Genomic DNA, 57,671 nt, shown 5'->3' on the forward strand with positions numbered 1-57,671 from the left:
GTCCTCCGGGTAGTGGCTCTCGAACTCCACCCAGCTCCCGTCCGACGGGTGCTCGAAGCCGAGTCCGACCGCATGCAGCCACTGACGGCCGAGCTTCAGCCGCTTGGCCAGGGTCGGGTCGGCGCCATAGGTGAGGTCGCCGACGCACGGGTGGCGGTGGGCAGCCATATGAACCCGGATCTGATGGGTGCGGCCGGTCTCCAGCTTGATGTCGAGCAGGCTGGCGGCGCGGAACGCCTCGATGAGGTCGTAGTGCGTCACGCTCGGCTTGCCCTCGGCGGTCACCGCCCACTTGTAGTCGTGCTGGGGGTGGCGGCCGATGGGGGCGTCGATGGTGCCGCTCAGCGGATCCGGATGCCCCTGGACGAGCGCGTGGTAGCGCTTGTCGACCGTACGCTCCCGGAACTGGTGCTTGAGGACGGTGTACGCGCGCTCGGACTTCGCCACGACCATGAGTCCCGACGTACCGACATCGAGGCGGTGGACGATCCCCTGCCGCTCGGCGGCGCCCGAGGTCGAGATCCGGTAGCCGGCCGCGGCCAGCCCACCGATAACGGTCGTGCCGCTCCAGCCCGGGCTGGGATGGGCGGCCACACCCACGGGCTTCATGATCACGACGATGTCGTCGTCGTCGTGCACGATCTCCATGCCCTCGACGGGCTCGGCGACGACCTGGACGGGCGGCGCGGCCTGAGGCATCTCCACCTCGAGCCAGGCGCCGCCGGTCACGCGGTCGGACTTGCCCGCGGTGGCGCCGTCGACCTGGACCTTGCCCGAGGCGGCGAGCTCGGCCGCCTTTGTCCTGGAGAAGCCGAACATCCGGGCAATGGCGGCGTCGACGCGCTCGCCCTCGAGGCCGTCGGGTACGGGCAGCGTGCGGATCTCGGGAATCGTGCTCACCCGTCGAGTATGCCGGACTGCGGGCAGCGACTCGTACGGCCGCTCGTACGCCCGTCCCCGCCGCAGGCTCCGCCCCTCCCCGCGCGGGACGGACCGCCGCTCTCGGCCGCCCGGGCGTCAGTCCCTGTGGACGGTGCCGTCCGGGTCCAGGCCGCGGAAGGACAGGATCACGATCAGAATGCCGCCGCAGACGATCGCGGAGTCGGCGAGGTTGAAGACCGCGAAGTGGGCGGGGGCGATGAAGTCCACCACGGCGCCCTGGAAGATGCCGGGCGAACGGAAGATCCGGTCGGTCAGGTTGCCGAAGGCACCGCCGAGCAGCAGGCCGAGGGCGATGGCCCACGGCACGCTGTAGAGCTTGCGCGCGATCCGTGCGATCACGACGATCACCGTGACGGCGATGACGGAGAAGACGATGGTCAGGGCCTCACCGAGGCCGAATGCAGCACCGGGATTGCGCACCGCCTCGAACTTGAGCAGGTCGCCGACGATCTCGATCGGGGCGTGATGCTCCAGACGCGCCACCACGATCATCTTGCTGACCAGGTCGAGGGCGTACGCGAAGGCAGCCACGCCGAGCAGGACCGCGATCCGCCGCCGGCCCTTGGGCGTGGGCTCCCCGTCATGCTCCGGCTCCGGCGCCCCCTCCTCGAACCCTGGAGTACCGATCGTCCGCTCCGCCTCTGCCACGTCAGTCCCTCAGCCTGTGTCCACGGGCCGGAACCCGCCCGGCCGAACTGAGGACGAGAGTACGGCACACACGTGCGGACACTCAGCGCCGCTCCTGCTTCTGCTTGCATTCCACGCACAGAGTCGCGCGTGGGAATGCCTGCATCCGGGCCTTGCCGATCGGGTTGCCGCACGACTCGCAGAGCCCGTAGGTGCCGGCGTCGAGGCGCTCGATCGCGCGCTCGGTCTGCACGAGCATCTCCCGGGCATTGGCGGCCAGCGACAGCTCGTGTTCCCGGGTGATGTTCTTGGTGCCGGTGTCGGCCTGGTCGTCCCCGGCACCGTCGCCGGAGTCGCGCATCAAGCCGGTGATCGCCGCCTCGGAGGCGAGGAGCTCATCGCGCAGGCGCTCGGCCTCCTCCCGCAGCTCGGCGCGGGCCTCCGCCACCTCCTCCGTGGTCCAGGGGGACTCCCCCGGGCGTACGGCGAGATCGCCCGGGGCGGCCTTGCCGACGCGCGCCTCGGGTACGGCGGACGCTGCGGCCGCGGGGGCCTTCGCCGCGGCGGGCGTCCTGCCCGGGTCCTTCTTCGCGGCCGCCGGTGCGGCTCCCGTCTTTTTCGCGGCGGGCCTCCGCGCGGCGGGCGTCGCCTTCTTCGCCGCCACGGTCTTCTTGGCCGTGGTCCTCCGGGTCGTGGCCTTCCCCGCTGCCGACTTCCCGGAGGCGGGCTTCGCCGTCCGTGAGGTGCCGGTCGTGGGCATGGCCTCGGCGGACTCCGTCACGGCGTCGCCGGCCGGCTCCGTCTTCGCCGCGGCCGTCGTCCTGCTCGCCACCGCTTTCTTCGGGGCCGTTTTCTTCGTGGCCGTTGTCTTCGTGGCCGTTGTCTTCGTGGCCGTTGTCTTCGTGGCCGTTGTCTTCGTGGCCGTCTTCTTCGTGGCCGTCTTTTTTGCGGCGGACTTCTTCGCCGCCGACTTCTTCGCCGCGGCGGTCTTCACCGCGCTCTTCCCGGCGGTCTCGGACTTCACAGCGCGCTCCGTCCTCTTCGCCGCGGCCTTCCCCGTTCCGGAGGTGTCCGGCCCGGTGTCCTGCGTGCTGTCCCCGGCGGGGGTGACCTGCTCCGGCCTGGCCTTCTCCGTCTCGGCCCGCTCTGTCTCGGCCCCCTGGGCCGCGATCTTCCCCGGTGTGGTCTTCGAGGTCTTCGTGGTCTTCTCCGGTGCCGTCTTCTGGGGCCCGGTCTTCACGGGGGTCTTCGCCGGGGCATTCCTGGCAGCCGACTTCTTCGGGGGCGCGGTTTTGGCCGCGGCTCCCTGCGTCTTCTTCTCCGGCGTCGTCTTCGCTACTCGCGGGGTCGTTTTCACGGTGCTCTTCCTCGCCGACGTTTTCTTGGGCGCCGCGCCGGGCGATCCGGTCGACGCCGACTTCTTCACGGCGGACTTTTTCGCCACCATGGTCGCGGCCCCTTCACATATGTGATCTTGCACGCGAGTCGTGCTGGGACGATAAATCGGCTCCAAAGCGGCGGCAACGGGGCAAACCATGGCCGCCACGTCATCCGGGCAGGTCTGCAACCGTTGTGCCCCACTGCCTGCCCGGTAATCCGCCGCCCGCACTCCGTCGTTCCCCGTGTCGCCATTCGGGTCACGCGGAATCCGGTCGGCCGCGGTGGGCGAAGCCCCGTACACTGGGCGCAGCGAAAGGCGTGGAAGGGGACGAGTAGCGCCGTACGCAGCCATGAGCGACCTGGGGATGGTGCGAGCCCGGGGGCGAGCGCGACGTGAAGATCACCCCGGAGCCGCCGGAAGAAAGCTCCGCTGCGGCGGCCACGTGGCCGGCGGCCCGCGGGCGAGTAGAACCGGCGTCGCGGCCTCAATGAGGGGGCGGTGGGAGAAGTGATCACCGCCAAGGAGGGTGGTACCGCGGGAGCACCAGCTCTCGTCCCTCCGACGGACTGCATTTTTTCTACAGACGTGACGTCCGCCGGAGGAAGATCCGATGACGCAGTACCGCCAGGTGCCCGCCCAGGTCGACCTGCCCGCGCTCGAGCACGCCGTGCTCGACTTCTGGCGCGAGGCCAAGGTCTTCTCCCGCAGCCTGGAGCAGACCGAGGGGCGGCCCGAGTGGGTCTTCTACGAGGGCCCGCCGACCGCCAACGGCATGCCCGGCGCCCACCACATCGAGGCCCGCGTCTTCAAGGACGTCTTCCCGCGCTTCCGGACCATGCAGGGCTACCACGTGGGCCGCAAGGCCGGCTGGGACTGCCACGGCCTGCCGGTCGAGCTCGCGGTCGAGAAGGAGCTCGGCTTCAGCGGCAAGAAGGACATCGAGGCGTACGGCATCGCCGCCTTCAACGCCAAGTGCCGCGAGTCGGTCACCCGCCACACCGACGCCTTCGCCGAGCTGACCACGCGCATGGGCTACTGGGTCGACCTCGACGACGCCTACCGCACCATGGACCCGGAATACGTCGAGTCCGTCTGGTGGTCGCTGAAGGAGATCTTCGGCAAGGGGCTGCTCGTCCAGGACCACCGCGTCGCCCCCTGGTGCCCCCGCTGCGGGACCGGCCTCTCCGACCACGAGCTGGCCCAGGGATACGAGACCGTCGTCGACCCGTCCGTCTACGTCCGCTTCCCGCTGACCTCCGGCCCGCTCGCGGGCGAGGCGTCCCTCCTCGTCTGGACGACGACACCCTGGACCCTGGTCTCGAACACCGCGGTCGCCGTCCACCCCGACGTGACCTACGTTGTGGCGACAGACGGCCAGGAGAAGCTGGTCGTCGCCGAGCCGCTGCTGGAGAAGGCGCTCGGCGTGGGGGCACCCTCCGGGCCGCAGGGCTCAGGGAGCGGCTGGCAGACCACCGGCCAGAGGTTCAGTGGCCGCGAGATGGAGCGCTGGGGCTACGACCGCCCCTTCGCCCTCGTCGAGATCGAGAACGCCCATTTCGTGGTCAACGCCGACTACGTGACGACCGACGACGGCACCGGCCTGGTCCACCAGTCCCCCGCATTCGGTGAGGAGGACCTCAAGGTCTGCCGCGCGTACGGTCTGCCGGTGGTGAACCCGGTCCGTCCCGACGGCACCTTCGAGGAGGACGTCAACCTCGTCGGCGGCCAGTTCTTCAAGAAGGCCGACGAGGCGCTGGTCGCCGATCTGCACACCCGAGGCCTGCTCTTCAAGCACCTGCCGTACGAGCACAGCTATCCGCACTGCTGGCGCTGCCACACGGCGCTGCTCTACTACGCGCAGCCGTCCTGGTACATCCGCACCACCGCCATCAAGGACGCCCTCCTCCGGGAGAACGAGCGCACCAACTGGTACCCGGAGGCGGTCAAGCACGGCCGCTTCGGCGACTGGCTCAACAACAACATCGACTGGGCGCTCTCCCGGAACCGCTACTGGGGCACGCCGCTGCCGATCTGGCGCTGCGAGGAGGGCCACCTCACCTGCGTAGGCTCCCTCACCGAGCTGTCCGAGCTGACGGGCACCGACCAGTCGGGCCTGGATCCGCACCGCCCGTACATCGACGAGATCACCTTCACTTGCACCGCCGAGGGCTGCTCGCTGACGGCGACGCGGGTGCCCGAGGTGATCGACGCCTGGTACGACTCGGGCTCGATGCCGTTCGCACAGTGGGGCTACCCGTACCGCAACAAGGAGATCTTCGAGAAGCGCTACCCGGCGCAGTTCATCTCCGAGGCCATCGACCAGACCCGCGGCTGGTTCTACACACTGATGGCGGTCGGCACGCTCGTCTTCGACAAGTCGTCCTACGAGAACGTGGTCTGTCTCGGCCACATCCTTGCCGAGGACGGCCGGAAGATGTCCAAGCACCTGGGCAACATCCTCCAGCCGATCCCGCTCATGGACCAGCACGGGGCCGACGCGGTCCGCTGGTTCATGGCAGCCGGCGGCTCGCCCTGGGCGGCCCGCCGCGTGGGCCACGGCACGATCCAGGAGGTCGTCCGCAAGACCCTGCTGACGTACTGGAACACGGTCGCCTTCCAGGCCCTGTACGCCCGTACGTCCGGCTGGGCCCCGAGCGAGGCCGACCCGGCACCGGCAGAGCGGCCGCTGCTGGACCGCTGGCTGCTGAGCGAGCTGGGCGCGCTGACCGACCAGGTCACCCAGGCCCTGGAGTCGTACGACACCCAGCGGGCGGGCAGGCTGCTCTCCGCCTTCGTCGACGACCTGTCCAACTGGTACGTACGCCGCTCCCGCCGCCGCTTCTGGCAGGGCAACGCGGCCGCGCTGCGCACGCTGCACGAGGTGATCGAGACGGTGACGCGTCTGCTGGCGCCGATCATCCCGTTCATCACCGAGCGGGTGTGGCAGGACCTGGTCGTGACGGTGACACCGGAGGCGCCCGAGTCGGTGCACCTGTCGTCCTGGCCGGTCGCCGACACCGCGCTCATCGATCCCGAACTCGCGCGCCGGATGGTGCTGGTGCGGCGTCTGGTGGAGCTGGGGCGCGCGACCCGTGCCGAGTCGGGTGTGAAGACCCGCCAGCCGCTGTCCCGCGCGCTGGTCGCGGCGGCGGGCTTCGAGGAGCTGGGCGCCGAACTGCGCGCCGAGATCGCCGAGGAACTCAACGTCAGCGAACTGGCATCGCTGTCCGAGGTCGGCGGCTCCCTGGTCGACACCACGGCCAAGGCCAACTTCCGCGCCCTGGGCAAGCGGTTCGGCAAGGGCGTCCAGGCGGTCGCCAAGGCCGTGGCCGCGGCGGACGCCGCTGCACTCTCGCTGGCGCTCCGCGAGGGCACCGCGTCGGTGGAGGTGGACGGCGAGACGGTGGCGCTCTCGCCCGAGGAGGTCATCATCACCGAAACCCCGCGCGAGGGCTGGTCGGTGGCCTCGGACTCGGGCGCGACCGTGGCGCTCGACCTGGAGATCACCCCGGAGTTGCGGCGTGCGGGGTTGGCCCGTGACGCGATCCGGCTGATCCAGGAGGCGCGCAAGAACAGCGGCCTCGATGTGGCCGACCGGATCGTGCTGCGATGGGAGTCCAGGGACGACGAGGTCCGTACGGCACTGACGGATCACGCAGAACTGATCGCGGACGAGGTGCTCGCCACTGACTTCGCACCGGGAGCGGCGGACTCCTCCTACGGCGACGCGTTTGAGGACGCGGGGCTGAGCCTCACGTTCCGCCTCCGCAAGACCGAGGCGTAGCACGGTGTGAGGAGGCGGCGCGCCCCGGCGCGGGTGCGCCGCCCCTCGCCTCCTCATCTCTCCCCGCAACGGCTGGGGCAGGCCCCTTGAGACCGCTCAGCCGAGCCGGAGGCGCTCGGCGAGGGTGCCCCGGGGACCGGAGGCGACGTAGAGCATGTGCGCGACAAACTCGTTGGGGCTCTCGCGCACGGTGAAGCCACCCGTGGTGAGGATCTGACGGATCGCCTCCCGCATCACATCCGCAACATGCGCCCCGTACCGCACCACCGGCGCCTCGGCCTGGTGTTGGAGGGTGCACCGCGTGATCGCGGATGCCAGCCACGGATGGATCCGCCACTCCACGTAGACGCCTCCCGATGCGTCACCCCCCGGGTCGATCGCCACCCGCACGCCCGCACTGACACGCGCGTCCATCCCGGGAACCACCGGCAGCCCCGCCGCGGCCAGCTCGGTCGACACATCCTCCGCGAGCATGCCCCATCGCCTGCGCGTCTCGGCGCTCGCCTGCTGGTAGCCGTCGCCCATGGTGGGGACGTTAGCGCAGAAAAGGGCCGGGCCCCGGGATTCGTCCCGGGGCCCGGCCCTTGATCTGCCGACTGCTACGCGCGCTCTGCGCGGTGTCCCGTCAGTTGTCGTCCTCGTCGATGAGGAATCCCCGCATCGGGGACGGTGCCTGCTGCATCGGCTGCGGGCCCTGCGGCCGCACCGGCGCCATCGGCTGGGTCATCGCCGGGGACATCTGCTGCTGACCGCCGTACGACGGACCACCGCCGCCCGGGCCGTGGCCGTGGCCGCCCATGGACTGGTTGCCGCCCATGGTGTGGCCGCCCATGCCCGCACCCGCGCCTGCCATGGACGGGGACGGCGGCAGGGAAGCGGTCGCCGGGGTCCGCGGCGGGGCCAGCGAGTCGTCGGCCTGGTTCTCCAGCTGACGGAGCTGGCTCTCCAGGTACGACTTCAGACGCGTCCGGTACTCCCGCTCGAAGCCGCGCAGGTCCTCGACCTTGCGCTCCAGCGTGGCGCGGGCGGACTCCAGGGAGCCCATCGCGACACGGTGCTTCTCCTGGGCGTCCCGCTCGAGCGCGTCGGCCTTGGCGCGGGCATCCCGCTCCAGTCCCTCGGCCCGGCTCCGGGCCTCACCGACGATCTTGTTGGCCTCGGAACGGGCCTCCGCGATCGCCTGGTCCGCGGTCTGCTGCGCGAGCGAGAGGACGCGGGCGGCGCTGTCGCCGCCGGGCCCCTGCTGCGGCAGGTGCGGCCCACCGGGACCACCGGGGCCGCCCATCGGGCCACCCATGGGACCGCCCTGGCCCATGGGACCGGGACCGTGCGGGCCCTGCGGGCCGTGGCCACCGGGACCTGCAGGCAGCTGGGGCGCTCCACCGGGCAGCTGGGGCGGACCCATCTGCTGCTGCGGCGGCACCGGCTGCGGGCCCGATATGGCGGCGGGGACGGGTGCCCCGCCCCGGTCCTGCTGCTCCGGTGGCTTGCGCATACCCTGCTGCTGGTTCTGCGCGGCGGCACGGGTCGCCGCGGCGAGCTTGGCGCGCAGGTCCTCGTTCTCCCGCAGCAGCCGGGTCAGTTCGGCTTCGACCTCATCGAGGAAGGCATCGACCTCGTCCTCGTCATAGCCTTCTCGGAGGCGGACGGTCGTGAACTGCTTGTTCCGAACGTCCTCGGGGGTCAACGGCATCTCTTCACCTCAACGTAGTCGTCGGCATATCGGCAGACCGTATCGTTCACAGCCGGCTCACGACGGTGATCAGGATGTAGACGATGATCATCAGTACGAAGAAGGACAGGTCGAGCGCCACGCCCCCGAGACGCAGCGGCGGTATGAACCGCCGCAAAAGCTTGAGTGGCGGATCAGTGACAGTGTAAGTGGCTTCCAGGACCACCACCATCGCCTTCCCCGGTTGCCACGAGCGGGCGAACTGGAAGACGTAGTCCATGACCAACCGGAAGATCAACACGATGAGGAAGCAGTACAGCGCGATGTAGATCACCTGCAGTGCGATGTCCATCTCGCGGCGCCTCTCCCCTTACTCGTGCCGGGCCTCGCGGCCTCGGTGACCATGTTGCGTCTCAGCTTTGGTTGAAGAACCCGCCCTCTGCGATGCGGGCCTTGTCCTCCGCCGTGACATCGACGTTAGCAGGCGACAAGAGGAAGACCTTCTGCGTCACTCGCTCGATACTGCCGTGAAGACCAAACACCAATCCAGCCGCAAAGTCGACAAGTCGCTTCGCATCGGTGTCATCCATCTCCGTCAGATTCATGATCACCGGGGTGCCCTCACGGAAGTGTTCCCCGATGGTACGGGCTTCGTTGTACGTCCGGGGGTGCAGAGTCGTGATGCGGTAGGGCTCGCGCTCGGACACGACCTTGGGCATGATCACCGGTGCGTTCTTCTCCAGATTCTGACGTTCAGGTGTGATGGACGCCACGGGGGCGATACGGGCGGGTCGTCCGCTTTCGGCGGCGAGAGCCAGAGGCTCGCGGGGAGCCGGGGCATGGACGACGCGTACCGATTCGTCCTGTTGTGTCCGCTCGGACAGGTGGGGCTGATGTTGCCGGCGGGGCCGCTCGGGCTCCGGCTCCGGTTCGAAATCATCGTCGGGGTCGAAGCCCCGGCCGTCGTACCCATCGTCCTCCACGAGGCCGAGGTAGACCGCCATCTTGCGCATCGCGCCGGCCATTCTCTGCGTCCTCCGCTCTGTGGTGGATCGGCTCCGTCACCGGTTGCCCTGGATCCACTCGGCCTGACCGCCCATTGACGGAAATGACCATATTTTCTACTGTGGTCCGACTTGATTGGCGACGTTACCGGAGCCTGGGTCTGACTCCGAGTACCGCAGTGCCGACGCGCACATGTGTCGCTCCGGCCGCCACGGCGTCCTCGAGGTCCGAACTCATTCCTGCCGACACCATGTTCGCAGCAGGATGCTCCGAGCGCAGGCGTGCCGAGATTTCCATCAGCCTGTCGAATGCCGCCCGTTGACGCCCGGCGTACACGCCGGACAGCGGTGCGACGGTCATCACACCTCCCAGCCGCAGTCCTTCGGCACCGGCGATCGCGTCGGCGATCTCCGGCACCTCCTCCGGTGCGGCCCCGCCCCTGCCCCCGGCGTCCCCTTCCTCGGCGTCCAGGGCGACTTGGACGAGACAGCCGACCTCGCGGCCTGCGCGCACAGCGGCACCCGATAGGGCGGTGACAAGTCGCAGGCGGTCCATGGATTGCACCATATCGGCGTAACTGACCACGGAACGCGCCTTGTTCGTCTGAAGTTGCCCTACGAAGTGCCAGTCGAGGGTGAGTCCGGCGCACTCCCCCGCCTTGGACGCCGCCTCCTGGTCCCGGTTCTCCGCGACATGGCGGACGCCCAGCTCGGCGAGCAGTCGGACATCACTTGCGGGGTAGGTCTTGGTGACCACGACGAGGGTCACCTCGTCCCGCTTGCGGCCCGCGGCGGCACAGGCCGCGGAGATACGTTCCTCCACCCGCGAGAGGTTCTGGGCGAGTTGAGCCCTGCGGTCAGTCATGCCAGTCCCATCAGTCCAGCCAGACATAGCCGGCCAGCCGACCCGTCGTACGGTCACGACGGTATGAAAAGTAATCGGGCGATTCCAGTGTGCAGATGTGACTCTTCTCGCACATCTCCACGCCAAATCGGGCAAGTTGAGCGACAACCCCGGCCGTGACGTCCACGGCGGGCGTCCCCCAGCTCGTGGTCGACCATGACTCCGGGACGGCCCGCGCCACGTCCGCCCGCATGTCCTCCGGCACCTCGTAGCAACGCCCGCAGATTGCGGGCCCCGCGAGAGCGGTGATCCTGGACGCCTGGGCCCCCAGGGCGAGCATCGCCTCCACGGTCGCCGGTACGACACCGGCCACCAGGCCCGGCCGCCCGGCGTGCGCCGCGGCGGCGACACCCGCCAAAGGGTCGGCCAGCAGGACGGGGGTGCAATCGGCGGTGAGTACGGCGAGGGCGAGCCGGCGCCGGGTGGTCACGACCGCGTCCACACCCGGGATCTTCCCGTCCGGCTTCCACGGACCGTCGACGACGACCACGTCCCGCCCGTGCACCTGTTTCATCCAGACGACGCCGGCGGGGTCCAGACGCAGTTCCTTCGCGACGAGTTCGCGGTTGGTCCGTACGGCGCCTGGCTCGTCGCCGACGGCACCGCCGAGGTTGAGCTGCTCATAAGGAGCGGCGCTCACCCCGCCCCACCGGTCGGTGAAAGCGAAGTGCGCGCCGCTCGATTGATGCTGGTGCCCTATCACGTCGGGTCGGTTACTTCAGGAAGTCCGGGACGTCCAGCTCCTCGGCCTGGCTGTCCTGGTACGGGCGGGCCGACGGCACCTGCGGAGCGGCGGCCGGGGGCGAAGGCACCTCACCGACCGGGGCCGGCTCGCTGCGCTCGGGCTCGATCTCTTCGGGATCGCGCGGAGTGACGGCTCCCAGGCCTCCGAAGGAGGGGCGGCTGCCGGTGTCGGAGGACGACGGCGGACGGCTGCCGCTCTGGTAGGACTCCTCGCGGCCGCTGCTCGTACCGAGCACCTTGTCGCGGTTCTTGGACGGCGGCTGCCCGCCGTCGAAGCCCGCCGCGATGACTGTCACGCGGACCTCGTCGCCGAGGGCGTCGTCGATGACGGCACCGAAGATGATGTTCGCCTCGGGGTGAGCGGCCTCGCTGACGAGTTGGGCGGCTTCGTTGATCTCGAAGAGACCGAGATCCGAACCGCCGGAGATGGAGAGCAGCACACCGCGAGCGCCGTCGATGGACGCCTCCAGCAGGGGCGAGGAGATGGCCATCTCGGCGGCGGCCACCGCGCGGTCGTCTCCGCGGGCCGAGCCGATGCCCATGAGCGCGGACCCGGCCTCGGACATCACGGACTTGACGTCGGCGAAGTCGAGGTTGATGAGGCCAGGGGTGGTGATGAGGTCGGTGATGCCCTGGACACCGGAGAGCAGGACCTGGTCCGCGGACTTGAACGCGTCGAGCACGCTCACCTGACGGTCGGAGATCGACAGCAGGCGATCGTTCGGGATCACGATGAGGGTGTCGACCTCGTCGCGCAGCGAGGCGATGCCGTCCTCGGCCTGGTTCGCGCGACGGCGGCCCTCGAAGGTGAACGGGCGCGTGACCACGCCGATGGTCAAGGCGCCCAGCGAGCGCGCGATGTTGGCGACGACCGGTGCGCCACCGGTGCCCGTGCCACCGCCCTCGCCCGCGGTCACGAAGACCATGTCGGCGCCCTTGAGCACCTCTTCGATCTCCTCGCGGTGGTCCTCGGCGGCCTTGCGGCCGACATCGGGGTTGGCGCCGGCGCCGAGTCCGCGGGTGAGCTCGCGGCCGACGTCGAGCTTGACGTCGGCGTCGCTCATCAGCAGGGCCTGTGCATCGGTGTTGATCGCGATGAACTCGACGCCCTTGAGACCGACCTCGATCATCCTGTTGATGGCGTTGACGCCACCGCCGCCGATCCCGACGACCTTGATGACTGCGAGGTAGTTCTGCGGTGCTGCCACGTCGAAGGCCTCTCGCCTCGAGTTACGTGTCCGCGCGGTTGCCGCGGTTTCGCGGGGCACGGACGCATGCCGATTTGGGACGGTCCAAAGCCGACCCGAACCCTAACGGTCAAGTTTAGGGTTACCAGTTGTGTCTGCCCTGTGGACTCTTCGAACGAGACACTAAGTCGACAAGTGCTGCGCGTTCAACGAACACGCCGAACCTCCCGTTTTTCTTTTCACCCTATGTGATCACGCCATGTGCTAGCCAACCAGGGTGCTGGCCTGCCGCTCCGCGCGTCAACTCCCTGACATCACAGGGGCGGTGGGAGCACTGACATCGAAGTGCTCGGCGCCCCGCGCCGTTTTCATGAGCGCGAGAAGTGTCTTCGCCTTGGCGGCTCCCCGTTCGCTGCTACCCCACGCCACGGTCCGACCCCCCGTCAGTTCCAGCGTGATGGAGTCATATGAACTGACTCGGACGACCCGGGTGTCGCGGTGAATGACCTCCGGTAGTCCGCCCGCGACGCGTACTGCCTCCCGCTCGAGCCTCTTCGGTCCGAATCGCTGGAGACTCGGTGAACGGCTCGCATCCAATTCCAGAAGCGGAACGCCTTTCGGCGCCCCGGGAACGGTCGCGTAGCGAACTCCACCGCTGTCCACTTCGATAAACTTTCCGCCCTTATCAATAAGAACTTCCGGTTTGCGTTCCGTCACTTTCAGACGGATTTCATCGGGCCAGACCCGTACGACGTCCACCGCACCGATACGGGGCAGTTGCGCCCGGAGGTGTGTGGCAATTCCCTCCGTGTCGACCGACATCAGAGGGGTGTTGAGCGGTACGTCCGCCGCCGCCGTCACCTGACGGGGTGTGAGAACCCGGGTCCCCCGGGTGCTCACCTTGCCCACCCGCAGCCACTTCGAGCCGTAGACGACCCAGGCTCCCGACGCCACGACGAGCACCACCAGTGCCAGCGTCACGAGGAGGAAACGGCGGCCGGGCCTTGGGAACCGGAACCTCCGTTTCCTGGGTCGCCGGGGCGGGCCGGACGGTACCGGCCTCCTCGCACCACGTTCGGCGGTCGTCGGTCCGGCCACGCTCCCTGGCTCCTTCCGGGGCCCGGGGGGAACCCGGGCCGTTACGGCCTCACGCCCGGTGGCGCGCCGCCATCGCCTCGTACACCATCCCGACGAGCAGGTCGTCGGCGTCCCGGCGGCCGAACTCCGCCGCGGCGCGGGACATCTCGTACAGCCGGTGCGGGTCGGACAGCACCGGGCGCACCTGGCTCTGCACCCACTCCGGCGTCAGCTCGGCGTCGTCGACCAGCAGGCCGCCGCCGGCCTTGACCACGGGCTGGGCGTTGAGCCGCTGCTCGCCGTTGCCGATCGGCAGCGGTACGTAAGCGGCCGGAAGCCCGACCGCGGACAGTTCGGCGACGGTCATCGCGCCCGCGCGGCAGAGCATCATGTCGGCCGCGGCGTACGCGAGGTCCATCCGGTCCACGTACGGTACCGGGATGTAAGGGGGCATTCCCGGCATGTTGTCCACATGCGGCAATTCATTCTTCGGGCCGACCGCGTGGAGGATCTGGATGCCGGAGCGCTGGAGCGCCGGGGCGACCGTCTGGACCACCTCGTTGAGGCGGCGGGCTCCCTGCGAGCCGCCGGAGACCAGCAGCGTGGGCAGGTTGGGGTCGAGCCCGAAGGCGGCACGGGCCTCCGGGCGCACCGCGGCACGGTCGAGGGTGGCGATGGAGCGGCGCAGCGGGATGCCGATGTAGCGCGCGTTGCGGAGCTTGCTGTCCGGGGTGGCGACGCCGACCTGGTGCGCGTACCGGGAGCCGATCTTGTTGGCCAGACCGGGCCGGGCGTTGGCCTCGTGGACGACGATCGGGACGCCGAGCCGCTTGGCGGCCAGGTAGCCGGGCAGGGCCACATAGCCGCCGAAGCCGATCACGCAGTCGGCCTTGGTGCGCTCGAGGATCTGCTCCGCCGCCTTGATCGTGCCGCGCAGCCGGCCGGGGACGGTGATCAGCTCCGGCGTGGGCTTGCGGGGCAGTGGTACGGCCGGGATCAGCGCCAGTTCGTAGCCCCGCTCGGGTACGAGCCGGGTCTCGAGTCCGCGCTCCGTGCCGAGGGCCGTGACCCCCACGGTCGAGTCCTGCCTGCGCAGGGCGTCCGCGAGGGCGAGCGCGGGCTCGATGTGGCCGGCGGTCCCCCCACCGGCGAGTACGACATGCACCGAAATTCACCGCTCTCCGGACGGCCGCCTCGTGGCGCGCCGTCGCATCGTCTTCCGTCTCACACCCGCCAGCTTCCTCCGGAAAGCCGGCTGCCGCGTGGCCAGGGCCGCCCGGGCCGCGGGCTCGGCTCGCGCGAAGGCGATCAGCAGCCCGATGGCGAACATGGTCGGCAGCAGGGCGGACCCTCCGTAGGAGAACAGCGGGAGCGGAACGCCGGCGATCGGCAGCAGACCGAGCACCGCACCGATGTTGACCACGGCCTGGGCCGTGACCCAGGTGGTCACACCTCCCGCGGCGTACCTCACGAAGGGGTCCTCCGTGCGTCCGGCCACGCGGATACCCGCATAGCCTAGAGCCGCGAAGAGTGCGAGCACCGACAGCGTCCCTGCCAGGCCGAGTTCCTCCCCGGTCACGGCGAAGATGAAGTCGGTGTGCGGTTCCGGGAGTTCACCCCATTTCTCCACACTCGCCCCGAGTCCGGAGCCGAACCAGCCGCCATTGGCCAGGGCGTAGATCCCGTGTACGGCCTGCCAGCAGCGGTCGCCCTCGCCGGGCTCGGTGGCTCCCAGGCAGGCGAGCCGCGCCATCCGGTTCTGGCTGGTGGTGATGAGGATGATCCCCAGCACGGCGGCGCCCGCGAGCACGCCCGCGAAGAGCCGAGTAGGGGCGCCGGCCAGCCACAGCAGGCCGAAGAGGATCGCGGTAAGGATGATTGCGGTGCCCATGTCACCGCCGAGCATGATCAGCCCGAGGAGCATAAACGCCGCGGGGACGAGCGGCACGAGCAGGTGCTTCCACTGGGTCAGCAGGCGCAGGTCCTGCTTGCGGGCGAGCAGATCGGCGCCCCACAGGACGAGCGCGAGCTTGCCGAACTCACTGGGCTGGAGCTGGAAGGGGCCGCCCAGCTGGAGCCAGTTGGTGTTGCCGTTGACGGTGTGCCCTATCCCCGGCACCTGCACCAGGGTCATCAGGAAGACCGAGACGGCGAGCAGCGGATACGCCAGCAGGCGGTGGAACCGTACCGGCATCCGGGAGGCGAAAAGCAGCAGCCCCGCACCGAGAACGGCGGCGACGAGCTGCTTGCGGAAGAAGTGGGTGGGGGCGAGCCCGGACTGCAGGGCCTGGATCATCGACGCCGAATAGACCATGACCAGCCCCAGCACGGTGAGCAGCATGCTCCCACCGAGGATCAGGTAGTACGCGGTGAGGGGACGGTCCCAGGCACGCCGGAGGCGGATGTGGAATTGCCGCAGTCCGCGCAGAGCGCTGCCGCGCGCGGGCTTCTTCGGGGTACGGGCACCGGCCGCGCCGGCCCCCGCCGGCTTCGGCCGTGCAGCGCGGGGCGCTGCCGTGCGCTCGCGCAGCGCCACCAGCGGGCCGCCCGCCCCGGCAGCGTTGGTGCTCAGGCGCCGGGCGGCGGCGATACGGCCCCGCAGACCGGTCATCTCTCGCGATCGGCCGTCCGCGGCGGTACCGGGCTGCTCGGCCGTCATGTCCCCTCCGTATGTCTGGTGCGCCGGATCCTTGCGCGGCGGGGACCCTCCGGCTCTACTGCCGCTGTTCGCCGCCGACCGCTTCGAGTTCGCGTACGGCTTCGGCGAAGGCGTCCCCGCGCATGCCGTAGTTGACGAACATGTCCATGGAGGCGCAGGCCGGGGCCAGCAGTACGGTGTCTCCCGGCCGGGCCAGGCCGGCCGCCTCCCGGACCGCCGCGGACATCGCCCCAGTGTCGGTCCGGTCGAGGTCCACGACCGGGACTTCGGGGGCGTGTCGCGCGAGCGCTTCGCGGATCAGGGCCCGGTCGGCGCCGATGAGAACCGCACCTCGCAATCGCTTCGCGGCACCAGTGACGAGTTCGTCGAAGGTGGCACCCTTCGCGAGGCCGCCGGCGATCCATACGATGTGCTCGAAGGAGGCGAGGGACGCCTCGGTCGCGTGGGTGTTGGTGGCCTTGGAGTCGTCCACGTACGCGACGCCGCCGACATCGGCGACGTGCGCGATGCGGTGGGCGTCGGGGCGAAAGGCGCGCAGCCCGTCGCGTACGGCCGTGGGCTCGACGCCGTAGGCGCGGGCGAGGGCGGCGGCCGCCAGGGCGTTGGCGATGTTGTGGGGCGCCGCCGGCGTGACATCGGAGACCTCGGCCAGCTCCTGCGCACTGCTGCGGCGGTTCTCCACGAAGGCGCGGTCGACGAGAATGCCCTCGACGACGCCGAGTTGGGAGGGCGCCGGGGTGCCGAGGGTGAAGCCGATGGCGCGGCAGCCCTCTTCGACGTCCGCGGCGCGGACCAGTTCCTCGGTGGCCGGGTCGGCGGCGTTGTAGACGCAGGCGACCCGGTTTCCCTGGTAGATCCGGCCCTTGTCGGCGGCGTACGCCTGCATCGAGCCGTGCCAGTCGAGGTGGTCGGGCGCGAGGTTGAGGACGGCGGCGGAATGGGCTCGGACGGAGGGCGCCCAGTGGAGCTGGTAGCTGGAGAGCTCGACGGCCAGGACGTCGTACGGCTCCTCGGAGAGCACCACATCGATGATCGGGGTGCCGATGTTCCCGACGGCGGCGGTTCGGAGCCCGGCGGCGGTGAGGATCGAGGCGAGCATCTGGACGGTGGTGGTCTTGCCGTTGGTGCCGGTGACGGCGAGCCAGGGGGCGGCCCCGGGCCCGCGGAGGCGCCAGGCGATCTCCACGTCGCCGACGACGTCGACACCTGCCTTCGCCGCGGCCAGGAACAGCGGGCTGTCGGGCTTCCAGCCGGGCGAGGTGACGACCAGCTCCGTGCCCTCGGGGAGCGTCGCCCCGTCGCCGAGCCTGACCGAGATCCCCTCGCCCTCCAGGGAGGCCGCGGTCTCCCGCTGCCGCTCCCCGTCACCGCCGTCCACGACCGTTACGGCGGCCCCGAGGCGGGCCAGGGCACGGGCGGCGCTCATGCCGCTCACCCCCAGGCCCGCGACGGTGACGTTCCCCCAGCTACCGCTGGGGGGGAGTGCCCCCATGTCCCGTTCGATCACTTGTCGGCCGCCCAGCCCGCGTAGAAGAGCCCCAGACCCACGATCACGCACATACCTTGAATGATCCAGAATCTGACCACCACGAGCACTTCGGTCCAGCCCTTGAGCTCGAAGTGGTGTTGCAGCGGCGCCATTCGGAAGACCCGTTTTCCGGTCAGGCGGAAGGAGCCGACCTGGATCACCACGGACATGGTGATGAGGACGAACAGGCCGCCGAGGAGGGCGAGCAGCAACTCCGTACGGGAGCAGATCGCCAGGCCCGCGAGCGCGCCGCCGAGGGCGAGCGATCCGGTGTCGCCCATGAAGATCTTGGCGGGCGAGGTGTTCCACCACAGGAAGCCGAAGCAGGCGCCCATGAGGGCGGAGGCGACGACGGCGAGGTCGAGCGGGTCACGGACCTCGAAGCAGGCACCGGGGTTGGTGAGGGTGGCGGCGTTGGCGCAGGACTCCTGGTACTTCCAGACGCCGATGAAGGTGTACGCGCCGAAGACCATCACGGAGGCTCCGGTGGCCAGGCCGTCGAGACCGTCGGTGAGGTTCACGCCGTTCGACATCGCGAGGATCATGAACAGCGCCCACATCGTGAAGACGACCGGGCCCAGCGACCAGCCGAAGTCCTGCGTGAAGGACAGCTTGTCGATGGCCGGCGTCTGGCCGCGCGAGTCCGCGAAGTTGAGCGAGAGGATCGCGAACGCGATACCGACGATGAGCTGGCCGGCCATCTTCGCCTTGGCGCGCAGACCGAGGCTCCGCTGCTTGACGATCTTGATGTAGTCGTCGAGGAAGCCGACCAGGCCCATGCCGGTCATGAGGAAGAGCACGAGCACACCCGAGAAGGTCGGCTCGCTGGAGGTGATCACCTTCGTCAGGACGTACGCGATGAGCGTGGCCAGGATGAAGGCGATACCACCCATGGTCGGGGTGCCGCGCTTGCTGTGGTGGTCGCGCGGACCGTCGTCACGGATGTACTGCCCGTATCCCTTGCGGGCCAGCAGGCGGATCAGCAGCGGAGTACCGACCAGGGTGAGGAAGAGCCCGATGACTCCGGAGAAGAGGATCTGCCTCATCGACCGGCGACCTCGCCCTCGCCGGCGCCCTCCAGCAGGGCCTGTGCGATCCGTTCCAGGCCGGCCGACCTGGATGCCTTCACCAGCACGGCGTCCCCCGGGCGCAGCTCAGTGCGCAACAGGTCGATCGCCGCCTCCGCGTCGGACACGTGCACCGACTCCTCACCCCACGAACCCTCGTTCTTGGCGCCCATGTCGAGCCAGGCGGCCTCCTGGCCCCCTACCGCCACGAGCCTGCTGACGTTGAGCCGGACGGCCAGCCGTCCGACAGCGTCGTGCTCGGCCAGCGAATCGTCGCCGAGCTCGGCCATAGGGCCGAGGACCGCCCACGTGCGGCCCCCTTTCTCCCGGGAGGCTGCTCCCATGGCGACGAGCGCTCGCAGGGCGGCTCGCATGGAGTCGGGGTTCGCGTTGTAGGCGTCATTGACGACCGTCACGCCGTCCGAGCGCTCGGTGACCTCCATACGCCAGCGGGAGAGCTGTCCCGCCTCGGAGAGCGCCTGGGCGATCTCGTCGACGGGCATGCCCAACTCATGGGCGACGGCGGCCGCGGCGAGCGCGTTCGACACGTGGTGCTCACCGTACAGGCGCATGGTCACAGCGCTGCACCCGGCCGGTGTGCGAAGCGTGAACGTGGGCAGCCCGTTGGCGGTGAGGCGGACGTCCTCGGCGCGGACGTCGGCATCCTCCGCCTCGCCGAAGAGCACCGTACGGGCCTTGGTGCGGGAGGCCATGGCGCGTACGAGGGGGTCGTCGGCGTTGAGCAGGGCGACACCGCCTTCGTCCTCCGCGGGCAGTCCTTCGACCAACTCCCCCTTGGCCAGGGCGATCTGCTCACGGCCACCGAACTCCCCGATGTGCGCGGTGCCGACATTGAGGACGAGGCCGATCCGGGGCGGGGTGAGTTCGGCGAGATAGCGGATGTGACCGATCCCGCGGGCGCCCATCTCCAGGACGAGGTGCCGGGTGCCGGCCTCGGCGCGCAGGGCGGTGACCGGCAGGCCGATCTCGTTGTTGAAGTTGCCGAGCGTGTAGACGGTGGGCCCGATCCGCTCCAGGAGCTGGGCGATCAGGTCCTTGGTGCTGGTCTTGCCGGACGAGCCGGTGAGGGCGACGACCGTGGCACCGAGGCGTTCCACGACATGGCGGGCGAGGGCCCCGAGGGCGGCGACGACGTCGGCCACGACGATCGCGGGCACGCCGACGGGGCGGGCGGCCAGTACGGCGACGGCTCCCGCCTCGACGGCGCGCTGCGCGTAGTCGTGCCCGTCGACCCGCTCACCGGGGAGGGCGGCGAAGAGGCTGCCGGGCCGTACCTCACGGGAGTCGATGACGACGGACCCTGTGACCTGGCGGTCGGGGTCCGGTATGTCGTGCGGCCGCCCGGAGACCACATGGGCGATCTCGGCGAGTGAGAGGGCGATCACCGGTCACCTCCGTCGCGGCTGGGAGGTTTCCGGCTGTTGTTCGGTGCGCGCATGGCGTTGTGTGTCATCCCTGGGGTTTCGGGTGTCGGACTGACTCGATGGCCTCGCGCAGCACCTGACGGTCGTCGAAGGGACGCACCACACCGGCGATGTCCTGCCCCTGCTCGTGCCCCTTGCCGGCGACGAGCACGGTGTCGCCGGGCTCGGCGCGTGCGACCGCGGCGGCGATGGCGGCGGCCCGGTCCTCCTCGATGAGAACGGTGCCGCGCTCGTGGACCGGCACCTCGGCGGCGCCGGAGAGCATGGCGGCGAGGATCGCGAGCGGATCCTCGGAGCGCGGGTTGTCGGAGGTCAGGATGGCGGTGTCGGCGAGCCGGGCCAGCGCGCCACCCATCGGGCCGCGCTTGTGCGGGTCGCGGTCGCCGCCGCAGCCGAGTACGGCGTGCAGCTTGCCCTCGGTGACCTTGCGCAGGGCGCGCAGGACGGACTCGACGGCGTCGGGCTTGTGGGCGTAGTCGACGACGGCGAGGTAGTCCTGGCCCGCGTCCACGCGCTCCAGCCGCCCGGGGACGCCGGGGACGGCCGCGACGCCGTCTGCGGCGGTCTGCGGCTCGACGCCGGCGACGACGAGGGCGGTGATGGCGGCGAGCGCGTTGGCGACGTTGAACGGGCCGGGGAGCGGTGCGGCGGCCCGTACCGTCTCGCCGCTGGGGCCGAGCGCGGTGAAGGTCGAGCCGAGCGGGCCGACCTCGACGTCGTCGGCACGCCAGTCGGCGTCGGGGTGTCCCTCGGCGGAGAAGGTGGTGACGGGGACTGCGGACTCCTCGGCGAGCCGCTTGCCGTACTCGTCATCCAGGTTGACGACACCGACGCGGCTGCGGGCCTGCGTGAAGAGCTGGGCCTTGGCCGCGAAGTAGTCCTCCATGTCCGGGTGGAAGTCGAGGTGCTCCGGCGAGAGGTTGTTGAAGACGGCGACGTCGAAGACCGTGCCGTCGACCCGGCCGAGCACCAGCGCGTGGCTGGAGACCTCCATGGCCACCGAGTGGACGCCGCGCTCGCGCATCACCGCGAAGAGCGCCTGCAGGTCCGTGGCCTCGGGGGTGGTGCGTTCGCTCTTGAGCCGCTTGTCGCCGATCCGCGACTCGACGGTGCCGATGAGGCCGGTGAGCGCGGGCGTGCCCGATCCTCCGGCCGCAGCTTCGCGCCGCTGCTCCGCGGCCCGCAGACCGCCCTCGATGAGATACGCGGTGGTGGTCTTGCCCGAGGTGCCGGTGATACCGATCTGCAGCAGGTCTCGGCCGGGATCGCCGTAGATCGCGGCGGCCAGCCCGCCCATCCGGCCCCGCGGGTGGTCCACGACGAGGACGGGCAGGCCGGTGGCGGCAGCGCGGTCGGCGCCCACGGGGTCGGTCAGAATCGCGGCGGCGCCGAGGTCGACGGCCTGGGCCGCGAAGTCCGCACCGTGGAAGCGGGCACCGGGCAGCGCGGCGTAGATGTCACCGGGGCGTACGGCCCTTGAGTCGTGGGTGATGCCCGTGACCTTGGCGTCGACGCCCGGCTCGGCGATGAGGCGGGGGCCGGCGGCGTCCGCGCCAGGAGTACCGGCCGGTGATGGAGGGGCGGTGATGCCGAGCTGATCCGCCAGGGCCGCGAGCGGTGTCGGGCGAACCTGCTCGGGGCGGGGCGGGCCCGGATAGGTCGTGGTGACGTCCTGCGGGACGGTGTGGGACTGATCAGCATGTGGCACGGCGGTGAGCGTACCCGGCGCGGCCGTGCTGTCGCGAAACAAGGTACGGGCCGAGTCCTGGTTTCCGGAATCGGGCGTGATCTTCACGGCTCCCCCTCGCTAGAAGGTGACCGGGAGCCGCGCGGGCTTCTCGCCGGTCGGGGCGACCTGCAGGGACTTCAGCGCGAACTCCATGACGCGCTTGAAGACGGGGCCGCAGACCTGGCCGCCGTAGTAGGCGCCCCTGGTCGGGTTCTGCACGGCGCAGTAGACGGTGATCCGCGGCTTGTCGGCGGGCGCGAAGCCCGCGAAGGAGGCGGTGTAACCACGGTAACGGCCGGTGTCCGGGTCCACCCGGTTGGAGGTGCCGGTCTTTCCCGCGACGCGGTAGCCGGGGATCCGGGCCCTGGTGCCCGTCCCCTCCTCGTCGTCCACGACCGACTCCAGCATGTGCGTGACGGACGTCGCCGTGTCCTTGCTGACCACACGGGTCGTCTCGGGTGCGGCGGCAGGGGTGAAGCGTCCGTCGGGGCCGCGCGTACCGCGGACGAGCGTCGGCGCGATCCGCTTCCCGCCGTTGGCGATCGTCGAATACACCGAGGCCGCCTGGACGGCGTTGACGGAAAGGCCCTGGCCGAACGGGATCGTGTACTGCTGCGAGGCGCTCCAGTCCCCCGGCCTGGCCAGGATGCCGGGCGTCTCGCCGGGGAAGCCGAGGCCGGACTCCCGCCCGATCCCGAACTTCCGCAGATACGAGTCGAGCACCCGGTTCGTCTCCTTCCGCGTCTTGCCGAGCTGCTCGACCGCGAGGATCGTGCCGATGTTGCTCGACTTGGCGAGGACGCCGTTGAGCGTGAGCTGCCAGGTGGGGTGGTCGATGTCGTCGGCGAAGAGCCGGTCGGCGCGGTGCAGCCGGTTGGGGACGACCACATGGGTGCCGGAGGAGGCCACGGCTTCCTCGAGCACCGCGGCCATGGACATGACCTTGCTGGTGCTCCCGGGCTCGTACGCGTCCTGGAGCGCGGCGTTGCCCAGGGAGCGGCCGCCCGCGGCGGAGAGGTCGTTGGGATCAAAGCCCGGGGCGTTCGCCATGGCCAGGATCTCGCCGGTGCGTGTGTCCTGGACGATGACGTAGCCACGGTCGGCCGCGGACTCCTGGACCTGCCGGCTGATCGCCTTCTGCGCGGCCCACTGGATGTCCCGGTCGAGGGTCAGTTCGACGTCGGAGCCCGGGACGGCCGGCTGCTCCTGGGTGCCGACGGTGGGTACCTGACGGCCGCCGGACTGGGCGTAGGTGATCTTTCCGTTCGTCCCCGCGAGCTTGCGGTCGTACTGGCCCTCGAGCCCTCCGCCGCCCCGCCCCTCGGAGTTGACGAAGCCGAGCACGCCCGCGGCGAGGTCCTTGTTCGGGTAGACCCGCTTGCTGTGGGGTTCCTGGAAGACCCCCGCGAGGACGTTGTGGCCCGTCCCGGCGCTCTTCTTCTCCTCGAAGGCGCGCTTGAGGTCGCTGATCTGCTTCCAGATCTGCGGGGACTGGCGGCGGGCCAGCACCGTGTACCGCGTCTCGGGCCTGGCGAGCTTCTCCGCGAGTTCCTTCTCGTCCTTGTCCAGGATCGGCGCGAGGAGGGCGGCCGCCTGCTTCGGAGCGTCCCGCACCTTGCTCTGCTCCGGCGTGAAGAGCAGCGGGTCCGCGGTGATGTCGTACGCGTCCACGGTGGTGGCCAGGGCGACGCCGGTGCGGTCGGTGATGGAGCCGCGCTCGGCTGCGAGGGTGTGGGTGACGTAGCGGTTGACGTCGCCCTTGGCCGCATACGCGCCGGCGTCCACGGCCTGCACCTGCAGCAGACGTACGACGAAGGTCAGCAGCACCAGGGTCAGGCCGAGGCTGACCAGCCGGAGGCGGGGACGGTGCGAGGCGAGCCGGATCTGCTGGGGCGCGCGCACAGGGCGCCGGCCCGGGCCGCGCGCCGCTCCGCGCGGGCTCGCGGGACCGGGCACACGACGGCGCGGCGGCTCCTGCGGCGGGGTCATGCGGTGGCCTTCCGGGAAGAGGCGAGGGCCCCGGTCACGGCGTGGCCCTCGGGACGTACTGGCCGGGCGCGGCGGACGGTGAACCGCGTACCGTGCCGTCGGGGAGCAGGAACACCGGGCTGCCGCCCGGCACGAGCCCGAGTTCGCGCGCCCGCTCCTCCAGGGCGTCCGGCGCCGAGTAGCCGTCGACCTCCTCCTGAAGCGCCTGCTGCCGGTCCGTCAGCTCGGTGGTCTCCCTCTTCAGCTTGCTCAGCCTGAACGAGCCCTGATTCAGGGAGGAGTTGAGCAGCAGGAGCGTGATCAGCCCGCTGCCGAGGAGCAGTACGACGAGGAGCACGAACGGCATCCGGGGAGCCGGCCCCGACCGGGCCGGCACGAGCCGCGCGAGGCGTGCGGCCCTGCCGCGGACGGCACGCTTCACGCCACGTCCTCGCGGATGCGCTCGGCGCCGCGGAGGCGGGCGGGGGCGGCGCGCCGGTTCTCGGCGATCTCCTCCTCCGGCGGCAGTTCGGCGCCGCGGGTGAGCAGCTTCAGACGGGGCTGGTACTGCTCGGGCACGACGGGCAGCCCGGGCGGTGCGGTGCTCGCCGCGCCCTCCGCGAAAATCTGCTTGACCATGCGGTCCTCGAGCGAGTGGTACGAGAGGACGGCGATCCGGCCGCCGACGGCGAGCGAGGCGACCGCGGCGGGCACCGCCCGCTCCAGAACGGCGAGTTCGCCGTTGACCTCGATGCGCAGCGCCTGGAAGGTGCGCTTGGCCGGGTTGCCCCCGGTGCGCTTGGCGGCCTGCGGCAGGGCCTCGCGGATCAGCTCGACGAGCCGGGCGCTGGTGCGGAACGGCTCGCGCTGCCGCTCCCGTACGACCGCCTCCACGATCTTCTTGGCGAACTTCTCCTCGCCGTAGACCCGCAGGACACGGACGAGTTCACCCGGCGGGTAGGTGTTGAGGACTTCGGCCGCGCTGATGCCGGACGTCTGGTCCATCCGCATGTCGAGCGGGGCGTCCTGGGCGTACGCGAAACCGCGCTCCGCCTCGTCGAGTTGCATCGAGGAGACGCCGAGGTCGAACAGGACGCCCTGGACGCGCGGGACGCCGAGGCGGTCGAGGACGTCGGGCAACTCGTCGTAGACGGCGTGGACGAGAGTCGCGCGGTCACCGAACGGCGCGAGGCGTTCCGCGGCGAGTTTCAGCGCGTCCGGGTCCCTGTCGAGGCCGATGAGACGGGCGGCGGGGAAGGCGGACAGCAGCGCTTCGCTGTGACCGCCGAGACCGAGGGTGCAGTCGACGACGACCGGCCCCCTCCCTTCGGCGGGAGCAGCCCCGCCCGGTGCCGTGGCGAGAGCCGGCTCCAACAGGTCCAGGCATCGCTGGAGCATCACCGGGACATGCCGGGTCTCGCTCATGCGCCCCTCTCAGGTCCGGCGCGCCGGAGCGCACGTACCAACCGGGTCCCCGCCCGCTCTGAAGGGGAAGTGGTCTGCTGGCGCCGGGGAAGTGACGTCAGCCGACCGGGGAGCGGGAGGAGGCCGAGCCGTACGTACGCACCGCGCACGCCTGGGGATTCGGTTCCGAGGGGAGCGTCACGCCTCCCACTTCGCGTCACTTTAGTCCACTCGTCCCCTCGGTCAACCAACTCGGCCTGCGCGCCGCAGAACCGGTTCTTCACCCATCCGGAGGACGCTGAATCGGTCCTGTGGGTTACCTCACAAGGGCAAATGTTGACCCCCTTTGCCCGACCTCACGGGGAGCCCCGAGCGGGGTGACGACTTACCGTTTACGCATGTCGACATCCGCACACCGTTCCGCAGGCACTGCAAGCACCGTCCGCCACGGGGGCACCGTCACCGACCGTCTCGTCGAGGCCAACCGGAAGTACGCCGCAGAGTTCACCGATCCGGGTATGGACGCCCGACCGGTCCTCGAGGTGGCCGTGGTGGCCTGTATGGACGCCCGGATCGACCTCCACGCCGCGTTGGGCCTCCAACTCGGCGACTGCCACACCATCCGCAACGCGGGCGGGGTCGTGACCGACGACACGATCCGCTCTCTCACGATCAGCCAGCGGGCGCTCGGCACCCGCAGCGTCATACTCATCCACCACACAGGCTGCGGTCTGGAGAGCCTCACCGAGGACTTCCGGCACGAGCTGGAACTGGAGGTCGGACAGCGGCCCGCGTGGGCCGTGGAGTCCTTCCGCGACGTGGACCAGGACGTCCGGCAGTCGATGCAGCGGGTGCGGACCTCACCGTTCCTGCTGCACACCGATGACGTGCGGGGCTTCGTCTTCGACGTCCACACCGGCCTGCTGCGCGAGGTGGAACCCCTGTCATGAACGGTGCATAGCCGGTCGGTCGCGACATACCGATCCCGGTTATCCACACCCGAGTGACGTAAAGCCGCATCGGCGGCAAGAATGCGTGGTGTGACATCGCATCCCGGGCACCCGGGATGCGCTGCGCACGTTTCGGGGAGGGCCGGAGTCCGTGAGGGCACCGGCTCGCAGAACGGGCCGAGGAGGGCCGGGTGACGACCTATGACGATCGAGCGAGCCTCACGGATCTGACCACCACAGCGGACCGGGTCCGCAGGTCGGTGGAGAACGTGATCGAGGGCAAGCCGGAGATCGTACGGCTCTCGCTGACCGTGCTGCTCGCCGAGGGACATCTGCTCATCGAGGATGTTCCCGGCGTGGGCAAGACCATGCTCGCCAAGGCCCTCGCGCGGTCCATCGACTGCTCGGTGCGGCGGATCCAGTTCACGCCCGACCTCCTGCCGTCGGACATCACGGGGGTCAGCGTCTTCGACCAGCAGCGGCAGGACTTCGAGTTCAAGCCGGGGGCGATCTTCTCGCAGATCGTCATCGGCGACGAGATCAACCGCGCCTCGCCGAAGACCCAGTCGGCGCTGCTGGAGTCGATGGAGGAGCGGCAGGTCACCGTTGACGGGCAGACCTACGAACTGCCCAGCCCCTTCATGGTCGTTGCCACGCAGAACCCGGTCGAGATGGAAGGCACGTACCCCCTGCCGGAGGCGCAGCGGGACCGCTTCATGGCCCGGGTGTCGATCGGCTACCCCAGTCCGGAGGCCGAGCTGGAGATGCTCGACGTGCACGGCGGCGCCTCCCCGCTGGACGATCTGCAGCCGGTGGCGCACGCGGACGAGATCGTGAAGCTGGTCGACGCCGTGCGCACGGTCCATGTCGCCGACTCCGTGCGGCGCTACGCCGTCGACCTGGTCACGGCCACCCGCCACCACCCCGAGCTGCGGCTCGGCGCCTCGCCGCGGGCCACGCTCCACCTGGTGCGTGCGGCGAAGGCCGCGGCCGCCCTGAGCGGCCGTGAGTACGCGCTGCCCGACGACGTGCAGGCACTCGCGGTCGCCGTGCTCGCACACCGGCTGCTGCCCACCGCGCAGGCGCAGCTCAACCGCCGTACCTCCGAGCAGGTCGTCACCGAGATCCTTCAGCAGACCGCGGTGCCGGACCCCGCGGCGCAGCAGTGGCGCCAGTCGCACACCCACGCGTCTCCCGACTACCGGCCCGGCGTTCGGGGACTGTGATGTCCGGGGCACCGCCGGCGGAACCGCCTCCCGAGGGGGAGCGCGGCGCCCTCCGCTCCGCGCTCGCCGGGCTGACGACCCGCGGCCGCTCCTTCCTGGCGGCGGGGATCGCCGCGGCCGTGTGCGCCTACGTCCTGGGACAGTCCGATCTGCTGCGGGTCGGGCTGCTGCTGGCCGCGCTGCCGCTGGTGTGCGTGGCCGTGCTGCTCCGCACCCGGTATCTGGTGTCCGGCAGCAGGCGGCTGTCACCCGCGCGCGTACCGGCCGCGGCCGAGTCGCGGGTGCACCTGCGCGTCGACAATGTCTCGCGGCTGCCGACCGGGCTGCTGATGCTGCAGGACCGGGTGCCCTATGTGCTGGGGCCCAGGCCCCGCTTCGTACTGGACCGGGTGGAGCCGGGCGGGCGGCGTGAGGTGTCCTACCGGGTCCGGTCCGATCTGCGCGGCCGCTATCCGCTGGGGCCGCTGCAGCTCCGGCTCACGGACCCGTTCGGGATGTGCGAGCTGAACCGGGCGTTCAGTTCGCACGACACGCTGACCGTGGTCCCGCGCACCGAGCCGCTGCCCGCGATCAGGCTCTCCGGCGAGGCATCGGGGTACGGCGACGGCCGGCAGCGCTCGCTGGCACTGGCCGGGGACGACGACGTGATCCCCCGTGGCTACCGTCATGGGGACGACCTGCGCCGCATCCACTGGCGGTCCACCGCCCGGTACGGCGAGCTGATGGTGCGCCGCGAGGAACAGCCTCAGCGCACGGGCTGCACGGTGCTCCTGGACACGCGCCGGTGCGCCCATCGGGGCGCAGGACCGGACTCGGCCTTCGAATGGGCGGTGGCCGGTGCGGCCTCCGTGGGGGTCCACCTCCTGGAGCGCGGATTCTCCGTACGGCTGCTCACCGACACCGGCAATTCCGTCCCCGGTCCGGACGCCGGAGGCTTCGGCGGGGACTCCTCGGACGTGGCCGGGCTCCTGCTGGACACCCTCGCCGTGGTCGACCACTCCGAGGAATCGGGGCTTTCCCCGGCCTACGACGTACTGAGGAGCGGGCGGGAAGGGCTCCTCGTCGCCTTCCTGGGCGGCCTCGACGAGGAGGAGACCGCGGTGGTGTCCCGGATGCGCCAGCGCACCGGCTCGGCCGTGGCCTTCATCCTCGACGGACCGGCCTGGTCCCGGGTCGGAGGGACGTGGGACGGGGGGTTGCGAGACGGGGGCAACGGCGCCCAGGAGGCGTACGAGGAGCGGCTCGGGCAGCTCCGCGAGGCCGGTTGGACGGCGGTACCGGTCCACCCCGGCGACACCCTGCCGCGGCTGTGGCGCGAGCTCGACGGCGCCCCTCTGAGGGTCGGTGCGCGGCCGGGTGGCCCGGCAGGGGGCGGGCGATGAACGAACCGCGCGGGGGCGGAGCACGACCGATGGCGGGGATCAGGGCATGAGCGGGCGGGGACGGCTGACGGTCTGCGCGGCGGTGGCCACGCTGATGGCGGCGTGCGCCCTGCTGCCGCTGGTCGAACCGGCCGTGTGGATTCTGCAGGCGGCGTTCCTGCTGGGCATGGTGGCCGTGGTGGGCGCGCTGACCCGCAGGGTGCCGCTCGCCCGGCCGACGACCATCGCGGTGCAGGCGCTCGTGACCCTGCTCCTTCTGACCATCGCCTTCGCCCGGGAGCAGGCGCTGGGCGGGATCCTGCCCGGCCCCGAGGTGTTCCGCGAATTCGGCCAGCTCCTGGCGGAAGGCGCCGAGGACGTCAGCCAGTACGCCATCCCTGCGCCGGTCACCTCCGGGATACGGCTGCTGCTGGTCGGCGGCGTCCTGCTGATCGGCCTCGCCGTCGACGCGCTGGCCGTGACGTATCGCAGCGCCGCGCCCGCAGGACTTCCGCTGCTCGCGCTCTACTCGGTGGCCGCCGGGCTGTCGCCGGACGGCGCGGGCTGGCTGTGGTTCCTCATCGCCGCCTGCGGCTATCTGCTGCTGCTCCTCGCCGAGGCCCGGGACAGGCTCTTGCAGTGGGGGCGGGTGTTCACCGGAGGTGCACGCGCCCCCAGTCGCCTCGGAGCAGGACTCGAGCACAGCGGGGGCGCGGCGGTCGCTCCCTCGCGCACAGGACGGCGCATCGGTGCCGTGGCGCTCGGCATCGCCCTGGTGGTGCCCGCCGTGCTGCCGTCGCTGAGCGGAGGTCTGCTGGCCTCGCGTACGAGCGGTTCCGGCGTCGGGCCGGGCGGCGGCACGATCTCCGCGGTGAACCCCCTGGTGTCGCTGCAGAACAGCCTCAACCAGCCGGAGAACCGGGAGGTTCTGAGCTACCGGACGAACGCGCCGAGCACGCAGGACCTGTACTTGCGGATCGTGGCGCTCGACCAGTTCGACGGGAAGACCTGGAAGCCCTCCGAGCGCCGGGTCACCGATGTGCCGCCGACGCTTCCCTCACCGCCCGGCCTGAGCCCCGTCGTCCGGACGAGCGTGGTCGAGACGACGGTCGCGGCGGCCGGCTGGTACCGGCAGAACTGGCTGCCGCTCCCCTACCCGGCGTCGCGGGTGGACATCGGCGGACGGTGGCGGTTCGAGCCGGAGGGCCGGACCCTGGTCGGCGACCGGGGACAGACGACGCGCGACGCCCAGTACCGGGTCACCAGCCTGCTGGTGGCGCCGACGGCCCGCCAGCTCGCGAGCGCGGGGTCACCACCGGCCGAGCTGAAGCGGGAGTACACCAAGGTGCCCGACGCGCTGCCGGGCGTGGTGGCCTCCACCGCCCGGGACGTCACTTCGGGCGCGTCCAACGCGTACGAGCAGGCCGTCAAGCTCCAGGACTGGTTCTCCACCGACGGCGGCTTCACCTACGACACGGATGTGACGGCGGGCAGCGGACCTCAGGCGATCGCACGCTTCCTGAAGCAGAAGGAGGGCTTTTGCGTCCACTTCTCCTTCTCGATGGCAGCGATGGCGAGGACCCTCGGCATCCCGGCGCGCGTGGCGGTCGGATTCACCCCGGGCGCCGCACGTGCGGACGGCACGATGTCGGTCGGGCTGAAGGATGCTCACGCGTGGCCCGAGCTGTACTTCGAAGGTGTCGGCTGGACGCGCTTCGAGCCGACCCCGACCCGCGGCACGGTACCCGACTACGCGATCGAGGAGGCACCGTCGGGCGGTGGCACTGATCCTGAGCGGCCGGTCCCGTCGACGTCGTCGGAGCCGTCGGCCCAGCCGTCCCCATCGCAGACCTGCAGCCCGGACGAGCGGCGCGTGGGCGACTGCGGCATCGCCCCCGGGCAGGCGGGCGGCGGCCCCACGGACGAGGGGCTCCCGTGGGGGCGGATCCTGTCCTGGACGGCCCTGGGTCTGCTGGTCCTGGCCGTGCCCGTCCTGCCGTTGCTGTGGCGGGTGCGGACCCGACGCCGGAGACTCAGCGGCGGAGGACCCACCATCGGGGACGCCATCGTGCACCTGGAGACCGCGGGACCGGGAGGCGACGACGCGCGGGGCGCCACCGCCGACCTGACCCTGGCAGCCTGGCGCGAGCTGATCGACTCGGGATGGGACTACGGCATCCTGCCGGACGACACCCAGACGCCCCGGCAGGCGGTCGACCGGCTCGTGGTCAGCGGCGACCTGGACGCCACGTCGGCGGCGTCGGCGCGGCGCGTGGCCGCCGCGGTCGAGCAAGTGCTGTACGCGCCGGAGCCCCGCCCGGCTGAGGACCTCGCGGACCACGTACGACGGGTGAGGGCCGGACTGCATGCGACGGCGGGCCGGGGTGCCCGATTGCGGGCGCGACTCGCGCCGCGATCAGCCGTACGGGTGGCCTGGGCATTTTCCCGCTGGTGGTCCGGGGTCGTCGCCCGCTGGGGCATGGAGCGCTGGGCCCGGACCCTGCGCCGCGTCCGGCCGACCAGACAGGGGAGCTGAGACGCGCCGGGCGGACCTGCGCCGCTGCTCGACGGGGCCGGGGCCGCCGGGAGCGCACGGAGTGGTGCGGCCCGCCGCGGAGCGCCACGTCGAACGACCGAAAGCCGGCAACCGGGCAACCGGCAACCGATGGGCAACTGGCAACCGGCAACCGACCGACCCATCGACCGGCGACCGGGCGGACACCCGCGGCCGTCGATTGGCGATGGGCAACCGATGGGCAGCCGGCCATCGACGGGCATGGCGCAGACCGCTGCACGGTCATCGCGTGCCGAAGGGGCGGAACGGCCCGCGGTCGTACAAGCCCTCACGTCCAGGCCCGGGCATCCCCACATCCGGGCGCCAAGTGCGGGCGCCACATCCAGTGTCCGGGCATCCCCACCTGCGGGCTCCACGTCCGGGCGCCACATCCAGTGTCCGGGCATCCCCACATCCGGGCTCCACGTCCGGGCACCACGTCCAGGCCTCGGGCATCCCCACGTGCGGGCTCCACGTCCGGGCGCCACATCCAGTGTCCGGGCATCCCCACCTGCGGGCTCCACGTCCGGGCGCCACATCCGGTGTCCGGGCATCCCCACATCCAGTGTCCGGGCATCCCCACGTGCGGCCTTCGTGTGGGCTCCACATCATGTGCGCGGCCCGCACGGAGCCCTTCCACGTGTGCGGCCCCGCACGTGGCGCCCTATCGCCCAGGTCCCACATGCATGAAGGGTGGCCGCCGGATCGGCGGCCACCCTTCACGGAAGTTCGTCTGGCGAGGTCAGTGACCTTGTTCGTCGCGGCGGCGCTGCCACCGGTCCTCGATGCGATTCATCAGCGACCGGCGCTGCCGCGGTTGACTCCTGCGGAAGTGGCCTCCCTGGCCGTTGCCGCCCGCCGTCTGCGTCTGACCCTGCTCACCGGGCTTGGGCGATTTGCGCCAGCCCGTCACCGCGAGCACGGCACACCCGAGCATGACGAGGAACCCCACCACGCTGATCCAGATCTGCTGTGCGACCATTCCGGTCATGAGGAGCGCGATACCCACGAGAAAACCGGCCACCGCCTGGTAGACCCGTCGCCGGGTGTACTGGCGCAGCCCGCTTCCCTCAAGCGCTGTCGCGAACTTGGGATCTTCGGCGTACAGCGCTCGCTCCATCTGCTCGAGCATTCGCTGCTCGTGCTCCGAGAGCGGCACGGAGTCCTCCTACTCGTCGGTCGCGGGGGGCGACCGGGGTGCGACCCTTTCAGGATAGGCAGGGAATCGCCCCCGTGAAACCCGCCCCTCTGCGCCAATTCGCCATGACGGGCCGCCACAGCAACACAGGTGGTGGGTCGTCCATTCCCCTGCCTCCCGTCCGCCATGCCGGACCGTGTTCCCCGATCATACGGGGCAATGCGTCTGATCGGGTGGCGTGTGGCCTACTGCATCCGCCGGTCCTTGCCGATCAGAGCGCTGTCCGTGCGTCCGGTTCTCCTCCGTGAGGAGTACACAACGGGCAGCCCGGCCACCGCCGCACGGGCCGTTGCGGGCCCACCCAGCCAGTGAACCAGGTTCAGGCCCGGGCGAACCCGGTTCAGGCCGGCGCAACGGCGGTTGGGGGCGAGGGACCGCGGTACAGCACCCCCAATCGAACCGCGGGCGCGGCCTCACGGGGACGGGGGTCCGTACGCGAAGCCGGACCCGTCGACCGCGCGAACCGGACCGGCCATGCGCGAACCGGACGGCCACTCAGGCGACCGGAGACGGCAGTTGCTCGGGAGCGGGCGCCACAGGATACGGGCTCAGTCCAGGTCCCGCTCGGCGAGCACATGGAGCTGACTGGCCACCGCGTGGAAGGCGGGGAGTTCGGCGGCTGCTTCTTCGAGCTTGAGCAGGGCGTCCGCGGCACCCGGTTCGGTGTCGACCAGCACACCCGGCACGAGGTCGGCGAAGACCCGGACACCGTGCACCGCTCCGATGGAGAGGCCGGTCGCCGCGACCAGGCCGGTGAGCTGCTCCGGGGTGAACCGGCGCGGCACGGGGTCCCCTTCGCCCCACCGACCCTCGGGGTCGGTGAGCACGTGCCGCGCCTCGGTGAAGTGCCCCGCGAGTGCGCGGGCCAGCGCGGCACCGCCGAGCCCCGCGGCGAGCAGGCTCAGTGTCCCGGCCGGACGGAGCGCCTCGACAGCATTCCGCACGCTCTCCGCGGGGTCGTCCACGTACTCCAGGACGCCGTGGCACAGGACGACGTCGTAACCGCCGCGCTCCGCGACGTCGAACAGGCCGTGCGTATCGCCCTGGACGCCGCGCACGCGCTCGGCGACTCCGGTCTCGGCGGCCCTCCGCTCCAGGGCGAACAGTGCGTTGGGGCTCGGGTCGACGACGGTCACGCGGTGGCCGAGCCGGGCAGCGGGCACCGCGAAGTTGCCGGTGCCCCCGCCGGTGTCGAGGACGTCCAGACTCTCCCGGCCGGCGGCTTTCACCCGGCGGTCCAGGGCCTCCTGGAGCACCTCCCAGACCACGGCGGTGCGGAGGGTGGCGCGGGGGCGCATCGGGTCGGACACAGCGAGTGGCTCCTCGGCGCGGGACCGCCGCGGACGGCGGGAAGCGAACTGGTGCGGATGGTTCCCACCCTATGACCTCCGGAGTCCATTGCCGTCAGGTTGCTCAGGCCGAGCTGCCCGGTGCCCGCTCGGCACCGGGCGAGCTCCCTGTCCGCGAGGGGGGCAATACCGGGCGCAGCAGGAGCATTCGCTCGACGATGCGCAGGAACATCCCCGTGTCCCGCAGCAGGTCGTCGGCGTCACGGTGGCTCGCCGCGCCCTCTATGCCCGCCTCCGCGCGGGCACGACGGCTCGCGCCCGACGCGAACAACCGGCTCCACTCGGCCAGTTCGGGTGCGATCTCGGGCAGCACCTCCCACGCGCTGCGGATGGGCTGCCGCCGGTGGCGCCTCGAGGCACCACCGTGGCGCGGCGGAGGCTCGGGCCTGCCGCGGGCCGCCAGCACCGCGGCGGCTATGCGGAGGGCGGCTAGGTGCGCGGTGGCATACCGCTCGTTCGGATGCTCCAACTCGGCCGCGTCGGCGAGGCCTTTATGAGCCTGAGCGAGCAGGGAGAGCGCTTCGGGCGGTGCTGCGTCCCGTCGGACGACGGGATGGACATCGCTCGGGGAGCCGCTCTGCACGGAGTCGGGCCGGGGCGTGCGGCGACGGTACCCCGCCAGGAGTGGCGTAGCGGCGCCTGCGTCAGGAGCGGGGGCCTGGCGACGGGCGGGCGAACTGACCATGACGAACCTCCTGTCGTCGCGGACGGCTCTCGGCCGTATGCCCACATCGTGGGGCACACCACTGACAATCGGCTCCGACCTGCAGTTCTCCGCCGGGGAGGTAGGTTCCTGACCGGGCGCCTGAGCGGGCGGGCGCGACCGGGCCGCTCTCAAACCCACCCCGATGTGCGGTCTTCGCACAGCATGCGGCATACTTTTGAACTGACCAGTCAGTTCAAAGGAGGGGTACCCGTGGACAGCACCCCGCACGGGGCGGCGGTCACGGCCGTGAGGTTCGGCGTCAAAGGCCCACGAGGCTGGGCGTTCCATGACATCGACCTCAACGCCGGGCCCGGCTCCCTCATCGCCGTGACGGGCCCGTCGGGCTCGGGCCGCACCAGCCTTCTGCTCGCGCTCACCGGACGCATGCGCCCCGCCGCGGGCCACGCCGAGGTCGGCGGGTTGCGGCTGCCCCAAAAGATGGCCGCCGTGCGCAGGATCAGCGCTCTCGGACACGTACCGGGGGTCGCGGAGCTCGACACGGCCCTGACCGTCACCGAGCACATGCGTGAACGGGCCCTGCTGCAGCGGCGGTTCAGCGGTTCCCTGCATGCCCTCCTGCGCCCCCGGCGCGAGCGCGCGGCGGACGCCCAGCGCCTGATCGACGCCGCCCTCGAGGCGGCCGGGCTGGACCTGGACGCGCTACCCAAGGGCCCCCGCACGGTCGTACGGGACCTGGAACGGCTGGAATCCCTGCGCCTCTCGGTCGCACTCGCGCTGATCGAGCGCCCCAGCCTGCTCGCCGTCGACGACACGGACATGAAGCTCTCCGACGACGAGCGCGACCAGGCGTGGGCGATGCTCCGCGCCGTGGCGGAGGGGGGGACGACGGTCCTGGCCGTCTGCAGCGAGGCACCGGACGGGGCGGTGGTCGTCTCCACCGCGAAGCCGGAGGGCGGCGAACCCGCCGACAACGCACCGAGGTCCGCGGACGGGCAGCCCGACGCCGAAACCGGGGCGGACCGGAAAGCCGCCGACACCGACACACAGGAAGGGGCAGCCGATGCGCTCGCCGAAACTGGCCGCGCTTGAGCTCAAGCGCTTCGGCAGGGGCAGGCTCCCGCGCGCCGCGCTCGTGGCGCTGCTGCTCCTGCCCCTGCTCTACGGGGCCTTGTACCTGTGGTCGTTCTGGGACCCGTACGGCCGCCTGGACCGGATCCCGGTCGCCCTCGTCAACTCCGACCGGGGCGCAACAGCCCAGGGCAGCCACGTCACCGCCGGTGACGAGATCGTCGAGGGCCTGCGCGACAGCAAGACCTTCGAGTGGCACGAGGTGAGCGCGGACGAGGCGCGGAAGGGCGTCGAGTCGGGCACGTACTACCTCTCCCTCACCGTGCCGTCCGACTTCAGCAAGCGCATCGCGTCGAGTTCGGGCGACCACCCGGAGACGGGGGCGCTCAAAGTCCGTACGAACGACGCGAACAACTACATCGTCGGACAGATCTCCCGGAGCGTGTTCTCCGAGGTGCGCTCGGCGGCGTCCGCGAAGTCCGCGCGGACCTTCCTCGACAAGATCTTCATCTCCTTCTCCGACATCCACGGGGCGACGCAGAAGGCCGCGAACGGCGCCGACACGCTCGACGGGGGAATCGGCAAGGCCAAGAAGGGCACGGACAAGCTCGCGAACGGCCTGACCGACGCCAAGAAGGGCAGCCGCGACCTCAAGAACGGCGTCACCGAGCTGCACACCGGATCGCGCAAGCTCAAGGACGGTTCGCAGAAGGTCGCCGACGGAACCCACCAATTGGCCCGCAAGGTCAACGCCGCGGCGGACAAGGCCGGTCCGTTTTTGAAGAACCACGGTGACGAAATCGCCACCGGCGCCCGGCACGTGGCCGAGGCGAGCCGGATGCTCAAGGAGGACCTCGGCAAGCTGCCGGCCCGGGCCGACACCGCTGCCGAGGAGACCCGCCGGATATCCGACCGGGTGGCCGAGCGGTACGAGCACAACTGCACGGGCACGATCAAGCTCGAGCTGCTCGCCGACTGCGCGGACCAGAAGAAGCTCGTCGATGCTGCGGACAAGGCGGCGGACGCGGCTGAGGACTTCAACGACCTGGTGCAGGACCACAAGAACCTGGACGAGCTGGGCGCCCACCTCGACCGCCTCAACCGCATGGCTCTCGACCTCGCCGAGCGCGCCCCCACCCTGGGCACGGACCTCGACTCGGCCGTCGCGAAGGTCAACGCGCTCGACAAGGGCGCCCAGGCCGTCGCCAAGGGCGCCAGGCAGCTCCACACCGGACTCGGTTCCGCCCAGGACGGCACGACCGAACTCGACAGCGGCATCAACCGGCTGTCGCGGGGCGCGGACACCCTCGACGGCGGGATGTTCAGGCTCGCGGACGGCTCGGGCAAGCTGGCGGGCGGTCTGCACGACGGCGCGAAGAAGATCCCCGACTACGACAAACAGGCCCGCGATGCCCGTACGGCCGTGATGTCCGACCCCGTTCAGCTCGCCTCGCAGTCCATGCACCAGGCGCCCAACTACGGCACCGGCTTCGCCCCGTACTTCATCCCTCTGTCCCTGTGGGTCGGTGCGATGGTCGCCTACATGATCATCCAGCCGCTCAACCGCCGTGCGCTGGCCGTCGGCTCCTCTTCCTGGCGGATCGCCCTGGCGGGCTGGTTGCCGGTCGCCGCACTCGGCACGCTGCAGACGGCGGCGCTGATGTCCGTACTGCACTGGGGACTCGGCCTGGAGATGGCGCGCTCGGCCGGTACGGTCGGCTTCCTGCTGCTGACGACGGCCTGCTTCGCCGCCATCGTGCAGTGGCTCAACGCGCGGTTCGGGCCGGCGGGCCGGATCCTCGTCCTGGCCCTGCTGATGCTCCAGCTCACCTCCGCGGGCGGCACGTACCCGGTGCAGACGTCGCCGGGCTTCTTCAACGCGATCCACCCGTTCCTCCCGATGACGCACGTCGTCGAGGGACTGCGGCGCCTCATCAGCGGCGGCGGTCTCGAGCCGGTGTGGCACGGGACCGTGGTGCTGCTCGCGTACACACTCGGGGCACTCGCCCTCACCGCGTGGTCGGCCCGGCGCAAGCAGGTGTGGACGCTCGACCGGCTGCACCCGGAGCTGAGTCTGTGATGTCCGCCACCGGAACGCCCCCCGCGCCGGGCAGAATCGACGCCATGAACAGCAGCAGCACGCGACGCCGCCGGGCGACTCGCGCGAAGCTCTACGAGGCGGCCGTCACCCTCATCGCCGAGAAGGGCTTCTCAGCCACCACGGTGGACGAGATCGCCGACCGCGCGGGGGTCGCGAAGGGCACTGTCTACTACAACTTCGCCAGCAAGACCGAGCTCTTCGAGGAGTTGCTGCGACACGGGGTGGGGCTGCTCACCGACTCGCTGCAACGGGCCGCCGACGAGGTGGTCAAGGGCGGCGGCAGCCGGATCGACGCACTGGATTCGATGATCCGCGCCGGTCTCGTCTTCATCGACCGCTACCCGGCCTTCACTCAGCTCTACGTGGCCGAGTTGTGGCGTACCAACCGCGCCTGGCAGTCGACGCTGATGGTGGTACGTCAGCAGGCGGTCGCGGTGGTGGAGAACGTGCTGCGCGAGGCCGTCGAGAGCGGGGAGCTCAACGACGAGATCGACGTACCGCTGACGGCCGCGGCACTGGTGGGCATGGTGCTGGTGGCTGCGCTTGACTGGCAGGCGTTCCAGCCGGAGCGGTCGCTCGACGATGTGCACGCGGCGCTCTCGCGGCTCCTCCAGGGCCGGGTCAGCGGCGGATCCGGGCGGGTGTGAGGCCGGTGGTCCCGTCCTGTACGGCCGGGCCACCGATCCGGACACCCCCTACGCACGGACCACAGCGCCGCCCGGCGCGGCTCGATCCCCCCGAGCCGTGACAGGGCGGCGCTTCCCCCGTGATCCCCCGTTCCCCGTGATCCCCCCGAATCGCGGGCGTTCCTCCCGGGCCCCCCGTGGCCCCGGGCATCACGCCCGCCATTCCCCCACGGTCCGGGGAGCCGCGCCGTTCCGCCGCCCCGTGCCGGCAGTGCCGGCGCCGCGCCCCTTCCGTGGTCTCCACTCTTCCGTTCGCGCAGGTGGGCGCCCATCCGCGCGCCTACTCAACCCGACGGATAGGTACCCCTACTCAGTCCCTCCGCTCCCGTCCTCACGCGCACGCTCGGAGGCTCGGTAGGGTCTCGTCCCATGGCACGGATTGCGGTGATCGGCGCCGGCATGGGCGCGATGGCGGCCGCGGCCAGGCTGGCCGTGGCGGGCCACACGGTGGCGGTGTACGAGCGGGGGGAGACCTACGGCGGCGGCGTCCGCCGCTTCGAGCGCGAGGGCTTCGGCTTCGACACCGGACCCGGCCTTCTCCATCTGCCCGCCGTGTACCGCGACTTGTTCGTCAAGACCGGCAAGGAGCCCCTGGAGAGCTGTGTGCAGCTCTCGCAGGTCGACCCTGCGAGCCGGCACGTCTTCGCCGACGGCACCGACGTCTCACTGCCGAACGCCTCGCGCGCGGGCGTCATCACCGCCCTCGACGCCGCCCTCGGTGCCGGTGCGGGCGAACGCTGGAGCGACCTGGTCAACCGTGCGCGGGACGTCTGGGACGCCACCCGCCGCCCGCTGCTCGAGGAGCCGCTGCGGGAGGACTGGAGTGCCCTCGCCCGGGACCCGTACCCCGCCGTTCGCCGCGGACTGCTGCGCCGCGGCGCCCGTACGCTCGCCGAGGTCGCCGACCGCGAACTCGAGGACCCGCGGCTGGGCGCGCTGCTGGCGAGCCATGCCCTGGCCTACGGGATCGATCCGCGCGATGCCCCGGCAAGCGCGGTGGTCCTGCCGTACGTCGAGCAGACCTTCGGGAGCTGGTACGTCCGCGGCGGCATGCGGGCGCTCGCGCACTCCGTCCACGAGCGCTGCCTGGCCCGGAAGGTGGAGTTCACCTTCGGCGCCGAGGTCGACGTGATCACCGAGAAGGACGGGCGGGCCTCCGGCCTGCTGCTGGTGGACGGCACCGAAGTGGACGCCGACCTGGTCGTCGCCGGTGTCGATCCCTGGGTGCTCGCGGTCATGGTGGGCGACTCCCCCGTCGCCTACACGCGCTTGTACCGGCCGAGCGATGTCCTGCCCAGGCTGCGCCGTCCCCGCGCCCGCTTCACAGTTCTGCTCGCCCTCCGGGGCGCCCGGCCCGAGGGGACGGCTCATCGCACCGTGGTCCACGCGGCCGACCGGGACACGGAGTTGGCGGCGGTCTTCGGCACCGGCGGTGGCCCGGCGGAGCATCGTGTCCCGTGCGAACGGCCGACGGTCACGGTGCTGCGCCCCGACGACCCCACACAGCGCCCCGACGACCGGCACGAGGCGGTCACCCTGACGGTGACCGTGCCCGGCCATGCCGAGGAGGCACCGGACTCGCTCGACTGGTCGGCGGACGGCGTCGCCGAGGACTTCGCGCAGCGTGTGATCTCGGTGGCGGAAGCGGCAATACCGGATCTGCGCGAGCGGCTCCTCTGGCACGAGATCCGTACGCCCGCGGACACCGCCGAGGAGACGGGAGTGGCGGGCGGGGCCGTACCGGGGCCCGCGCTGGCCGGGGCCCGCGGGGAGCAGCTCCGAGCGGCCAATCGCACACGGATGCCGGGGCTCTATACGGTCGGCGGCTGGTACCACCCGGGCGGTGGGCTCGCGCACGCCGGGATGTCCGGGGCTCTGGTGGCCGGGCTCATCGTCGAGGGGGACGACTGGCGGGGCTCGCAGTGACCCGCTCACCGTGGAAGCCGGCAGCGGGCGACCCGTGCCGCGATCATCGGGCGACCCGTGCCGCCGTCAACGGCTGACCCGTGCCGCGGTGAGTGCGGCGCACGGCTCTCGGTGAGCGCGCCGCACGGCTCTCGGTGAACGCGGCGGCCGACTCTCGGTGAGTGCGGCCCACACGGCTCCGGAGCGAGACCGCAGCTGTGGCGACGGTGCCGGTGCGCGCCCCGGTCAGTACCGGTACTGGTCGCCGTAGGTCCCGTAGCCCTGCTGGTACGGATACGCCTGCTCGTCGGGCAGTTCGCCGGGCTGCTGCTGTTCGCCCCCGCCCTGCGGCGCCCATACCTCGCCGGCCGGGGTATCGCCGTACGGGCCTTGGGAGTTGACGCCGTACGGGTCCCCCGATGCGTACTGGCTGTAGTCGTAGCCCTGCCCGCCGTAGGAGGTGTACGGGTCGTAGTTCTGAGCGCCTGTGTCGGTGGCCTGGTACGGGTCGGCGTACGGCTGGTACTGCCCCGTCTCGTAGTCGTACTGGGCCGCGGCCGTGTAGCCGCCCGGATCGCCCAGGGGGTCCTGCTGCCGGCCGTAGTCCCCGTACGCGGGCGTGGTCGCGTAGGCGGAGGCGGTCGCGTACGAGCCGCGGTTGTCCTGGCCTCCTGCGCCCAGCCCGTCGTACGCCGCGTCGCTGTAGACGCCGTACTGACCGGTGTCGTCCGGCATCGGCTGCGGCTGGTAGACGGCGCCGGTCTCCTGCGCGGCCTCCTGCCGGTAGTCCGGGTAGTCCCGGTACTCCGGGTACTGCTCGTCCCCGGGCGCTTCGAGGCCGGAGACCTCGAGCGTCGGGTCGGCGTACTCGGCGAGTTCCTCCTCCTCGTCCTTGCGGCGCCGGTTCTCGACGATGCCGTTGCGGAGCGCCCAGCCGGCGGCGAAGCCGCGGCGGAAGGAGAGCGTGACGTAGGTCTGCCCGACCGCGAAGGCGGCCGCACCCAGCCCGATGACGACGACGGACGGCATCAGCACGCCGATGACGACGCCCAGAAAGCCGACGAAAGCGAGCAGGCGCCACCGCAGCCGCGCCTTGTACTGCAGAAGAACCTCGCCGAGCAACCACAGCGCGACGACGCCAAATGCGATGTAGAGGACCGTCCAGCCCATGTCCGCCCCTCTTCCGCCGCTTTCCGGCCTAGCCGTCAGGACTGCTGGGACAGTCCCAGATTCTCGTAGATTTCCAGAGTCGCTGTGGAGTGGTTGAGCGTAATGAAATGCAATCCCGGGATGTCCTCGGACATCAGCCGGGCGCACAGCTCCGTCGCGTACTCGATCCCCACCGAGCGTACAGCCGTCGGATCGTCCTTGACCGAGAGAATCCGTTCCGCCAGCTCGGGAGGGAAGGTGGCGTTGCTGAGCTGGGCGAATCGCTCGATCTGCCGGACGTTGGTCACCGGCATGATCTCCGGGATGATCGGCGTGGTGCAGCCCGCGGCGTCCACGCGGTCCCGCAGCCGGAGGTAGTCGTCGGCGTAGAAGAACATCTGGGTGATCGCGAAGTCCGCCCCTGCGCGGCATTTGTCCACGAAGTGGCGGATATCGGTGTCCCAGTCCGTGGAGCGCGGGTGCATCTCGGGGAAGGCGGCGACCCCGACACAGAAGTCGCCCGACTCCTTGATGAGCCGGACGAGATCGGCGGCGTAACGGACCCCCTGAGGGTGAGCCACCCATTCGCCCATCGGATCACCCGGCGGGTCCCCGCGCAGGGCGAGCATGTTCCGGATCCCGGCGTCGGCGTAGCGGCCGATGACATTGCGCAGCTCGGCGAGGGAGTGGTCGACGGCGGTGAGGTGGGCGACGGGGGTGAGGGTGGTGTCGGTCGCGATGCGCTCGGTGGCCCGTACGGTGCCGTCACGCGACGAGCCGCCCGCCCCGTACGTCACGGAGACGAAGGTGGGGGAGACCGCCTCGATGCGGCGGATGGCGTTCCAGAGGGTCCGCTCCCCCTTCTCCGTCTTCGGGGCGGCGAACTCGAACGAAAAGGACCGCTTGCCTGAGGCAAGCAGGTCACGGACGGTACGCGCGCGGTCCATCCTGGTGGACGCAGTGCCAAGGGCCATAGGGGCAGGTTAACCAGCGGCCGGGCACAGCCCCAACAAAAGCCGACGATATGCCCGGTTGGCCCGGGTCCTGTCCACCACTCGGACAGCCCGTCCGGTTACGCACCGCGCTTGGGCCCGCGGTGACGCCCTGCCCTCCCCGCGTTACGCTCCGCGCTCGCGCAACCGCTTCGCCAGATCCGCGGCGGCCGCCGCCGGGTCGTCCGCGGCCGTGATCGCCCGGACGACGACGACCCGTCGCGCCCCGGCGTCGAGCACCTGGTCCAGATTGGACGCGTCGATCCCCCCGATCGCGAACCAGGGCCGTACGGACCCCAGCGACGCCGCGTACCGCACCAGCGGCAGCCCGGGGGCGTGGCGTCCGGGCTTGGTGGGGGTCGGCCAGCACGGCCCGGTGCAGAAGTAGTCCACGCCGGGCTCGGAGACCGCCGCGTCGACCTCGGCCTCAGCATGCGTGGAGCGCCCGATGACCACCGAGTCGCCGAGGATCGCGCGAGCGGCGGGCACGGGCAGGTCGCCCTGGCCCAGATGCAGTACGGCGGACCGGGTCGCGTGAGCCACATCGGCCCGGTCGTTGACCGCGAGCAGCGTGCCGTGGCGGCGGCAGGCGTCCGCGAAGACCTCGAGATGCTCCAGCTCCTCCGCGGCCTCCATGCCCTTGTCGCGGAGCTGCACGATGTCCACCCCGCAGGCCAGGACCGCGTCCAGGAACTCGGGCAGGTCGCCCTGGCTCTTGCGCGCGTCGGTGCAGAGGTAGAGCAGGGCGTCGGCGAGCTGGTCGCGGGCGGTGGCAGCTGCGGCGGCCATGGGTTCCCCTCCCCGGGTCGGCGGTGTGCGGGCCGGAGGCCCGGCCCGTACACCGTACGGGGTCGCAGGCCGGGGCGACGAGGCGCGGCTGCGGCGGCCGCCTCTCTGCGCCATCCCGCGATGCGCATCGGGCTGCCGTACTGCGGTACGCAGGTCGTCGTCCGAGGGGCTGCTGTTCCGCCCGGCTGCCCCGGGCGGCGGCGTACGGCGGGCACGGGAACGGGCACGCCGTACGCGGCAGGCTGCTCGCGTGGCCGCGACGGCGGGCGGATCCGCGGTGCGTGCTTCCCCTGCCCCGCGGCAGGCGGGGCTTCCCTTCACCCCGCGGCAGGCGGGGCTCTCTTCACCCGCGGCAGGCGGGCCGCGGGTGAAGGGAGCCCCCCACGCTGCAGGCAGGCGGCCTTCACAGCGCGGGCACGGGGGCCGCCCATGCCGTGGGGAAGCGGTCTTCACGCCGCGGGCACGGGGGCCACCCATGCCGTGGGGAAGCGGTCTTCACGCCGCGGGCGGCCGCCCCGGACCGGGGGCCACCACACCCCGGGCAGGCGGTACTTCACCTACGGGCGGGCGCCCCGGACCGGCGGCCACCACACCCCGGCCAAGCGGTACTTCACGCCCGGGCCGGGTGAAGCCCGGGCGTCCAAGCTCCGGCGTCGTGCGGCCGGGCGTACCGACGCCGGTGCTGCTCAGGCTCCGCGACCCGAGCGCTCCGGTTCCCGCAGCACGGTCAGACGGCGAGCGCCTGGGCGCGACGCTTCACTTCCGTGCCGCGGTTCTCGCGCAACGCCTGAGCGGGCGTGCCGGGCAGGGTCGGGTCCGGCGTGAAGAGCCACTCCAGCATCTCCTCGTCGGTGAAGCCGTCGTCCTTGAGGAGCGTCAGCGTCCCTGCGAGGCCCTTGACGACCTTGCCTGCACCGATGAATTCGGCCGGCACCTGCAGAACCCGGTTCTCGCCGCGGCGGACCGCGATGAGCTGCCCCTCCTTGACGAGCTGCCTGACACGGGTCACCTCGACGCCCAGTCTTTCGGCGGCGTCGGGGAGGGTGAGCCAGGCGGGAACGAGCGCATCGGTCTTGCTGTCAATCTCGGTCACGGACACCAGCCTGCCATCCCTGGCTGACAGCCGGTAGCAGAGCGCGGCCGGGCGGGGCCGATCGTTGCTGCCACGGCTCGTGCCAAGGGCCGGAGCCGGGCACCCGCCCTCAGCGCAGGACCGCCGCCTTGAGCGGTACGGACGGGTCCGCGGCCCGTTCCGGATCGATCCGAGCGCCCTGTTCGATGAGTCGGCGCCCCTGCGCCAGATCCCGCGGCCGGCCCACGGCCAGCAGCGCCACCAGGGCTCCGTCGCTCAGCCAGCAGACCGACCACGAGGCGCCCGTCGGGTCGCCCCGCCAGACCGTGGCGTCGGCGGCGGCGTGGTGCCCCGCGTACTGGACGAACCGGCCGAACTGCTCGGACCAGAAGTAGGGCACCGGGTCGTAGACCGAGCCGCCCGTCTCCTCACCGACGATGTTGGCGGCGACCGTGCGCGGCTCCTGGAGCGCGTTGTCCCAGTGGTGTACGAGCAGGCGCACCCCGTAGCGGCCGGACGGGAAGGACGCGCAGTCGCCCACCGCGTAGACATCGGGCTGTGAGGTGCGCAGGCGCTCGTCGGCGCGCACGGAGCCGTCGGGGCACAGCTCCACACCGGAGTTGGTCAGCCAGGCCGTGGTGGGGCGTGCACCGACACCGACGAGCACGGCGTCCGCGCGCAGCCGCTGCCCGTCCTCCAGCACCACCGCGCCCGCCTCGACCACCGCCACCCTGGCGCCGGTGATCAGCCGGGCCCCGCTGTCGGCGTACCAGGCGGCCATGTGCTCGGCGACGTCCGCCGGGAGCGCCCCGGCGAGCGGCCGGTCCGCGGCCTCGACGACCGTCACCGGGCAGCCGGCCTCGCGTGCCGCGGTCGCGAACTCCGCGCCGATCCAGCCCGCTCCGACCACCACCACCTCCTGCCGGCCCTCGAGCACGGGGCGCAACCGTTCCGCGTCGTCGAGGGTGCGCAGCACGTACACGCCGGGTTCGGCCTCGGTGCCGGGCAGGGTGACAGGTTCGGCGCCGGTGGCGATGACCAGCGTGTCGTACGGGACGGGTCCGTCCACGGTCTCCAGGACGTGCTGCTCCGGGCGGAGCGCGGTCACGTGGCGGCCCAGCATCAGATCGATGCCCAGGGCCGGGAAGTCGACCTCGAGGGCGGAACCGTCGGCCTTGCCGAGCAGCACGGCCTTGGAGAGCGGCGGCCGGTCGTACGGCTCGTGCGACTCGGCCCCCAGCAGCGTGATCGAGCCCCTCCAGCCACGTTCGCGCAGAGCGACCGCGGTCTGCACCCCGGCCATGCCGGCGCCGACGATCACGACTCGCTGCTCTCGCTGCATGTCATCGCTCACACGATCACTCTAGGACGGCGACGAGGGCGAGCCGCAGACGCGCGCACCGAGATCTCTGACACAGCATCACGTACGACGGCCTGTGCCGGAGGCCGGACGCCCCTCGTCCACACAGGGCGCCACTCCCTTACTCGCTGTCGGAGCCAGGGACTATGGTGGCGGACCGAGAGCACTCGCGGGAGCCCGGACGCACCGGGCTGAGAGGGAGGCTGGGCGGCCTCCGACCGTACGAACCTGATCCGGGTCATGCCGGCGAAGGGAGGGGCCAGGCGCCCATGCACGCATCCGACAACACCGGTTCGGGCGGTTCCGGCAGACGGGACGCACCGGCGTCCGCGGGCTACGACGTCCTCGTCGTCGGGGGCGGGATCATCGGCCTCGTCACGGCCTGGCGTGCCGCCCAGCGCGGTCTGCGCACGGCGGTCGCCGATCCGTCGCCGGGCGGCGGTGCCGCCCAGGTCGCCGCCGGCATGCTGGCGGCCGTCACCGAACTCCACTACGGCGAGGAGACCCTGCTCGGCCTCAACCTCGCCTCCGCCGAGCGCTATCCGGACTTCGCGGCCGAACTGCGGGAAGCGAGCGGACTGGACATCGGCTATCGCGCCTGCGGCACTCTCGCCATCGCGCTGGACGCCGACGATCGCGTCCATATGCGCGAACTGCACGCGCTGCAGCTCCGGTACGGGCTCGACTCGCAGTGGCTGACCGGGCGCGAGTGCCGCCGACTGGAGCCGATGCTCGCCCCGGGCGTCCGCGGCGGCCTGCGCGTGGACGGCGACCATCAGGCCGACCCGCGCCGCCTCGCCGCCGCCCTCGTCAGGGCCTGCGAGCGCGCCGGTGTGGAGCTGCACCGCCGCTGTGCCCGGAGGCTCACGGTTCTGGGCGACCGGGCCGCGGGCGCGGTTCTCGACGACGGCAGCGAGCTCGCCGCGGAGCAGACCGTCCTCGCGGCGGGGAGCCGGAGCGGACGGCTCGACGGGGTGCCGGAGCACGTGGTGCCGCCGGTGCGGCCCGTCAAGGGACAGGTGCTGCGGCTGCGCGTCCCCGACACGTATGCGCCGTTCCTGTCGCGGACCGTACGGGCCGTGGTGCGCGGCGGGCAGGTCTACCTCGTACCGCGGGAGAGCGGCGAGCTGGTGGTCGGCGCCACGAGCGAGGAGCTGGGCTGGGACACCACCGTCACCGCGGGCGGCGTCTACGAACTGCTGCGGGACGCCCATGAGTTGGTGCCCGGCCTCACCGAACTGCCACTCGTCGAGACCCGCGCGGGGCTTCGACCCGGCTCGCCGGACAACGCCCCCCTGCTGGGGCCGACCGAGCTGCCGGGACTGCATCTGGCGACCGGGCACTACCGCAACGGTGTGCTGCTCACGCCGGTCACGGGAGATGCGATGGCCGAGGTGCTGGCCACCGGTGAACTCCCCGAGGAGGCCCGGCCGTTCACCCCCCGCCGTTTCGCGTCCGCATCCCGCCGACTCCAGGAGCTGACCGTATGACCGTCTCGGTGAACGGAGAGCCGCGGGACGTCCCCGCGGGGACCACCCTCGACGAGGTGGTCGCGACCCTCACCACCGCGCCCTCCGGTGTCGCCGCCGCGCTCAACGAGACCGTCGTGCCGCGCGGCCAGTGGGCCGGCACGCCGCTGGGCGACGGCGACCGCGTCGAGGTGCTCACCGCGGTCCAGGGGGGCTGATCCGGACGATGACCGACACGGAATTGCGCAGCGGGGCGTACGACCACGGACGCGGGACCCGGGCCGCAGGGACCGTAACCGCGGAAACCGGGGACCGGACCGCCGGGGCCAGGAACGGAACCGCCGGAACCGGGGACCGGACCGCCGGCGCCAGGAACGGAACCGCCGGAACCGGGGACCCGACCGCCGGGACCCATGAAACCGGGAGCCGGACCGCCGGAACCAGGGACACGACCGCCGGAACCGTGGACCCGACCGCCGGGACCCATGGAACCGGGGGCCGCGGCGCCGGGGCCGACCCGGGCGCCGATGCCCTCACCATCGGCGGCACCACGTTCGGCTCCCGGCTGATCATGGGGACCGGCGGTGCGCCGAGCCTGGAGGTGCTGGAGCGCGCGCTGGTCGCCTCCGGCACGGAGTTGACCACGGTGGCGATGCGCCGCCTGGACCCGACGGTGCACGGTTCGGTGCTCTCCGTACTGGACCGGCTCGGCATCCGAGTCCTGCCGAACACCGCCGGCTGCTTCACCGCGGGCGAGGCCGTGCTCACCGCCCGCCTGGCCCGGGAGGCGCTCGGCACCGACTGGATCAAGCTGGAGGTCGTTGCGGACGAACGCACCCTGCTGCCCGACCCGGTCGAGTTGCTGGATGCGGCGGAGATCCTGGTCGACGACGGCTTCACCGTGCTCCCGTACACCAACGACGACCCGGTCCTGGCGCGGAAGCTGGAGGACGCGGGCTGCGCCGCGATCATGCCGCTGGGCTCCCCCATCGGTTCCGGACTCGGCATCCGCAATCCGCACAACTTCCAGCTCATCACCGAGCGGGCGCACGTCCCCGTGATCCTCGACGCGGGGGCGGGCACCGCCTCGGACGCGGCGCTCGCAATGGAACTGGGCTGTGCGGCGGTCATGCTCGCATCCGCCGTGACGCGGGCCCAGGAACCGGTACTGATGGCCGAGGCGATGCGGCATGCGGTCGAGGCGGGGCGGCTGGCGCACCGCGCGGGCCGGATCCCGCGGCGCCACTTCGCCGAGGCGTCCTCCCCGGTGGAGGGAGTCGCGGTGCTGGACCCGGAGCGGCCGGCATTCGGGTAGCGGCACGCCCCTGCCGCCCGGCCCCTGCCGCCCGGCTCCGGCCGCGAGCCGGGCCGGCCCCCGCACTCCCGGACCACCACACCGGAACGGCCTGCCCCACGCGCGCGGTACGGCCCGGGCGGCCCGGGCGCACTAGCGTTGGTCGAGGCGGAGACCGGAGACCGGAGGTGGCCTGTGAGCGTCGACCTGATCGAGCGCGAGGCGTACGTCCCCGCCCCGGTGGAGCGGGTCTGGCGGGTGCTGACCACCGCGGAGCACATCCGGACCTGGTACGCCTTCGGGGGCGCCGAGGTGGATCTGCGCCCACGCGGAGCACTGCGCTTCCGCTGGGACGATCACGGGGAGTTCCACGCGCGCGTGGAGCTGGTCGAGGCACCCACCCGCTTCGTCTTCCGGCTGGCCACAAGCCCGGACCGGCCGCCCGAGCGGGGCGACGCGACCCTCGTCGAGTTCACGCTCGCGCCGGAGGGCGAGGGCACCCGCGTCATCGTCGCGGAGACGGGGATCGAGGCACTCGACATGCCCGACGAGGCCAAGGCGCAGCACGCGGAGTACGCGCGCATGGCGTGGACGGCGGCGCTGGAGGAGCTCGGCGCCATCGCCGCCGCGTCACACGGCTGACCCGGGCCCGCGCCGTCCCTGGCACGGAGTTGCCCCGCCCGCGGCGGACCCGCCCCCCGACCGTGCCCCTGGCCGGTCTCCTCTGCTGTCACTGTTCCGCTGCAGTCCCGCACAGTACGGTCCTGGTGGACAGTTGTGTCCGCGGTGGCTCGTAGACTGCGTGATCGTGGATACGACCCTCCAGGACCCGCTCGTCGGGCAGGTGCTCGACGGCCGCTACCGCGTGGACGCACGGATCGCAGTCGGCGGTATGGCCACGGTCTACCGGGCCGTGGACACCCGTCTCGACCGGGTGCTGGCCCTCAAGGTGATGCACCCGGGCCTCGCCTCCGACGGCGCGTTCGTCGACCGCTTCATCCGCGAGGCCAAGTCGGTGGCCAGGCTGGCCCACCCGAACATCGTGGGCGTGTACGACCAGGGCACCGACGGCCACTACGTCTATCTGGCGATGGAGTACGTCGCCGGGTGCACGCTCCGCGACGTGCTGCGCGAGCGTGGCGCCCTCCGGCCTCGCGCGGCCCTCGACATCCTGGAGCCGGTCCTCGCCGCCCTCGGCGCCGCCCACCGCGCCGGTCTCGTCCACCGGGACATGAAGCCGGAGAACGTTCTGATCGGCGACGACGGCCGGGTCAAGGTCGCCGACTTCGGACTCGTACGGGCCGTGGACACCAACACCACCGTCTCCTCCGGGTCCCTGCTCGGCACCGTCTCGTATCTCGCACCGGAGCAGATCGAGCACGGCGTCTCCGACACCCGCGCCGATGTCTACGCCTGCGGGGTCGTGCTGTACGAGATGCTCACCGGCTCCCGCCCGCACAGCGGCGACACCCCGGCCCAGGTGCTCTACCAGCACCTGCACAAGGACATCGTTCCGCCGTCCGTGGCCGTGCCGGGGATGGCTCCCCAGCTCGACGGCCTGATGGCTGCGGCCACCGCCCGCAACCCCGAACTGCGCCCCGTCGACGCGGTGGCGCTGCTCGCGGCCACCCGGGACGCCCGCGCCACGCTCACCGACGAGCAGCTCGACGCCGTACCGCCGCAGGCCGTGGCGGACGGAACCGGCGGGGCGCCCGGATCCGAGGACCGTACGAGCGTCATCCCGCTCGTGGCCGGTGCGTCGAGCGGCGATGACGCGATCAACCGGACCAGCCTGCTGGACATGGAGCCCGAGGGCCCGTCCCGGCCCAGCGCGGAAGCGGGCGGGGGCCGGGCGAGGCGGCGCCCGCCGCGGCGCGGTGTGCTCGCCCTCGTGACGGCCGTGCTGCTGGCGCTGGGGATCGGCGCGGGGGTCTGGTACATCAACTCCGGTCAGTTCACGCGCGTCCCCGGTGTGCTGGCGATGCCGCGGGACGAGGCGGAGAAGAAGCTCCGGGACGCGGGGCTCGACACCCGCGCCACCGAGGAGTTCAGCACCAATGTCGACCGCGGCAAGGTCATCGCCACGAATCCGGCGCCCGGCAACCGCATCCGCGGCAACGGCACGGTGACGATCGTCGTCTCCAAGGGCCCCGAGGTCGTCAAGATCCCGAGCCTGGAGGGCATGCCCCTGGCGAAGGCCAAGGCCGAACTGAGGAAGCTGGGCCTGGCCCCCGGCATCGTCCGCCGGGAGTTCAGCGATCAGGCCCCGCAGGGAACAGTTCTCCGCACGGAACCGGGCTCCGGTGTAAAGCGCAGGCCCGGCTCCGCCGTCGCGATCACCGTCAGCAAGGGCGAGCCCGTCGAGGCGCCGGACGTGGTAGGCGACCGGCTCCGGGACGCGACGGACGAACTGCGCGAGAACGGACTGAAGGTAAAGGTGGCCCCCACCCGCGTCTTCGCCGAGCAGGACAAGGGCGAGGTGGCCGTTCAGTCGCCGGGCGAGGGCGCGCAACTGGCCAGGGGCGACACGATCACGCTGACGGTCTCCAAGGGCCAGGAGATGGTCGAGGTTCCGGACGTCGAGGGCGACAAAGAGGCAGACGCCAAGCGGCAGTTGGTGGAGGCGGGCTTCAAGGTCGAGGTGAGCCGGTTCTTCTTCGGTGACACCGTGTTCGACCAGTCCGTGGAGGGCGGGGACAAGGCTCCCAAGGGCAGCGAGATCACGATCCGCGTGCGGTGAGGCCGCACCGCGGGGCAAGATGCCTCGGCCCGTATGGTCCGGGCAGCGCGCCTCGGCCGTACGTCCCGACAGCGCGAACTCGGCCGGACGTCCCGGCACACGCCTCGGCCGTGGGTGCTTCACGCCCGGTGAGGCCCGTACGGGCGCCATGGGATCCTGGACGGTGTGAGCAGCAGCCGCACCCCCTCCCTCCGTAACCCCGTTGGCAGCCACGTCCCGGTGGCCGGCGGTCTCGCTTCCACCGGGCTGGCCTACGCCCGCGAGATCGGCGCGGAGACCGTCCAGGTCTTCGTGGCGAATCCGCGTGGCTGGGCGACGCCCGCGGGCAGTCCGCGCCAGGACGAGGCGTTCCGGACGGCATGCGCCGAGGAGGGTGTCCCGGCGTACGTCCACGCCCCCTATCTGATCAACTTCGGGTCGCACACCGAGTCCACGGCCGGACTGTCGGTGGCATCGCTGCGGCATTCGCTGCGCCGGGGGCGGGACATCGGTGCGCTCGGCGTCGTGGTCCACACCGGTTCGGCGACGGGCGGCCGGGCGCGTACGACCGCCCTCGCGCAGGTACGGGAGCTGATGCTGCCGCTGCTGGACGAGCTGACCCACGACGAGGATCCCTGGCTGCTTCTGGAGCCGACGGCGGGCCAGGGATCCTCCCTGTGCTCGCTCGTCGCCGACCTCGGCCCGTACTTCGAGGCACTGGAACGGCATCCGCGCGTCGGTGTCTGCCTCGACACCTGCCACGCCTTCGCCGCCGGGCACGACCTTGCCGCGCCCGGCGGGGTGAAGGCCCTGCTCGACGAACTCGTGGACACCATCGGCCCGGGCCGTCTCAGGCTGATTCACGCGAACGACTCCAAGGACGTGGCGGGCGCCCACAAGGACCGGCACGAGAACATCGGCTCGGGCCGCATCGGGGCCGACGCGTTCGGCGGCTTGTTCGGGCACCCGGCGACCGAGGGCGTACCACTGGTGATCGAGACCCCGGGCGGCAAGTCCGGCCATGCCGCGGACGTGGCCAGGCTGAAGGAGCTGCGCGGCGCCTGAAGCGGACCCGCCACTCGGTCCACCGGCGGCGGAATACCCCTAGGAGGTATATTGCTGGGTACGGGTGACAGAGACGGCCACTCAGCCCGGGGAGCTCAGGCGATGGAGCAGCACATACACGGCAAACAGGACCTTCACGGGGAGCAGGACCTTCGAGAGAAGCAGGACGTCCACGCCGGGCAGGCGCACGACGAGGACGCCGGCAACCACCACGCGGCCGCCGCCGACTGGCCCACGGCCGCTCGGGCGACGCTCCACTGCCTCACCGGATGCGCCATCGGCGAGGTCGCGGGCATGGCCATCGGAACCGCCTTCGCCTGGCACAACGCACCGACGATGGCTCTCGCGATCGTGCTGGCGTTCGTCTTCGGTTACTCACTCACGCTCGTCGCCGTGCTGCGCGCGGGCCTCGGCTGGAGGAGTGCGCTGAAGGTCGCCCTGGCCGCCGACACCGTCTCCATCGCGATCATGGAGCTGGTCGACAACGTCATCGTCGCGCTGACGCCTGGAGCGATGGAGGCCCAGCTGTCCGACGGCCTCTTCTGGGGCGCCCTGGCCTTCGGGTTCCTCATCGCATTCCTGATCACCACGCCCGTCAACCGGTGGATGATCGGCCGCGGCAAGGGCCACGCGGTGACGCACGCGTACCACCACTGAGCCGCGGGGCGCACGGGGCCTTGAAGACGGGGCCTAGAGCTCCGGGCCTTCGCCCGGCTCCTCCTGGTAGGAGTAGCGCTGCTCGCTCCAGGGGTCCCCGATGTTGTGGTAGCCCCGCTCCTCCCAGAAGCCCCGGCGGTCCGCGGTCATGTACTCGACACCGCGGACCCACTTGGGCCCCTTCCACGCGTAGAGATGCGGCACGATCAGCCGTACCGGGAAGCCGTGCTCGGCGGTCAGCAGCTCGCCGCCCTTGTGGGTGGCGAAAATCGTGCGGTCGGAGGCGAAGTCGGAGAGCCGGAGGTTGGAGCTGAAGCCGTATTCGGCCCACACCATCACATGGGTGACGTCGTCGGCGGGCGGCGCCAGGTCGAGGACCGTGGCGGCCGCGATACCGCCCCATTCGGCCCCCACCATGCTGAATTTCGTGACGCAGTGGAGGTCGGCCACAACCGTCGTGTACGGCAGGGCCGTGAACTTCTCATGGGTCCAGCAGTGTTTCTCGCCGTCCGCGGTGGCACCGAAGACCCGGAACTCCCAGCGGTCGGGCTTGAACTTGGGGACCGGACCGTAGTGGGTGACCGGCCAGCCGCGCTGCAGCCGCTGCCCTGGAGGAAGCTGGACCTGTGCCCCTTCACGGCTTTCCGGCTGACCCATGACTCCATGGTGACAGACCGCGAAGGGTGGTTGTGACCAGGCCAATGCCCAACGGGGGCAACTCTTACTAAGCATGCACTTACTGGATCAGGTGAGCGGGCGGTGCGAGGATGCGCGCATTGCGCCGTATTTCTCTGGAAGGAGCCGCTGCGATGCAGGGCGACCCCGAGGTCATCGAGTTCCTCAACGAGCAACTGACCGCCGAGCTGACTGCGATCAATCAGTACTTCCTCCACGCCAAGCTGCAGGAGAACTACGGCTGGACGAAGCTCGCGAAGTACACCCGTGCCGAATCATTCGACGAGATGCGGCATGCCGAGGTTCTGACCGACCGGATCATTTTCCTCGAGGGCTTGCCGAACTACCAGCGGCTGTTCCACGTACGGGTGGGGCAGACCGTCACCGAGATGTTCCAGGCCGACCGGCAGATCGAGGTGGAGGCGATCGACCGCCTCAGGCGCGGGATCGACGTCATGCGCTCCAAGGGCGACATCACATCGGCCAACATCTTCGAGTCGATCCTCGCCGACGAGGAGCATCACATCGACTACCTCGACACCCAACTCGAGCTGGTGGCGAAGCTCGGTGAGGCGCTCTACATCGCCCAGCTCATCGAGCAGCCCGAGAGCTGATCAGGCGGCATCGGCCGCCAGCACACCGGCGACCGGCCGCGCCGCTCCGGCGGCCGCCACAGGATCGGCGGTCAGTGCGGCGGGCTCACCCTGGTCGACCAGCTCACGCTGCGGGCAGGCCCCCCGGCCGAGCAGCGCCTGGATGCGGCGGACGCACGAGCCGCAGTCGGTGCCGGCCTTGCAGGCGCCGGCGATCTGACGCGGGGTGCAGGCGCCAGTTCCCACATGTTCGCGCACCTGCGTCTCGGTGATGCCGAAGCATGAGCAGACGTACACGCGGTCTCCCAGTGATCAATAAGGTAACCCTTACCTTACCCTGGTTAGGGAAGCCTTACAACGGCGAGGGGCGCGGATCTGTGTGATCCGCGCCCCACGGCGTTGCTGCTGCGATCAGCGACCGGTCACTGGTCCCGGTACATCTCCGCGACGAGGAAGGCCAGGTCGAGAGACTGGCTGCGGTTGAGCCGCGGGTCGCACGCGGTCTCGTAGCGCTGGTGAAGATCGTCGACGAAGATCTCGTCGCCGCCGCCCACGCACTCGGTGACATCGTCACCGGTCAGCTCGACATGGATGCCGCCCGGGTGGGTGCCCAGGCTCTTGTGGACCTCGAAGAAGCCCTTGACCTCGTCCAGCACATCGTCGAAGCGCCGCGTCTTGTGACCGGACGCCGCCTCGAAGGTGTTGCCGTGCATCGGGTCGCAGACCCAGGCCACCTGCGCTCCGGAGGCGGTGACCTTCTCGACCAGCTCCGGAAGCCGGTCGCGGATCCGGTCCGCTCCCATGCGGGTGATGAAGGTCAGCCGGCCCGGCTCGCGGTCCGGGTCGAGCCGCTCGATCAGCGTGAGCGCGTCCTCCGGCGCCGTCGTCGGGCCGAGCTTCACCCCGATCGGGTTGCGGATGCGAGAGACGAACTCGATGTGCGCCCCGTCGAGCTGCCGGGTCCGCTCACCGATCCAGACCATGTGGCCGGCGACGTCGTAGAGGTTGCCGGTACGCGAGTCGGTACGGGTCATGGCCGACTCGTAGTCGAGGATCAGCGCCTCGTGGGAGGAGTAGAACTCGACCGTCTTGAACTCCTCCGGGTCCACCCCGCACGCGTTCATGAAGTTCATGGCCCGGTCGATCTCGCGGGCCAGGGCCTCGTAGCGCTGGCCGGACGGGGACGACTTCACGAAGTCCTGGTTCCAGGCGTGCACCTGGCGCAGGTCGGCGTAGCCACCGGTGGTGAAGGCCCGTACGAGGTTCAGCGTCGCCGAGGACGCGTGGTACATGCGCTTCAGTCGCTCGGGGTCCGGAGTGCGGGCCTCGGGGGTGAACTCGAAGCCGTTGACCGAATCGCCGCGGTACGAGGGCAGGGTCACCCCGTCGCGCGTCTCCGTCGGCTTCGAGCGCGGCTTGCTGTACTGACCGGCGATCCGGCCGACCTTCACGACCGGCACGGAACCGGCGTAGGTCAGCACGGCGCCCATCTGCAGCAGCGTCTTCAGCTTGTTGCGGATCTGGTCGGCGCCCACGGCGTCGAAGGCCTCGGCGCAGTCGCCGCCCTGCAGCAGGAACGCCTCGCCCCGGGCGACCGCCCCCATACGGGCGCGCAGCTCGTCGCACTCACCGGCGAAGACGAGCGGAGGATACGACTCGAGGTCCGCGATCACATCGCGCAGAGCCTCGGCATCGGGCCACTCGGGCTGCTGCGCCGCGGGAAGGTCTCGCCAGGTGGTGCCGGGGGCACGGGATTCAGCGTTCACGGTCACCCTGTCAACATTACGGGGTCCGCCGGAGTGCCCGGTCCGGCGCCCACAAAATGAGACAGCGGGCGCGAGGAGCGAGACATCGGCTAGGGTGCACACCATGTTCGCGCACTCGAACCTGTACTGGTGGTGGACCGCTTCCGAGGCGGCCCACTGATCGCGCGTTCCCGACAAGACCACCGCGAAGGCCGCCCCGAGGGGCGGCCTTCTGCGTTTCCGCGGGCCGTTCCTCCGAATCCGGTCACCATCGATCCGAATCCGGAAGGAACAGCTCACGATGCATTCCGACATCCCAGAGCTCCTGCGCAGCCTCACTCGCCCCGGCCACCCGCCGTTCGCCCTGATCCACCGGCGTACGCCCGGCCACCCCGATGACGTCGTCGAGGTGCTCACCGGCCCGGTCTCGGATGTGGACCGGCTCTCCGCCATCCCGCTCGGCGAGGGCGCACCGGGCCGGCCCGTCACCGACGCACTCGCCCTCGTCCCGTTCCGGCAGATCCGCGAGCGCGGCTTCGACGTCCGCGACGACGGGACGCCGCTGACCGTGCTTCGTCCCGAGGAGACCTACGAGCTGCCGCTGGACGCCGTACGGGCGGCGCTGCCCGCGCATCGGGTGAGCGTCGAGGGCGGGACCTTCGACGTGGGCGACGAGGAGTACGCCTCGATCGTCGGACGGATCGTCGAGGACGAGATCGGGCGGGGCGAGGGCGCGAACTTCGTGATCCGCCGCACGTACGAGGGCGAGATCCCGGGCTACGGCCCCGCGGACGCCCTCGCCCTCTTCCGGCGTCTGCTGGAGGGTGAGCGCGGCGCCTACTGGACGTACGTCGTGCACACCGGCGACGGGCACGGGGGCGAAGGGGGCGGCCGGACGCTCGTCGGGGCCAGTCCGGAGGTCCACGTCCGGATGTCGGGCGGGACGGTGGTGATGAACCCCATCAGCGGCACGTACCGGTACCCCGCGGAAGGGCCCGGAGTCGACGGCCTGCTGGCGTTCCTGCACGACCGCAAGGAGGTGGAGGAGCTGTCCATGGTCGTCGACGAGGAGCTGAAGATGATGTGCACGGTGGCCCGTCTGGGCGGCGTCGTCGTCGGCCCCCGGCTGAAGGAGATGGCCCACCTCGCCCATACCGAGTACGAGTTGCGCGGCCGCAGCACCCTGGACGTACGGGACGTACTGCGGGAGACGATGTTCGCCGCCACCGTCACCGGCTCGCCGGTGCAGAACGCCTGCCGGGTCATCGAGCGCCATGAGCCGCACGGGCGCGGCTACTACGCGGGGGCGCTGGCTCTCCTGGGGCGCGATGCCAACGGGACGCAGACCCTGGACTCCCCGATCCTCATCAGGACCGCCGACATCGACGCGGACGGAAGGCTGCGCGTACCCGTCGGTGCCACACTCGTACGCCACTCCGACCCGTACGGCGAGGTGGCCGAGACGCATGCCAAGGCGGCCGGAGTACTGACCGCGCTCGGTGTGCGGAAGGCGCCCCCGCGCGGAGCGGACGGTCGGCGCCCGCGGCTGGCGGACGACCCCCGCGTACGCGCCGCGCTTGACGCCCGGCGGTCCGATCTCGCGCCGTTCTGGCTGCGGATGCAGCGGCGGTCGGTCGACATCGCGGAGCACGCGCTGGTGATCGATGCCGAGGACACCTTCACCGCCATGCTCGCGCATCTGCTCCGCTCCACCGGGCTGGAGGTGACGGTGCGGCGCTACGACGAGCCGGGGCTGCGGGATGCGGCACTGTCGCACCCGGGACCGGTGGTCCTCGGGCCGGGTCCGGGCGACCCGAACGACGCGAAGGATCCGAAGATGCGGTTCCTGCGCGGGCTGACCGCCGAGCTGATGCGCGAGCACGGGCAGGGCCTGCTGGGAGTGTG

The 57,671-nt window shown here is 71.2% G+C and carries 49 protein-coding genes, 1 pseudogene and 1 riboswitch (2 of these 51 cut by a window edge); of the genes and pseudogenes, 19 read left to right on the top strand and 31 right to left on the bottom strand.

Annotation, left to right across the window (positions count from 1 at the left end):
• The 3 genes from AB0M26_RS07485 to AB0M26_RS07495 all read right to left on the bottom strand — a co-directional run.
• Positions 1 to 900: the 5' portion of an RluA family pseudouridine synthase gene (locus AB0M26_RS07485; RefSeq protein ID WP_365256025.1), read on the bottom strand. The gene continues 42 nt to the left of window position 1, outside the view; only the first 900 of its 942 coding nucleotides appear in the window; it begins with the start codon at positions 898 to 900; its stop codon lies off the left edge, out of view.
• Between the two features lie 117 nt (positions 901 to 1,017).
• Positions 1,018 to 1,590 (bottom strand): signal peptidase II, encoded by a 573-nt coding sequence (locus tag AB0M26_RS07490; RefSeq protein ID WP_365256028.1) that lies wholly within the window; start codon positions 1,588 to 1,590, stop codon positions 1,018 to 1,020.
• Positions 1,591 to 1,672: 82 nt separating this feature from the next.
• Positions 1,673 to 2,233, bottom strand: coding sequence for a TraR/DksA family transcriptional regulator (locus tag AB0M26_RS07495; RefSeq protein ID WP_365256031.1), 561 nt, complete (start codon positions 2,231 to 2,233; stop codon positions 1,673 to 1,675).
• A 7-nt stretch (positions 2,234 to 2,240) separates the two neighbouring features.
• Between AB0M26_RS07495 and AB0M26_RS07500 the strand changes: the two genes are divergently transcribed.
• Together AB0M26_RS07500 and ileS are read left to right on the top strand one after the other, a co-directional pair.
• Complete coding sequence (locus AB0M26_RS07500) at positions 2,241 to 3,041, top strand: hypothetical protein (protein ID WP_365256034.1); 801 nt, start codon at positions 2,241 to 2,243, stop codon at positions 3,039 to 3,041.
• 519 nt (positions 3,042 to 3,560) lie between these two features.
• The gene (gene ileS, locus AB0M26_RS07505; protein WP_365256036.1) at positions 3,561 to 6,734 is read left to right on the top strand and encodes an isoleucine--tRNA ligase; all 3,174 of its coding nucleotides are present in this window, start codon (positions 3,561 to 3,563) and stop codon (positions 6,732 to 6,734) included.
• 96 nt (positions 6,735 to 6,830) lie between these two features.
• On the opposite strand, the gene AB0M26_RS07510 is transcribed toward ileS, so the two are convergent.
• The 17 genes and pseudogenes from AB0M26_RS07510 to rsmH form a co-directional block, all read right to left on the bottom strand.
• Complete coding sequence (locus AB0M26_RS07510) at positions 6,831 to 7,259, bottom strand: hypothetical protein (RefSeq protein ID WP_365256039.1); 429 nt, start codon at positions 7,257 to 7,259, stop codon at positions 6,831 to 6,833.
• Positions 7,260 to 7,359: 100 nt separating this feature from the next.
• The gene (locus AB0M26_RS07515) at positions 7,360 to 8,427 is read right to left on the bottom strand and encodes a DivIVA domain-containing protein (protein WP_360853132.1); all 1,068 of its coding nucleotides are present in this window, start codon (positions 8,425 to 8,427) and stop codon (positions 7,360 to 7,362) included.
• Positions 8,428 to 8,473: 46 nt separating this feature from the next.
• Positions 8,474 to 8,758, bottom strand: a complete 285-nt coding sequence (locus tag AB0M26_RS07520; RefSeq protein WP_365256042.1) for a YggT family protein — start codon at positions 8,756 to 8,758, stop codon at positions 8,474 to 8,476.
• Positions 8,759 to 8,819: 61 nt separating this feature from the next.
• Positions 8,820 to 9,431, bottom strand: coding sequence for a cell division protein SepF (sepF, locus tag AB0M26_RS07525; RefSeq protein ID WP_365256045.1), 612 nt, complete (start codon positions 9,429 to 9,431; stop codon positions 8,820 to 8,822).
• A 124-nt stretch (positions 9,432 to 9,555) separates the two neighbouring features.
• Entirely contained in the window at positions 9,556 to 10,275 is a 720-nt protein-coding gene (locus tag AB0M26_RS07530; protein WP_365256048.1) for a YggS family pyridoxal phosphate-dependent enzyme, read from the bottom strand.
• A gap of 10 nt (positions 10,276 to 10,285) precedes the next feature.
• A complete protein-coding gene (gene pgeF, locus AB0M26_RS07535; RefSeq protein WP_365256051.1) occupies positions 10,286 to 11,017 on the bottom strand; it encodes a peptidoglycan editing factor PgeF in 732 nt (243 codons plus the stop codon).
• Between the two features lie 10 nt (positions 11,018 to 11,027).
• Entirely contained in the window at positions 11,028 to 12,266 is a 1,239-nt protein-coding gene (ftsZ, locus tag AB0M26_RS07540) for a cell division protein FtsZ (protein ID WP_365256054.1), read from the bottom strand.
• A gap of 279 nt (positions 12,267 to 12,545) precedes the next feature.
• The gene (locus AB0M26_RS07545) at positions 12,546 to 13,343 is read right to left on the bottom strand and encodes an FtsQ-type POTRA domain-containing protein (RefSeq protein ID WP_365256056.1); all 798 of its coding nucleotides are present in this window, start codon (positions 13,341 to 13,343) and stop codon (positions 12,546 to 12,548) included.
• Between the two features lie 49 nt (positions 13,344 to 13,392).
• Complete coding sequence (gene murG, locus AB0M26_RS07550; RefSeq protein WP_365256059.1) at positions 13,393 to 14,487, bottom strand: undecaprenyldiphospho-muramoylpentapeptide beta-N-acetylglucosaminyltransferase; 1,095 nt, start codon at positions 14,485 to 14,487, stop codon at positions 13,393 to 13,395.
• Between the two features lie 6 nt (positions 14,488 to 14,493).
• On the bottom strand, positions 14,494 to 15,933 hold the full coding sequence (gene ftsW / locus AB0M26_RS07555) for a putative lipid II flippase FtsW (RefSeq protein WP_365256375.1): 1,440 nt from the start codon (positions 15,931 to 15,933) through the stop codon (positions 14,494 to 14,496).
• A gap of 103 nt (positions 15,934 to 16,036) precedes the next feature.
• The gene (gene murD, locus AB0M26_RS07560; RefSeq protein WP_365256062.1) at positions 16,037 to 17,473 is read right to left on the bottom strand and encodes a UDP-N-acetylmuramoyl-L-alanine--D-glutamate ligase; all 1,437 of its coding nucleotides are present in this window, start codon (positions 17,471 to 17,473) and stop codon (positions 16,037 to 16,039) included.
• An 11-nt stretch (positions 17,474 to 17,484) separates the two neighbouring features.
• Positions 17,485 to 18,555 carry a phospho-N-acetylmuramoyl-pentapeptide-transferase gene (gene mraY / locus AB0M26_RS07565; protein ID WP_365256065.1) on the bottom strand — a complete coding sequence of 357 codons (1,071 nt, stop codon included), beginning with the start codon at positions 18,553 to 18,555 and terminating at the stop codon, positions 17,485 to 17,487.
• Positions 18,552 to 19,982, bottom strand: coding sequence for a UDP-N-acetylmuramoyl-tripeptide--D-alanyl-D-alanine ligase (gene murF / locus AB0M26_RS07570; RefSeq protein WP_365256068.1), 1,431 nt, complete (start codon positions 19,980 to 19,982; stop codon positions 18,552 to 18,554). The genes mraY and murF overlap by 4 nt, the downstream gene beginning before the upstream one ends.
• A gap of 64 nt (positions 19,983 to 20,046) precedes the next feature.
• The gene (locus tag AB0M26_RS07575) at positions 20,047 to 21,729 is read right to left on the bottom strand and encodes a UDP-N-acetylmuramoyl-L-alanyl-D-glutamate--2,6-diaminopimelate ligase (RefSeq protein ID WP_365256071.1); all 1,683 of its coding nucleotides are present in this window, start codon (positions 21,727 to 21,729) and stop codon (positions 20,047 to 20,049) included.
• 99 nt (positions 21,730 to 21,828) lie between these two features.
• Entirely contained in the window at positions 21,829 to 23,739 is a 1,911-nt protein-coding gene (locus AB0M26_RS07580; protein WP_365256074.1) for a penicillin-binding protein 2, read from the bottom strand.
• Between the two features lie 73 nt (positions 23,740 to 23,812).
• Positions 23,813 to 24,160: pseudogene (locus tag AB0M26_RS07585) on the bottom strand (septum formation initiator family protein); the annotation flags it as partial.
• Positions 24,157 to 25,143, bottom strand: coding sequence for a 16S rRNA (cytosine(1402)-N(4))-methyltransferase RsmH (gene rsmH / locus AB0M26_RS07590; protein ID WP_365256077.1), 987 nt, complete (start codon positions 25,141 to 25,143; stop codon positions 24,157 to 24,159). The gene rsmH and the pseudogene AB0M26_RS07585, both read right to left, overlap by 4 nt.
• A 377-nt stretch (positions 25,144 to 25,520) precedes the next feature.
• On the opposite strand from rsmH, the gene AB0M26_RS07595 reads away from it, so the two are divergent.
• The 4 genes from AB0M26_RS07595 (at position 25,521) to AB0M26_RS07610 (ending at position 31,195) form a co-directional block, all read left to right on the top strand.
• Entirely contained in the window at positions 25,521 to 26,072 is a 552-nt protein-coding gene (locus AB0M26_RS07595; RefSeq protein ID WP_365256079.1) for a carbonic anhydrase, read from the top strand.
• A gap of 191 nt (positions 26,073 to 26,263) precedes the next feature.
• Positions 26,264 to 27,298: a MoxR family ATPase gene (locus tag AB0M26_RS07600; protein ID WP_365256082.1), complete on the top strand. Its 1,035-nt coding sequence runs from the start codon at positions 26,264 to 26,266 to the stop codon at positions 27,296 to 27,298.
• Complete coding sequence (locus AB0M26_RS07605; protein WP_365256084.1) at positions 27,298 to 28,680, top strand: DUF58 domain-containing protein; 1,383 nt, start codon at positions 27,298 to 27,300, stop codon at positions 28,678 to 28,680. Before AB0M26_RS07600 ends, AB0M26_RS07605 begins: the two co-directional genes overlap by 1 nt.
• Positions 28,681 to 28,726: 46 nt before the next feature.
• Complete coding sequence (locus tag AB0M26_RS07610) at positions 28,727 to 31,195, top strand: DUF3488 and transglutaminase-like domain-containing protein (protein WP_365256087.1); 2,469 nt, start codon at positions 28,727 to 28,729, stop codon at positions 31,193 to 31,195.
• A 760-nt stretch (positions 31,196 to 31,955) separates the two neighbouring features.
• Here the strand turns inward: AB0M26_RS07610 and AB0M26_RS07615 are convergent.
• From AB0M26_RS07615 to AB0M26_RS07625, 3 genes are all read right to left on the bottom strand, one after another.
• Entirely contained in the window at positions 31,956 to 32,372 is a 417-nt protein-coding gene (locus tag AB0M26_RS07615) for a DUF3040 domain-containing protein (RefSeq protein ID WP_365256090.1), read from the bottom strand.
• A 587-nt stretch (positions 32,373 to 32,959) separates the two neighbouring features.
• Entirely contained in the window at positions 32,960 to 33,721 is a 762-nt protein-coding gene (locus AB0M26_RS07620) for a methyltransferase (RefSeq protein ID WP_365256093.1), read from the bottom strand.
• A gap of 103 nt (positions 33,722 to 33,824) precedes the next feature.
• Entirely contained in the window at positions 33,825 to 34,445 is a 621-nt protein-coding gene (locus tag AB0M26_RS07625; RefSeq protein WP_365256095.1) for an SAV_6107 family HEPN domain-containing protein, read from the bottom strand.
• A gap of 231 nt (positions 34,446 to 34,676) precedes the next feature.
• On the opposite strand from AB0M26_RS07625, the gene AB0M26_RS07630 reads away from it, so the two are divergent.
• The 4 genes from AB0M26_RS07630 to AB0M26_RS07645 all read left to right on the top strand — a co-directional run bounded on the left by AB0M26_RS07630 (position 34,677) and on the right by AB0M26_RS07645 (position 40,208).
• The gene (locus AB0M26_RS07630) at positions 34,677 to 35,516 is read left to right on the top strand and encodes an ATP-binding cassette domain-containing protein (protein ID WP_365256098.1); all 840 of its coding nucleotides are present in this window, start codon (positions 34,677 to 34,679) and stop codon (positions 35,514 to 35,516) included.
• The gene (locus AB0M26_RS07635; protein ID WP_365256101.1) at positions 35,488 to 37,575 is read left to right on the top strand and encodes a YhgE/Pip domain-containing protein; all 2,088 of its coding nucleotides are present in this window, start codon (positions 35,488 to 35,490) and stop codon (positions 37,573 to 37,575) included. Before AB0M26_RS07630 ends, AB0M26_RS07635 begins: the two co-directional genes overlap by 29 nt.
• Before the next feature lie 44 nt (positions 37,576 to 37,619).
• Positions 37,620 to 38,243 carry a helix-turn-helix domain-containing protein gene (locus AB0M26_RS07640; protein ID WP_365256104.1) on the top strand — a complete coding sequence of 208 codons (624 nt, stop codon included), beginning with the start codon at positions 37,620 to 37,622 and terminating at the stop codon, positions 38,241 to 38,243.
• A 408-nt stretch (positions 38,244 to 38,651) separates the two neighbouring features.
• Positions 38,652 to 40,208, top strand: a complete 1,557-nt coding sequence (locus AB0M26_RS07645; RefSeq protein ID WP_365256107.1) for an NAD(P)/FAD-dependent oxidoreductase — start codon at positions 38,652 to 38,654, stop codon at positions 40,206 to 40,208.
• 225 nt (positions 40,209 to 40,433) lie between these two features.
• Here the strand turns inward: AB0M26_RS07645 and AB0M26_RS07650 are convergent, their stop codons facing one another.
• From AB0M26_RS07650 to AB0M26_RS07670, 5 genes are all read right to left on the bottom strand, one after another.
• Positions 40,434 to 41,357: a hypothetical protein gene (locus AB0M26_RS07650; RefSeq protein ID WP_365256110.1), complete on the bottom strand. Its 924-nt coding sequence runs from the start codon at positions 41,355 to 41,357 to the stop codon at positions 40,434 to 40,436.
• A 35-nt stretch (positions 41,358 to 41,392) separates the two neighbouring features.
• On the bottom strand, positions 41,393 to 42,310 hold the full coding sequence (metF, locus tag AB0M26_RS07655; RefSeq protein ID WP_365256112.1) for a methylenetetrahydrofolate reductase [NAD(P)H]: 918 nt from the start codon (positions 42,308 to 42,310) through the stop codon (positions 41,393 to 41,395).
• Between the two features lie 144 nt (positions 42,311 to 42,454).
• A complete protein-coding gene (gene thiE / locus AB0M26_RS07660) occupies positions 42,455 to 43,117 on the bottom strand; it encodes a thiamine phosphate synthase (RefSeq protein ID WP_365256115.1) in 663 nt (220 codons plus the stop codon).
• A gap of 727 nt (positions 43,118 to 43,844) precedes the next feature.
• Positions 43,845 to 44,210, bottom strand: coding sequence for an Rv2175c family DNA-binding protein (locus tag AB0M26_RS07665; RefSeq protein WP_365256118.1), 366 nt, complete (start codon positions 44,208 to 44,210; stop codon positions 43,845 to 43,847).
• A gap of 109 nt (positions 44,211 to 44,319) precedes the next feature.
• Positions 44,320 to 45,531, bottom strand: coding sequence for an FAD-dependent oxidoreductase (locus AB0M26_RS07670; RefSeq protein ID WP_365256378.1), 1,212 nt, complete (start codon positions 45,529 to 45,531; stop codon positions 44,320 to 44,322).
• A 184-nt stretch (positions 45,532 to 45,715) separates the two neighbouring features.
• Positions 45,716 to 45,807: riboswitch (TPP riboswitch) on the top strand.
• 11 nt (positions 45,808 to 45,818) lie between these two features.
• On the opposite strand from AB0M26_RS07670, the gene thiO reads away from it, so the two are divergent.
• From thiO to AB0M26_RS07705, 7 genes are all read left to right on the top strand, one after another.
• Entirely contained in the window at positions 45,819 to 47,039 is a 1,221-nt protein-coding gene (thiO, locus tag AB0M26_RS07675; RefSeq protein ID WP_365256120.1) for a glycine oxidase ThiO, read from the top strand.
• The gene (thiS, locus tag AB0M26_RS07680; RefSeq protein WP_365256123.1) at positions 47,036 to 47,236 is read left to right on the top strand and encodes a sulfur carrier protein ThiS; all 201 of its coding nucleotides are present in this window, start codon (positions 47,036 to 47,038) and stop codon (positions 47,234 to 47,236) included. The genes thiO and thiS overlap by 4 nt, the downstream gene beginning before the upstream one ends.
• A 320-nt stretch (positions 47,237 to 47,556) precedes the next feature.
• Positions 47,557 to 48,333, top strand: a complete 777-nt coding sequence (locus AB0M26_RS07685; RefSeq protein ID WP_365256381.1) for a thiazole synthase — start codon at positions 47,557 to 47,559, stop codon at positions 48,331 to 48,333.
• 174 nt (positions 48,334 to 48,507) lie between these two features.
• Positions 48,508 to 48,954 (top strand): SRPBCC domain-containing protein, encoded by a 447-nt coding sequence (locus tag AB0M26_RS07690; protein ID WP_365256126.1) that lies wholly within the window; start codon positions 48,508 to 48,510, stop codon positions 48,952 to 48,954.
• A 166-nt stretch (positions 48,955 to 49,120) separates the two neighbouring features.
• The gene (gene pknB, locus AB0M26_RS07695) at positions 49,121 to 51,052 is read left to right on the top strand and encodes a Stk1 family PASTA domain-containing Ser/Thr kinase (RefSeq protein ID WP_365256129.1); all 1,932 of its coding nucleotides are present in this window, start codon (positions 49,121 to 49,123) and stop codon (positions 51,050 to 51,052) included.
• 165 nt (positions 51,053 to 51,217) lie between these two features.
• The gene (locus AB0M26_RS07700; RefSeq protein WP_365256132.1) at positions 51,218 to 52,096 is read left to right on the top strand and encodes a deoxyribonuclease IV; all 879 of its coding nucleotides are present in this window, start codon (positions 51,218 to 51,220) and stop codon (positions 52,094 to 52,096) included.
• A 102-nt stretch (positions 52,097 to 52,198) separates the two neighbouring features.
• Positions 52,199 to 52,753: a DUF4396 domain-containing protein gene (locus AB0M26_RS07705; RefSeq protein ID WP_365256135.1), complete on the top strand. Its 555-nt coding sequence runs from the start codon at positions 52,199 to 52,201 to the stop codon at positions 52,751 to 52,753.
• Positions 52,754 to 52,786: 33 nt separating this feature from the next.
• On the opposite strand, the gene AB0M26_RS07710 is transcribed toward AB0M26_RS07705, so the two are convergent.
• Positions 52,787 to 53,410 carry a sulfite oxidase-like oxidoreductase gene (locus tag AB0M26_RS07710; RefSeq protein ID WP_365256138.1) on the bottom strand — a complete coding sequence of 208 codons (624 nt, stop codon included), beginning with the start codon at positions 53,408 to 53,410 and terminating at the stop codon, positions 52,787 to 52,789.
• 152 nt (positions 53,411 to 53,562) lie between these two features.
• On the opposite strand from AB0M26_RS07710, the gene bfr reads away from it, so the two are divergent.
• On the top strand, positions 53,563 to 54,042 hold the full coding sequence (gene bfr / locus AB0M26_RS07715; RefSeq protein ID WP_365256141.1) for a bacterioferritin: 480 nt from the start codon (positions 53,563 to 53,565) through the stop codon (positions 54,040 to 54,042).
• On the opposite strand, the gene AB0M26_RS07720 is transcribed toward bfr, so the two are convergent.
• Positions 54,043 to 54,318: a (2Fe-2S)-binding protein gene (locus AB0M26_RS07720; RefSeq protein WP_365256144.1), complete on the bottom strand. Its 276-nt coding sequence runs from the start codon at positions 54,316 to 54,318 to the stop codon at positions 54,043 to 54,045.
• A 125-nt stretch (positions 54,319 to 54,443) separates the two neighbouring features.
• The gene (locus tag AB0M26_RS07725) at positions 54,444 to 55,793 is read right to left on the bottom strand and encodes a class II 3-deoxy-7-phosphoheptulonate synthase (protein ID WP_365256147.1); all 1,350 of its coding nucleotides are present in this window, start codon (positions 55,791 to 55,793) and stop codon (positions 54,444 to 54,446) included.
• A gap of 274 nt (positions 55,794 to 56,067) precedes the next feature.
• Between AB0M26_RS07725 and AB0M26_RS07730 the strand changes: the two genes are divergently transcribed.
• A protein-coding gene (locus AB0M26_RS07730; RefSeq protein ID WP_365256149.1) for an anthranilate synthase family protein crosses the window boundary here: on the top strand, positions 56,068 to 57,671 show its 5' portion. The gene runs 325 nt beyond the window's last position; 1,604 of the gene's 1,929 nt are visible here — the first part of the coding sequence; its start codon is at positions 56,068 to 56,070; the stop codon falls past the right edge of the window.

The organism is Streptomyces sp. NPDC051776, assembly GCF_040681345.1.
In the GTDB taxonomy this organism is placed as follows: Bacteria; Actinomycetota; Actinomycetes; order Streptomycetales; family Streptomycetaceae; genus Streptomyces.

Excerpts from the sequence above, each read along its gene's own strand:
- ileS (WP_365256036.1), top strand. The coding sequence starts at position 3,561 with ATGACGCAGTACCGCCAGGTGCCCGCCCAGGTCGACCTGCCCGCGCTC.
- AB0M26_RS07510 (WP_365256039.1), bottom strand. The coding sequence starts at position 7,259 with ATGGGCGACGGCTACCAGCAGGCGAGCGCCGAGACGCGCAGGCGATGG.
- AB0M26_RS07515 (WP_360853132.1), bottom strand. The coding sequence starts at position 8,427 with ATGCCGTTGACCCCCGAGGACGTTCGGAACAAGCAGTTCACGACCGTC.
- AB0M26_RS07520 (WP_365256042.1), bottom strand. The coding sequence starts at position 8,758 with ATGGACATCGCACTGCAGGTGATCTACATCGCGCTGTACTGCTTCCTC.
- sepF (WP_365256045.1), bottom strand. The coding sequence starts at position 9,431 with ATGGCCGGCGCGATGCGCAAGATGGCGGTCTACCTCGGCCTCGTGGAG.
- AB0M26_RS07530 (WP_365256048.1), bottom strand. The coding sequence starts at position 10,275 with ATGACTGACCGCAGGGCTCAACTCGCCCAGAACCTCTCGCGGGTGGAG.
- ftsW (WP_365256375.1), bottom strand. The coding sequence starts at position 15,933 with ATGACCGGTCTGCGGGGCCGTATCGCCGCCGCCCGGCGCCTGAGCACC.
- murD (WP_365256062.1), bottom strand. The coding sequence starts at position 17,473 with ATGGGGGCACTCCCCCCCAGCGGTAGCTGGGGGAACGTCACCGTCGCG.
- mraY (WP_365256065.1), bottom strand. The coding sequence starts at position 18,555 with ATGAGGCAGATCCTCTTCTCCGGAGTCATCGGGCTCTTCCTCACCCTG.
- AB0M26_RS07580 (WP_365256074.1), bottom strand. The coding sequence starts at position 23,739 with ATGACCCCGCCGCAGGAGCCGCCGCGCCGTCGTGTGCCCGGTCCCGCG.
- rsmH (WP_365256077.1), bottom strand. The coding sequence starts at position 25,143 with ATGAGCGAGACCCGGCATGTCCCGGTGATGCTCCAGCGATGCCTGGAC.
- AB0M26_RS07595 (WP_365256079.1), top strand. The coding sequence starts at position 25,521 with ATGTCGACATCCGCACACCGTTCCGCAGGCACTGCAAGCACCGTCCGC.
- AB0M26_RS07605 (WP_365256084.1), top strand. The coding sequence starts at position 27,298 with ATGTCCGGGGCACCGCCGGCGGAACCGCCTCCCGAGGGGGAGCGCGGC.
- AB0M26_RS07610 (WP_365256087.1), top strand. The coding sequence starts at position 28,727 with ATGAGCGGGCGGGGACGGCTGACGGTCTGCGCGGCGGTGGCCACGCTG.
- AB0M26_RS07625 (WP_365256095.1), bottom strand. The coding sequence starts at position 34,445 with ATGGTCAGTTCGCCCGCCCGTCGCCAGGCCCCCGCTCCTGACGCAGGC.
- AB0M26_RS07635 (WP_365256101.1), top strand. The coding sequence starts at position 35,488 with ATGCGCTCGCCGAAACTGGCCGCGCTTGAGCTCAAGCGCTTCGGCAGG.
- AB0M26_RS07640 (WP_365256104.1), top strand. The coding sequence starts at position 37,620 with ATGAACAGCAGCAGCACGCGACGCCGCCGGGCGACTCGCGCGAAGCTC.
- AB0M26_RS07645 (WP_365256107.1), top strand. The coding sequence starts at position 38,652 with ATGGCACGGATTGCGGTGATCGGCGCCGGCATGGGCGCGATGGCGGCC.
- AB0M26_RS07650 (WP_365256110.1), bottom strand. The coding sequence starts at position 41,357 with ATGGGCTGGACGGTCCTCTACATCGCATTTGGCGTCGTCGCGCTGTGG.
- metF (WP_365256112.1), bottom strand. The coding sequence starts at position 42,310 with ATGGCCCTTGGCACTGCGTCCACCAGGATGGACCGCGCGCGTACCGTC.
- thiE (WP_365256115.1), bottom strand. The coding sequence starts at position 43,117 with ATGGCCGCCGCAGCTGCCACCGCCCGCGACCAGCTCGCCGACGCCCTG.
- AB0M26_RS07670 (WP_365256378.1), bottom strand. The coding sequence starts at position 45,531 with ATGCAGCGAGAGCAGCGAGTCGTGATCGTCGGCGCCGGCATGGCCGGG.
- thiO (WP_365256120.1), top strand. The coding sequence starts at position 45,819 with ATGCACGCATCCGACAACACCGGTTCGGGCGGTTCCGGCAGACGGGAC.
- thiS (WP_365256123.1), top strand. The coding sequence starts at position 47,036 with ATGACCGTCTCGGTGAACGGAGAGCCGCGGGACGTCCCCGCGGGGACC.
- AB0M26_RS07705 (WP_365256135.1), top strand. The coding sequence starts at position 52,199 with ATGGAGCAGCACATACACGGCAAACAGGACCTTCACGGGGAGCAGGAC.
- AB0M26_RS07710 (WP_365256138.1), bottom strand. The coding sequence starts at position 53,410 with ATGGGTCAGCCGGAAAGCCGTGAAGGGGCACAGGTCCAGCTTCCTCCA.
- bfr (WP_365256141.1), top strand. The coding sequence starts at position 53,563 with ATGCAGGGCGACCCCGAGGTCATCGAGTTCCTCAACGAGCAACTGACC.